The sequence below is a fragment of the Diplocloster modestus genome (genome assembly GCF_019042245.1).
Classification (GTDB): domain Bacteria; phylum Bacillota; class Clostridia; order Lachnospirales; family Lachnospiraceae; genus Diplocloster; species Diplocloster modestus.
Window position 1 is genome coordinate 115,344 of sequence record NZ_JAHQCX010000012.1, and the last position, 53,720, is coordinate 169,063.

Sequence of the window (53,720 nt, forward strand, 5' to 3'; positions counted from 1 at the left end):
AAATGATATCGGGGAGAATGGAACCTGCCAGAATATTTCCTAGCAGACAGCCCACAAACAGGCCGGGTATGGCGGCTGGGGTGAACATGGGAAGGATGGTCAAAGCTTCCGCGATACGAAACTGGACCTGTCCGAATCCAAACGGGGCGAATACGAGTGTCAATACGACATAGACAGCGGCTATCATGGCCGCCTGAGTGATAAATACTACCTTTTTGCTTTTCATTTTTTATCTCCTTTAGTTTTGTTTTTTAGCCGCCTGAGGCGGGGAGGTCAGGAAGGTTTCGAACTGACCGGCGAGTTGCCGTGAATCCTGATTGTTTATGGAGTTCGCAGCTTTTTTAGTATAACAGGTAACTGGATAAAGTCAAGTGTTACCTAAATTATGGTGTTAACCTTAATTATGTAAGGCAGAAACTATATTAGAGATATTTTAAGACACAAAAAAACAGGCGCCGACCTGTTTTTTTGTGTCTTAAATATTAACCTTCTGCCTCATTTACAATGTCTTCCAGACATTTAATGAGATCCTGAAGAGTGTAGAGCTGAACATTGCGCTCCAGTATCGCGTTTTTCAGATCTACGGAAAGGGTTTCAAACTTTTCCTGGAGAGCGGGAGCCACATATGACATCATCATCACCTCACAGATAGTGTAACCCGAACCTGTTAAAAATATTTCTGAACTTTCATTCCTTGTTACTTTCCGGGCGGAATTCTGTTTTATTGTATAATTTTGACGGTTATGTTAGAATGAAAGCACATGAAATGCGAGAATGCATTACAAATGATAACACATTACATAACAAAAAACAGCCATGTGCACAGAACAAGAGGAGAGGGATTATGTATACTTATAAAATATACGAATGGCTCTTATTTTTCTTTTTTTACTGCTTTTTCGGGTGGGTGTTCGAATCCACCGTAGTATCCGTCAGCAAGCGCCGGTTTGTGAACAGGGGGTTCCTGCGGGGGCCTTTTATTCCGATTTATGGGGAAGGCGCCATCATGATTCTGTTCGTGACGCTGCCAGTGAGGGAAAATATAGCACTTATCTTTTTGATGGGTATGATCGGGGCCACTGTGCTGGAACTGGCGATCGGCGCCCTGATGGAGTCTATTTTCAAAGTGAAATACTGGGATTACAGCAGTCATAAGATCCAGTACAAAGGCTATATCTGTATGAGCAGTTCGCTCTGCTGGGGCGCTTTATCGGTTCTGCTGATCAAAGTGATCCATAAACCGATCGAAAGCCTGATACTTATGCTTCCAGAGCTGGCCGCCATTATTCTTGCGATTGGTATTTCCGGTTATTTTATCTATGACACCGTAGTTTCGATCATAGATGCATGGGGCATGAAGAAGATTCTGGAAATGATTACCAGTGCCAAGGAAGAAATGGCGGATCTGCTGATGCAGCTGGAGATCAAAAAAGAGATTACCAGGGAACAGTGGATCGTGCGGAAACAGGAATTGAAAATGCGTCTGGAGGATCTGCAGTTAGGACCAGACCGGGAGCCGCTGCGTGTGCGTTTAAGAGAAGCGATAGCGGAACATGAAGTTCTGGAGCAAAAGCTGAACGCCGGTAAGAATCGGATACTGAAACGAAATCCCAGCGCTTCTTCGAAAAAATTTGCGGATGCTCTTGCCAGTTTAAAAGAATATATGGAAGAAAATCGGAAAAACGGCAAGAATATATCTAAATAAGTTTTTATTCAACCGGAACGCTTGTCCTGCTGAATAAAAATAATCGAAAGGAGTGGCCGGTATATGCAGATTTATGAAGGAAAGACGGCTTTTCGCGGGATAGCAGAAGGGAAGATTAAAGTTTACAGAAAGGACCAGCAGCAAATCAAAAGAGAGCATGCGGAAGATACTCAGGAGGAACTGCTGCGTTTTGACAGGGCGAAAGGGGAGGCGCTGCGGCAGTTAACCGGGCTTTATGAGAAAGCGTTAAAGGAAGTGGGGGAAGCAAACGCCGCGATCTTTGAGGTGCATCAGATGATGCTGGAAGATCCGGACTATGTGGAATCCATCACGAATATGATCCGTACCCAGAAGGTGAACGCGGCCTATGCGGTGGCCTCTACCGGCGATAATTTTTCCCAGATGTTCAGCATGATGGAAGACGATTATATGCGGGAACGGGCTGCGGATATCCGGGATATCTCCGAACGGCTGGCCGGCATACTGGCCGGCCGTAATGGATCCCAGATGGAACTTACCGAACCGGTGATCCTGGTCGCGGATGACCTGGCGCCCAGTGAGACCGTTCAGCTGGATAAAGATAAAGTACTGGCGTTTGTAACCGTACATGGCTCATCCAATTCCCATACTGCTATCCTGGCCCGGACGATGAATATACCGGCGCTGTTTCAAGTCAACATTCCGCTTAACGATACCGTGGACGGAAAAGAGGGGATCGTAGACGGCTATCACGGCAAGATTTATCTGGAGCCGGATCCCCAGGTGAGAGAAGAACTGGAAGAAAGACAGGCGGAAGAGAAAAAGAAACAGGAGCTGCTCTGGCAGTTAAAGGGAAAAGAAAATGTTACGCTGGACGGCAGAAAAATAGAGATCTACGCAAACATCGGCAGCTTTGGGGATGTGGCTGCTGTGCTGCAGAACGATGCGGGCGGTATTGGGCTGTTCCGAAGTGAGTTTCTGTATCTGGAATCTGAGGATTACCCCACAGAAGAGGAACAGTTTCAGGTATACAAAAAAGTGGCGGAAAGTATGGCGGGCCGCAAAGTGATTATCCGTACACTGGATATCGGAGCGGATAAGCAGGTCGATTATTTTCAGATGGAACCGGAGGAAAATCCGGCTCTCGGATACCGGGCGATCCGGATCTGTCTGGACCGCCCGGAGATATTTAAGACACAGCTGCGTGCGATTTACAGAGCCAGCGCATACGGGACAGTATCCATTATGTATCCGATGATCATTTCCGTGGAGGAAGTAGATCGGATTACTGAGATTGTCCAGGAAGTGCGGGAGGAATTAAAGCAGCAGCAGATCCCATTTAAAGATGTGGAACAGGGTATTATGATCGAGACGCCTGCGGCGGCTCTGATCAGTGATCTGCTGGCGAAAAAAGTGGATTTCTTCAGTATCGGGACGAATGACCTGGTGCAGTATACACTGGCATCAGACCGGCAGAATCCGAAACTGGAGCTGTTGTGTGACCCTCATCATCCGGCGATTCTGCGTCTGATCCGGATGGTCGCCGATAACGCGCATCGGGAAGGGATCTGGGTGGGAATCTGCGGTGAGCTGGGTGCAGATCTCACACTGACAGAGACATTTCTGAACATGGGAATCGATGAGCTGTCGGTCTCCCCGGGCCTGGTACTGAGCGTTCGCAAAAAGGTAAGGGAAACTACAGGTACCTTATAGAGCAGCCGGATAATTTATAATTTTTCTTAAAGAGGGAGCGCTTAATGACAGGCACACATATGATGCTGCATGAGATCATCGAAGAACATGGTGAGCGGATCGGCCACATACGTAAGTATTATCCGTATTTTAAGCTGGCGGAGACGTCTTTTGCTCAATATAAAGACGGAAAATTTAACCAGCTGGATATGGGATACATCCTTCTGGCCGTTCTGCGTTTTTTTATAGAAGAAAATAATTTCAAAGAAAAAGAAGTCTTCTATTCGGAATACGAGACTTTTGTCACGGCGCTGCTGCGCCGGGACTTTGCGTGTTATCTGGAAGAAGAGGAAAATAAAGAACTGGTTTCCTATATTTTTGACAAGATCACAAATGAGGGGAAACCGTTCCGCTATGTCTATTTTGACCCTTCAGACCGGAAACAAAAGACGATCCGGATGCGTCTGATCAAGAGCAGTATCCAGAACGGCGTCGTGCGCTACTCCATTACCTCCGAAGCGGTGGAATTCTATCTGGACACGAAAGAGATCAAGGAAGAAAGTACCATCAGTGTGGAACAGCTATTGCTGGAAAAGCTGATCAACAGCCAGAATTTCCGGCAGGGCGCGGAAGTGGTACGCCGGATCAACAATGAGGTGAGCCGGCTGCAGAACAGGAAAAATGAGGTGCTGCGGATACTGAGCCAGGATGTGTTTGCCGGTGTCCGGGCTTACGAAGAATTTCTGGACACGGGCATGCGTTGGTTCGAGGAGGAGCAGCATCTGTTCCGGAAAAACAGCGAACTGATCCACAGAGCCCTGGAGCGGGCGGCGCAGGATGAGGCCTCCGGGGAATATAACAGCCAGTATTACCGGGCTATGGATGATATCTATGCGTTGGAACTGGAACTAAAGAAAGCGGTGCAAAAGCACAGCGAGCTGCTGAGCGCCTGTACCCAGCTTCAGAAGCAGGCCGATGAGCGGATCTTAAAAGCCCGGGTCCAGTCTCTGAGAAGCTCTTTTGATTTCAGACAGGCCGTGTTCCGGATGATGGAACGAGACCGGGCCGATCTCTTAGGGGAGCTGGTCCGGCCGCTGGCGAATCTGAAAATCCGGAAAAGCTTCTATCTGCCCAATCTGGATAATCTCCTGACTTACCGTCCGGACCAGCAGGAGACCGGTGAGAAGATCGGGGAGCAGGTCGAGGAGGAATACATATATGAAGACGAAGCCATAGAACAGAGAATCCATGATAATTTTGAAATCCTTCTGACGGAGCTGTTCCGCTGGATTCAGCAGAAAACGGTATTCACCCTGAAGGAATGGAACGGGTATCTGGAAGAGAAATATACGAAACGAATTTTCCGAAACGGTGACTACTATACATTTTTGGTCCATATCTGCCTGAAGGAGGAATACCAGGTCCGGGAGGTCAGAAAGAACCCCGATACTTTCTTTGAAGAAATGATGAACGCTTTTCTGGCAAGGGGGGAGGACAACTTATATGAGGACCTTGCCTTTGCTGTGCGAAAAGACTCCGGCACCAGCCTTCAGATCCTGGGCCTGTTTGAGGTGACGAATCTGATATTCGAAAGGAGAGACAATGATGGACAGCCGTAATCTGGAGAAAGCCATGGATATCATATCCTCGTTATTAATAAATGAAGAAATTCACAGGGACAGAGGAGCGAACAGAGGGCTCTATGAAGAATATCTGTCCAACGCTGAAGTCTACGATATGGTGCATCTGATGGCGGGGAAGATGAATCTGTGTCTTTATGAGTATCAGGGCGGCATCTATGTGTCTGCAGGCGAGGGAAACCGGGTATACGGTTATTCCAATGAAGAGCTCAAACGGGTGCTGGGCCTTCGTCTGAACCGGGAACTTTATCTGTGTTATTTCCTGATCTATCAGGTGGTGGCCACGTTCTACCATGATTCGGCCAGTGACACATTTATCGAATATATGGGCGTCGAGGAGCTGATCCATAATACGGATTCGGCCTTCGCCAAGCTGACTACTGATCTGGAGATCCTGGTATTAAAGGAGATGGAAGAGAACAGTTTCAAGACCCTGGCGCTTCTGTGGGAGGAACTGCCGCTGGTGACCGGTGAGGAGGGGACCAGTATCCGTGCTTCCAGAAACTCCAAAAAAGGTTATAGTAAGCTGGTGTTTAATTTCCTGGTCTCCCAGGAACTGCTGGCGGAGGCCGAAGAGCGCTATTATCCCACAGCTAGATTCAAGGCGCTGATTACCAACTACTATGAGGAACATCAGGGAAGGCTATACGAGATACTGAATCAGGAGGAGGAAAAAGACGATGCCGCAGATCAACCGGATCCGGGTGAATAATGTAAAATATAACTTCGGTACCCAATTTTACGATGATTTTGTCATGCGTTTTTCCTGTAAGAACACCATCTATGACCTGGCAAATGGCGGCGGCAAGAGTGTGCTGATGCTTCTATTACTGCAGAACATGCTGCCAAACTGTACGCTGGATGAAAAACAGCCTATCGAGAAGCTGTTCCGGTCTGGGAATGACAACACCGTCATCCACTCTCTGGTAGAATGGAAATTAAATCCCTGCCATATCAAAAACGGTTTCCAGTACATGACCACCGGATTTTGCGCCAGGAAAGCCAGGGAGACTGGCAGTGAAGCTGCCCAGGACAGGAATACGGCCGCGGTGGAATATTTTAATTACTGTATATTCTATCGTGAATTCAATGATAATGATCTGCGTAATCTTCCGCTTAGCAGCGGGGAAGAGCGGATCACTTACCAGGGATTAAAGAATTATCTCCGAGATCTGGAGAAAAAGGATTTCAGTCTCCAGGTACATCTGTTCGAGCGCAAGGGTGAGTATCAGAGCTTTGCCGCTGATTATGGAATCTATGAGAGCGAGTGGGAGATCATCCGGGGGATCAATAAAACGGAGGGGCATGTCAGGACCTATTTCGAGACCAACTACCGCACCACGCGCAAGGTAGTGGAGGACCTGCTGATTGAGGAAATCATTCAGAAGGCATTCTTCTCCAGAATGGACAGAAATAAAGAAGAGGTGTCCATGGCCCAGACCCTGTTAGATATCCGGGACAAGCTTCTGGAGCTGTCGCGGAAGAAAAATGAAATCATCAATTATGACCGTCAGATTGAAATGATAGCGGGTTTTGTGAAATGGATGGGCACTCTGAAAAATATTTACCATGCCAGGACAGACCTGGAAGATCAGCTGGTACGGACTTATAACACCTGCCTTCACCGGGAACAGGAAAAGAATCAGGCCCGTGAGCGTCTGCAGGAGCGCCGGGAATCCGTAACCGTCCGCAGACAGGAACTGATGAGAAAAGCGGAGAGTGCCGCCGTATCTCTGGAGGTATGCGGGCTGAAAGAACTGGAACAAAAGATGGATCAATACCGAAAGGAACTGGAAGGCCTGGAGGAAAAGCAAAGAGACTGGAGCGTACAATTGACAGAGAAGGAGTCCGCCAACGACTACCTGGACTATCTGGACGCTAAGGCACATTTCGAGTCAACCAGGGTGGCGATCGACAGTATGCAGAGTCAAAATCAGGAATTGGCGGAACAGCTCTGTGAGCTGGCCGGTCAGATGAAGATCCTGATGGAACGGGATGCAGCAGACTTAAAAGAGCGTTTGGATCAGGTGGAAGCTGAGGTCAGTGAAAAAGAAGAACGGCTGCAGGCAGGGCTTAGCCAGGAACGGGAGATAGACAGGGCGGCAGCCGTACTGGAAAACAGCAGAAAAATACAAAAGGAACAGAACCGGCAGTCACAGCGAAGGATAGAAGAGCTATACAGAGAGTCCAATCTTCTTTTGCTTGAAAAGGCAGGGGAGGAGCTGACCAGGAAGCAAGCGGAGGAACAGGAAGCCTTCCGCCGTATCCGTGATGTATCAGAGGAGATAAAAACGCTGGAAGAGCAGCTGACCAAGATACGGATCCGTGATGCACAGCAGAGCTCCAAAGAAGAAGCGCTTACTTCCAGGCAAGAGGAATGTCAGGAATATTTCCGCCGGTACCGTAGTAAAAAGCAGCAGCTGGATAAAATAAAAGAAGTATATCAGATACCGGAAAACGGTAACGGGCAGGAAACGGTGCGGGAAGCATTTCAGAACAATCTCTCTGTCTGTGTGAGGAAGCGCAGCGAATATGAAGTGGAGAAGGAAATGCTGTCATCATTGAGAAACAAACAGCCGGTTACTCCTTCCGAACCAGTTCTGAGGTTAAAAGAGCAGATAGAGAGAATTCATGGAATTGAAACCGTCATCGGATGTGAATATGTGCGGGAACTGGATGAACAAACCCAGAAGGAGCTGCTGGAACGCTATCCCCTGCTGCCCTATGGCCTGCTGGTCAAAGAGGGATACGATCAGGTGGCATTGGATCAGAACCTGAAATATTCACAGATGGGAGATGCAGTGATCCCGGTGCTGTCCCTGACCGCGGTCGAAAAAGGGCAGGAGCTTACAAACGCCCGCGGGATTTCCTTTGTAACGAAGGATGAAAGCCTGTTTTATGATGAAGAGCGCAGGCGCCAGGCAGCCGCGAGGCTTGAGAAAGAGCTGGAGGAAAAAGAGCGAAAACTTCTGCGTATGGAAACGCAGATCCAGACTATGGAAGAGGATCTGAAATTCCTGCAGAGCTTTGAGAATGGTCCCGACTATGAGGAAAAGCAAAAGGAGTTTGAAAAATTAAATAATGAGCTCCGGATACTTCGTCAACTGGGGGAACAAAATCTACTGCAAAAGGAGCAGCTGAACAGCTGTATCAGGCAGCTGAACGAACAGCGGAAAGAGGAAGAAACAAGGCGGGATTCCCTGGCCGCAGAAGTGAACCGGTTGAGAACCCTGACAGAGCTGCAGGCTGCGCTGGAAGACGGGGAAAAACAAATTTATCTGCTGGAAAAACAGGCGGCGGAAAGAGCAGGAGAACTTACGAAGCTCCAGGAGCAAATCGGTAAACTTCGAAAAGAAATAATCCATCAACAACAGCAAAAGGACCATATCGGCCAGGAACTCGACCGGATACAGAAAGAGTGGGCAGATATCTATGCATCTTATGACCGGGAGGGAGAGGTATCCGTACCCACCCATACCAGACGTGAGCTGGAGATGATATTCAAGGGGAAAAAAGAAGCTTACGAGGCGGAATCTTCCGACACTTCGGATAAGCTTAAACTGCTGGAAAACTACCAGGCGGTTATGGAACGGGCAAAAGCTGCCATTCATTACCGCAGCGTCTCGTTAGAAGAACTGGCTGCCAGATACGGCGAGGTGGGAATGCGAAGAAGCAGTCAGGAAGACCTGCTTAAAATACGTAGTACCGTACAGGGGTTCAACGAGCGTGTAAAAGAGTTGCAGAAGCAGCTGGACAGGGATCTGGGTACTTACCATAAGAAACAGGGCAGCGTGCAGCACGCCCGCAGTATGATAGAGCAGCAGTACGGTACATTCGAAAAAATGGAGCTGCCGGTGGAACGCTTGGAACTGCTGGTGTCGGAAAACAGAAAGGCAGCGAAGCAGCTGGAAGATGATCTGGCCAGAGACGAGAACAGCTTAAGAGAGCTGGTTTCACAGTGTTATGCGCTGGAAGCCATGCAGGAAGACATGGAACAGATGATGAAAACCGAAGGCATCAACCGATCGGATAATCAGGAAGTGCTGGAAAGCGGAATTTCTCTGAAAGAGACATATCGAGAGCTGAAAAAGCAATATGCGAAAATGAAACGGGAAGAAACGCTGCGCCGAGAAGAGTTCCTGAAAGAGAAAAACAGTCTGGCCGAGATCCTGACAACCCTGGGAGCCTTTGATCTGGCCCAGGAGATCAAACAGAGCATCCGAAGTCCCGAGAGCGCGGCGGAAGTAGACAGCCAGACGGAAAAACTGGGGCAGACCATACGCTGCATCGAGCTGGAAAAAGACAGGGTAGGCAAAGGAATAGAAGACATGTCCAAAATCAAGGATAACTTCGAAAACCAATGCCTGCAAAGCTGCATGAATATCAAAGAAGAACTGGAGCGCCTGCCCAAACTGTCCAAGATCAATCTGGACGGAAAGACGGTTTCCATACTGACACTCCAGATCCCTTACCGGCTGGAAGAGCAGTTTAAGGAAGCTATGTCCAGATACGTGGATCAAATCGCGGAGCATGCCGATGCCATAGAAAGTCCCAATGAAAGGCTGAAATATGTTAAAAATCAGCTGGCCTGGAAAAAACTGTTCGCTGTCATCGTAACAGATATGGACGCCATAAAACTGAACCTTTACAAGCGGGAACGGATGATTGAGCAAAGCCGGTATCTGCGGTATGAAGAAGCGGTAGGGAGCACAGGCCAGTCCCAGGGTATCTATATCCAGTTCCTGGTAGCGGTTGTAAATTATATCACCAGTATTTATGCGGGAAACACAGATCCGGTAGAGCTGAGAAAAGTGATTTTCATCGATAATCCATTCGGTGCGGCAAAAGATATCTACATCTGGGAACCCATATTCCAGCTGCTCAAAAACAACCATGTCCAGCTGATCGTGCCGGCCCGTGGAGCGACGCCCGCCATAACCGGAAGGTTTGAAGTAAACTATATTCTGGGACAGAAATTTGTCAGCGGCAGACAGCAGACGGTCGTCGCAGACTATCGCAGCCAGACTGAGGAATCGGAACTGGAATACATCCCGATTACCTACGAGCAGGAGCAATTGCAATTAACGTAATTATCTGATAAATTCATAAAATTAGAACAATTCACAGTGAATTGCATGAAGTGTATTCGAATTAAAGAAAAATGTTAAAATTGCGTGAAAACGTATTGACAAATTACGAGGTGAGTGTTACTATAATCACAACAAAAGACAACAGCAACTTCAAATTAAAAATCTACGAAAGCAGTCAAAGATCAAAGATTCCGCAGTAGAGATGAAAGTTCCACTAACAGTAGGATAAGTAATCAGTAACGAAAGGACAGGAATCAGAAAGTAGAAAAGAAGTAAGGTCAGAAAGAAAGATCAGAAGTATCAAGAGTTTACTAAGATGAACGATTTGCAGTAAAGATTTAGATTCGTAACTGATGATGAAAGATGATATGTCATGATTCAGCAGGTTAAGTGATCTGGTTGATACGAAAGATCAGTAATCAATAGTGAAAGATATAAGATCTTAAGTAAGGCCAGACAAGAGTTCGGTTTTCAGATTTTATCTTTGATCAGTATACTGAGATAGTGGATGAGTAGATTTGATGTAAATGGATAGGAGGTCGAGTCCCGTGGACATGTCAGAAACAAAACTGGTTCAATATGTTAGTGGTATGGCAAATAATTCTTGCGAGAAAGGCCTTATAGTAAAAAGAAGATAAACCAGTGAGAAAGTTATAATAATAAATCGGAGAGAAAGATCTGGTTAATAAAATAAAAAGATTCGGAATTTGCCAACATATTGAAGGAATACCACATCAGTGATCCAAAAATTTTTGATGAGCGTGTAAAGAAACGGGAATCAAAAGATAAGAGTAAATCGTATATAGTATAGAAAGTCTTCCGTAACAGTTTTTTTTAAGAAGATTGATACATTATATGTAGATTGAAATTATAGAAGGAGATATGACGAGAAAGTATCTTTGGAAATTTTGGATGACATAGACGAAAAAGTTATAAAAGAAGAAGGAAGAAAAAAGATAGTTCAAGATAAGTTTTAAAATAAAATGCAAGAATCAAGAATCGAAAAAGCCTCCGGTTTTATAATAAAATATAATATAATTAAATATATAAAATAGCCGTTACAGGAAAACCTATAACGGCTATTTTAATTAATGGAAGGAGGATGTGAAAGGCCAACGAAATAACAAAATTTACCAGTTCTTTATGATAGCCCGCCAATCCATCCCTCACCAATCAAGGAAAAGAAGGAGCAGACCCTCTCCGGACCGTCCCTGCTTTTCTGAACTAAGCTCATTCCCCCTGGATTTTCCTATTCTATATTTTGACAAGGCCGTAACGAGTATGATAAACTAAAAACAATAGGCAAAATCGGCAGAGGTGATTCAGTTGGATAAAAACGAATACCGAATAAAAGTAGGAAAAATAAATAAATTAATAGAGTTAAAGGACTATACATCCGCTTTGGAAGTAGCAGAAACCGTAGATTGGACAAGAGTTAAGAATGCCCGCATGCTTTGTCTGGCAAGTGAGATTTACCGCAAAAACGGACAATATGAAGAAGCACGTGAGCTTCTGCTACAAGCCTATGAATATTCCCCGTCCAGCCGTCGAATCGTATACCGACTATCTGAGCTCAGTGTTAAGCTGGGGGAGATTGATCAGGCGATCGATTATTTTCAGGAGTTTGTGCAGCTGGCGCCCAATGATACCGACCGGTTTATCTTAAAATACAGGATATACCAGGCGAGGGGATCTGCGATTGAAGATCAGATTAAGATTCTGGAAGACTATAAACGGCATGAATACGATGAAAAATGGGTCTTTGAACTGGCAAGGCTCTATGCTTTTGCGGGAATGACACAGAAATGTGTGGAAGAGTGTGATGAACTGATTTTGTGGTTTAGCGAAGGGGAATTCGTGACAAAAGCCATGGAATTAAAGAAGATGTTCAAACCACTGACGCCTTTACAGCAGGAAAAATATGAAGCGGCTATGATATCCCGAAATGCGCCGGCCCGCGTGCAGGAGCCGGTCCTGGAAGAGTCAAAGGAAGAATTGTCCCTGGAGGAGAGTGTTAACCCTGATATTTTCAGAAGATCAGCAGAATCCGGGCGGAAACGTGAGGATACAGAAGAACCAGAAGAACCAGAAGAACCAGAGGAAGATGTCCCGGCACAAAAGTTCCAGCTTTTGAAGAAAAAGAAAAAAGAAGCGGATGCGGAGGCCTCTGCTATTCCAGCGGCCGATGAGCCCGGAATAGAACTGCCGGATCTGGCCGCTGAAGTGCAGCGTTTTAAAGCGCAGGCGGATGCGCAGGGAGTGAAACAGACGATAGCGGAATCTGAATATAGAGCTGCGGAAGAAGTAACGGATTTAGGGGCCTATATAGGGACGGACCAGACAGAGGGACAGCTTTTAGATCAGCCATCCGAAAATACCTCTCGGGGGGAGACAACGGAAGTATCTGATGATTTCTCAGATACTGCGCATCACGCTCAGGATGGCAGCCAGGAGAAGCCAGGCGCACAGGGCAGTCGTATAGAGGAGCCAGAGGGGCTTCCCAGCGATCCATTTCGGACATTGCCCGGGAGAAGCCGTGTGGAGATGGCCGCCAGCAAAAAACGCATGAAAAAGAAGATAGATTTGGAACCGGATTTCGAAATGACCGAGCCGGTTGTTCATCATGCATTTGATCCGTTTAAATCAGCAGATAGCACGAAAATGGATGAGGAAGCATTAGAAGAAGAGCTGGCCAATAACCTGAAGGAGATCATGGGCGAACGCTTTGAGAAAGCGTCCGAGGACATCGTGCTTCAGGCCCACGCGGCGATCAAAGAGTCAAAAGAAAAGATCGATCAGATGCTCAATGAAGACTATCAGGTTCAGATCCCGGATGATGTGAAGAGTCTGCTGGAAAAATATGGGCCGGATCAGGAAGAGTTCCTGCAGAGACAGGAAGCAGATGACATCGAAGATCTGGAAAAGGAATTATCAGATGCGGCAGAAAGCACGGATGATGGAAGCCCGGAATCCGGGTTTGGCCCTTTGGTGGAAGATAACGACGATGCGGCAAACGATCTGGAGGAGAAGATCGAAGACAGCATACCGGATGATATAGAGGCCCTGGTGGAGACGGAAGCGAGAGCACAGCTGGAGATGAAACAGGTAAGAGAACCTCTGGCCTTAAAACCGTTGCCAAAAGAATATCATGACATTTTTAACTATTTTATACCAGTCAGAGGCATGCGGCAGCAGCTGGAAACCGTTCTGGAAAATGAGCGGAACTGCAAGAAGAGAAACGGCACCTCGATTACGGGAAATATTCTGATTACCGGAGAGCATGGTACAGGCAAGACGGTTCTCGCCATCGATGTAGTGAAAGCGATCTATCAGGTCAAAAATAAGAAGGATGCCAAAGTAGGAAAGATTACGGCAAAGTCTTTGAACAATAAAAAAGTGGCGGACGTGATGAAAAAAATCCGCGGCGGAGCCCTGGTTATCGAACAGGCCGGCTCCATGTCGGAGAAGACTGTCAATGACCTGGATCGATGGATGTGTTCCATGACGGATGAGTCTTTGATCGTGCTGGAAGACAGTAAGGAAGATCTTTATCAGTGCCTGGTGAAGAATCCGGTGTTTGCCAGAAAATTTATATCCACGATTGAGATTCCGGTATTTAATAACGATGAGCTTATAGAATTTGCCAGACACTATGCCAACGAGATCGGATATTCTATTGAAGAAATGGGCATTCTGGCGCTGTATAACGAGATCGGGAACCGGCAGACGGATGACCATAATGTGACTGTAGCAGAAGTGAAGGAGCTGGTGGACCGGGCTACTGACAGGGAAGCCAAATTCTCAATCGGTAAGTTCCTGGCCGGAAATAAGAGATATGATGACGATAAAAGAGTCATTCTGAAAGAAAAGCATTTTGAAGAAGAATCATAGATCAGCAGGAGGAAATCAATGTCAGTCTGGTATGAAGAGGCAATATTTTACCATATATACCCATTAGGGCTGCTGGGAGCGCCCAGAGTAAATGATAGTGGAGAAGTGGTTCACCGGTTGCGTGAGCTTACGCCATGGATTGATCATATAAAAGAGCTTAATTGTACTGCGGTTTATATAGGTCCGCTCTTTGAAGCCTCTACCCACGGTTATGATACGATTGATTATAAAAAAGTGGACAGGCGTCTTGGGGACAATGGCGACTTCCGCCAATTTGTTGCGGCCTGCCATGAACGAGGAATTAAGGTTGTGGTGGACGGTGTTTTCAATCATACGGGAAGGGATTTTTTCGCTTTTCAGGATATCCGTCAGAATCGTGAAAATTCCCGATATCGATACTGGTACCGCGATCTGAATTTTGGCGGGAATACACCGTATAATGACGGTTTTTATTACGCGGCCTGGAGAGGTTGTTACGAGTTGGCCAATTTGAATCTGGACAATGAAGAAGTGCGTAATTATCTGTATGAGGTAATTCATGAATGGATCGTGGAATTTGATATTGACGGTATCCGTCTGGACTGTGCGGACTGCCTGAATTTTGATTTTATGAAAGAGATGCGCAGAAGAACCTCAGCTGAAAAAGAAGATTTCTGGCTGATGGGAGAAGTAATCCATGGAGATTACAGCCGCTGGGCGAACCCGGAAACACTGCATTCGGTGACAAATTATGAGCTCCATAAAGGGCTGTATTCCGGGCATAACGATCATAACTATTTTGAAATCGCACATACGATCCGCCGTGAATTTGACCAGAACGGAGGGATTTACCGGAATACAAAGCTGTACTCTTTTGTGGACAATCACGATGTGGATCGCCTGGCCAGTAAGCTCACAGTAAAAGAGAATCTGAATCCTGTCTATACACTACTATACACGCTGCCGGGTGTTCCTTCCATCTACTATGGTTCCGAATGGGGAATCGAGGGGAAAAAAGAGGGAGGAAATGATGATCCGCTCAGGCCCCGGCTGGATTTGGAAGAAATAAAGGGGAATGCTCCCGCAGACGGGCTGGAGGAATGGATTCGTACGCTTGGACGGATTAAAAAAGAGAACCATGCGCTCTCTTATGGGACTTATAAGGAATTGGTCTTAACGAACCGTCAGTATGCATTTGCCAGGATCTTAGATGACAAAGCCGTATTGATCGCGGTAAACAATGACGGGCAGGATGCGGAAATATCCGTAGCGATTCCGATAACAGCGTCCTTTGGTGTAGATGCTGTGCAGGGAGAGCAGGTATCCTTGGAAAGCGGTACATGGAAGGTGCGGCTTAAGGCAAACGGCAGCGCGGTCTTATGTATCGGGTAAGTTCCGGAAATAGCCTCTCCGGTTGTTTTTCATGCATCACGGGGAGCGGCTAGTATACAGCGGCAAAGTACATAGAACGGTAAAAATAATACGCAGCAGGGCTTTATGAATACCAAAAGCCGTGCTGCGTATTTTACATTCTGAAATTCAACGGATTATAAAAATTCTGCTTGAACCGGAAAAGATCTACAATTCCTGTAATTCAAGCCGTCTGGCCTGATCCAGAAGAAATTTGTAGCGTTTCTGTACCGCGTTCACCTCATAAATGTAACAGTCTATTAAATCAGGGTCCACTACATTTTCAAAGTTTGAATAGGCGGTATCCAATGCGTTCTTGGTTTTGTCAATATCGTACAGAAGCTGGCTTTTATCGGGCGCATCTTTTTTGAAAATGTTTTTCAATCAAATCCCTACTTTCTCTTATACTGGAAAATTACAACAGTCTCTTTTTACTAATTATAGTCAAAAATAGAAAATCTATACTAAAAAACAGGCACTAAGTGCTCATAGCGATAAAAAATAGTAGCGCTCGAAAAAACCTCGCTGACTATTTTTCATGCATCGCACGTAAGTGCCTAAAAAACAGGTACTAAGTGCTCATAGCGATAAAAAATCCGAATATTTCGAGGTGAAATGTGATATATATGGAGTAAGAAGATTTACAAGCCTGGTGACAAGTATGGATATGATGCAGGGATTATGGTGGATTCTGGGAGCTTGTGGTGTTGTACTGGTGATCGTGATGTTCCGGAAAAACACAGAGATTTTGGTTAATTTTCTACTGCGGATGGTTATGGGGGTTATCGGCATTTATTTTGTGAATCAGTTTCTGGCCGCGCAAAATATTGCGATTGCCGTGGGATTAAATCCGGCCAGTCTTTTGACAGTCGGAGGCCTCGGCATACCTGGATTCGCGTTGCTTTATGGAATTATGGCAGTTCAAATTTTGTGATATTTTTACAATGGACATCATAATTGAACTGCTATATAATTCATTCAAGAAACATGTTTCGGCTGCTTCGTTCCAGGAGCAGACAAGCTTTACTATCTTTAAGGTCTGATTCGGACCGAATTTCCATTTTTCATTATTTAAACAGAAGGGAGAATGTTTTGTCTTTGGATTGAAATTCTTATGGAGGGAAATTAATTGAAAAAAAGCATTTTGGCGATTTGTGATGCTGAGGAATCTTATGTGCGCCGTCTGTCGGATGTCCTGAGTCAGAAATCCATGTTTCCGTTTCAGATCCAGGCATTTTCTGATCCGGAACAGCTGAAAGTCTTTGCAGATGACCAGCCGATTGAGATTCTGCTGATCGGGGGAACTTCGCTGAATCCGGAAGTGGAGCGTATACCCCAGGGCAAACTTATCCTGTTGTCGGATGGAAGCGTTCCGCAGGAAAAAGAAACATACCCTGTCGTGTACAAATATCAGTCTGCCAGCAGAATCTTAAGGGAAGTGATGGCCTGCTATTCGGAGTCGGATCATGCGGTTCTGCCATCGGTAACCAGAAAAGAACTTGAGATTATTGGAATTTATTCACCGGTCGGGAGAACCCTTAAGACGACCTTTGCGATTACTCTGGGACAGATCCTTTCGGAGGAAAACCATACCCTGTATTTGAATCTGGAAGAATACTCCGGGCTACAGGAACGTTTGGGACTGGATTTTCAGGAAAATCTGTCTGACTTGATCTATTTTCTAAGACAGGAGAAGCCGAATCTGATTTATCGGATAACCGGTATGGTGCAGAAGATCGGATCGCTGGACTATATTCCTCCGATGCTCTCAGTGATGGACTTAAGAGAAATATCCTATCGGGAATGGGAATATCTTCTGGATGAGCTGATCCTGTACAGTGGATACGAAAAAATAGTGATTGATTTCGGGTTAAGTGTGGATAACCTTTTCCACATATTAAACCTTTGTGGAAAGATCTATATGCCGGTCCGGGATGATCCGGTGTCTTCGTCGAAAATTGAGCAATACGAAAAACTGTTAACGCTTGCAGATCAGGAGGAATTACTGGCTAAAACGGTAAAACTGAATTTTCCTGTGTTTCCGACGATCAGCAGCAGGGGATGCCCGCCGGAACAGCTGGCCCACAGTGAATTAGGGGAATATGTCCGGGAGCTTTTGAAAGAGGGGAATACATGGACACAGTGACTCTGCGAGAGCGGGTATTATCGGAGATGGACTTGTCCAGGGAATACGCAGATGAGGAGGTTCTGGATCTGATCGACAAAATAATCGTCGCATACGGCAGAGAGTCCTATCTGTCTTTGTCTGCCCGTGAGAGAATCCGCAGGGAGATATTTCATACGATCCGAAAGCTGGATGTACTTCAGGAACTGGTGGATGATCCTAATGTGACGGAGATTATGGTAAATGGGACAGATTGTATTTTTGTCGAAAGAGAAGGAAAAATCACGAAATGGGGAAGACAATTTGCGTCCCGTCAAAAGTTGGAGGATGTGGTGCAGCAGATTGTGGCAAAATCCAACCGCATGGTGAATGAAACGAATCCGGTCGCAGACGCAAGACTGGAAAATGGGGCCAGGGTTCATGTGGTGCTGCCGCCAGTGGCGATCAACGGACCGATTCTGACGATACGGCGGTTCCCGGATAAAGCCATAACTATGAGTGATCTGATCCATTGGGGGTCCATCACAAGAGAGGCCGCCGGATTCCTGAAAGATCTGGTGGCCGCCGGATATAACATCTTTATCAGCGGAGGAACAGGATCTGGGAAAACCACATTTCTGAATGCGCTCAGCGGTTTTATCCCAGCGGATGAAAGACTGATTGTCATTGAGGACAACGCGGAATTACAGATCCAGGGAGTGAAAAACCTGGTGCGGCTGGAGGCGAGAAACGCGAATATGGAGGGTATTCATGATATTACGATCAGGGATCTCATCCGGGCGGCACTCCGTATGCGTCCGGACCGGATAATCGTGGGAGAGGTAAGAGGCGCGGAAACGCTGGATATGCTCCAGGCGATGAATACAGGTCATGACGGATCTTTGAGCACCGGACATGCCAACAGCCCCAAAGATATGTTCAGCAGACTGGAGACAATGGTTATGATGGGTATGAACCTTCCGCTTCCGGCAATACGTAGACAGATAGCATCAGGAATTGATATATTGGTACACCTGGGGAGGCTGAGGGATAAGAGCAGAAAAGTGTTGGAGATTACAGAGGTTTTGGATTGCCGGGAAGAGATACAGACACAGTGCCTGTATGAATATGTGGAGGAAGGAAGGACCAACGAAGGAGGGGTGAAGGGATGCCTCATAAAAAGACATCCTCTGAGCAACCGGCTAAAACTGTCAAATGCCGGAATCAAACTGGAGGACGAAATCACAGGATCATAATTACCGGTCTTAATTATAATTGTTATCGGTTTACAAGGAGGGATTGGATTCGGTACGGTACAGAGGGAATCGTAGTGCTAAGCCTGATCGGCTATCTGTTTTACAGGTCTGTTCTGGCAGTTATATTATTGAGTCCAATGCTATACTTTTTCTATATGGAAAAACGAAAGGATCTGGCAAAGAAACAGCAGCAGATGCTGAATCTGGAGTTCCGGGAGGGAATACAGGCTCTGTCAGCGGCGCTGAGCGCCGGATTCTCGGTGGAAAACTCTTTCCGGGAAGCATATCGGGATCTGGAGGTCCTTTATGGCAGGGACCGGTTGATTGTGCGGGAATTCGGATTTATGATCCATCAGCTGGAAATGAATGAGACGGTAGAAAAAATACTGGAAGATTTCGCGGCGCGCAGCGGTCTGGATGACGTAAAGAGTTTTGCAGCAGTATTTTCCACTGCGAAACGCAGCGGTGGTGATCTGGTGGAAATTATTAAAAATACGGTGAACCGAATGTCGGATAAGATTGAGGTTAAACGGGAAATTACAACTATGCTTTCGGAAAAACAGTTAGAACAACGTATTATGAATTGGATTCCTTTTCTGATTATTCTTTATGTGGGGATCAGCTCCCCGGGATTCTTGGATATTCTGTATCACAATCCCCTTGGAACGATCATTATGAGCGTATGCCTGTTTATCTACGGAATTTCCTTTTATATGGGAAAAAAGATCGTGGATATTGAGGTATAGCTATGGTTTTGGGCGGTATGATCGTAGTGTTTTTTTTATGGATGATATGGATAAGCAGAGGGATAGAGGTTCCATCGGATCTACCATTCTATCTGAAACCATTTTATCGGGTAGGAAAGAAGGCGGCCGGTAAAGACAAACGTGATTTCTATTATATAAAGCTTTCTCTTATGCTGCTGGTTATATTTGCAGGTGGGACCGCGGCTTCATTGAACGCTATAAAGGAATCTTTGAACAGCGTTCTGGTAGAGGGGCATTTTATAGAACGCGGTGGTTTTGGCACTGGAAAAATAGAGTACGAGCTGGATTCCGTGATAGAAAAAGAAAAAATACCGGTATCTATCCAGGTGTCGGGACAGACGCGTCAAGAAGAGGAGCTTCAAGAACTTATCACACATGCAATGTCAAAGCTGGATTCGGAAATTCTGGGACTGAATGAGTCTTCCGACTTAGTGCGCACGGATCTTAATCTACCCTATGATCTGGAAGACGGAGAGATCCAGCTGGAATGGCACACCAGTAATTACAAGATCGTTGAAACATCTGGCAGGATACATAACGAGTATATACAGGAGGAAGGGGAGGAGGTTCTTCTTCAGGCAGAGATGACCTGCCAGGATCAAAGAGCTTTGTATGAAAAAAGTATACGTGTACTGCCGCCGTACTATTCCCCTGAGGAGGAGCTGGCGCGCAGCCTGGAGAACAGAATTCGAATACTGGATGAAAGCAGCCGGGAAGAGAAAAGACTGGAGCTGCCGGTTCAGATGGATGGAGTCACAATTCAATGGAAAGAAAGAACCAAAAGTAACAGCTGGAAGATCATTCTGTTAAGTGTAGTGGCAGCGGTTTTAGTTTTCGCCGGGAAAGAGAAGGATTTACATAATCAGGAGGAAAAACGGAAAAAACAGATGATGATGGATTATCCGGAGCTGGTCGGCAAAATTACGCTGCTGCTGGGAGCGGGTATGAACATTCGTACGGCGTTTGGCAAAGTTGCTGTGGATTACCGGGAGAAAAAGGAAAAACAGATGTCGGTTAAACGTCATGCTTATGAGGAATTACTCCTGGCGTATTATGAAATCCAGGGAGGTATTCCGGAACAGCGGGCTTATCAAAATTTCGGCAAACGGTGCCGGGTACAGAGATATATGAAGTTTTCCTCCCTGTTGGTACAGAATATGAAGAAGGGAAATGCAGGTCTGGAGAAGATACTGGAGATGGAAGTCCAGGAGTCACTGGAAGAGAGAAAAGCACAGGCAAAGAAACTGGGGGAGGAGGCCGGAACACGATTGTTGATACCCATGTTTCTGATGCTGGTGGTGGTATTGATTATTGTAATGGCCCCGGCGCTGATCGCTTTTCAGTATTAAAGGAATGATGCAGAATAGCAGAGCTGTTAAAGACAAATGGAAAGGAAAAACATATGAGCTTATGGAAAAGATGGATTGATAATCAGAAAGGAATTGGAACCGTAGAGATCATACTAATATTATTGGTTTTGCTGGGACTCATCTTTATTTTTAAGGACCAGCTGACATCGTTGGTGGGGGATTTATTTGAGAAAATTGTCAGGCAGAGCAGCACCGTTTGAAAAGAGATGTCTGAGCGGTCAAATCACAGTTTTTTTCAGCCTGATTCTGGTATTGGCCTTAAGCCTGCTCGGTACGATTACAGAGTTGGCCAGAACCACTTTGCTGGAAGTACACGCTGAGAATGTGAGCCTTATGGGGATGGATTCCATATTTGCCGAGTACCATCGGGAACTGTTGGAAGAATATGATGTGTTTTACCTGGACGGCGGTTACGGAGAAAAAGAATTTTCGGAGAGCCGGATATTGCAGCGGCTGCAGTCGGCCATAGGCTGGAATCTGGAGCCGTCTGCAGGCAGACCCTTTCTGAAAAGCGCGGATACTTGGAGGCTTAGACTGGAAGAAACAGGGTGCGGAGAATATGTGTTAGCCACAGACGCCGGAGGGGCCGGTTTTTACCGACAGTGCGTGGAACATAAAAAGGGTACTTCGGGTATTACTTTTTTTGCCGGCATCCTTACCCGTATAACAGGGTGGACACAATCCCAGAACTTGGGCGAGATAGAAAAAGATTATGCTGATGCTCAGAAAAAGCAGGCGGATGACTGGAAGAAAGCAGCGGAGGAACAGGAAAAAGCCGTCTCTGAGAATAAGGGACAGAGCACAGCGGGCGGTGATATTCAGAGTGATTTACCGGAAAACCCGATCCAATCGGTAGAGGAGCTGCGAATGCTGAGCCCCCTGCAGATGGTTCTGGCCGAACCCAATGAAGTGTCGCACAACAGAGCGGATATTCAGAAGTATCCCTCGCACCGAAAATTGAAAAAAGGAGAGGGGGGAACTGACCCGGAAACCAATATTTTGACGGACATTATTTTCGATGAATACTTATTGGAAAAGCTTCCCGATTATACGGACGGAGGCGGGGGAGACAGTCTGAATTACGCGGTGGAATATGTACTTGCAGGGAAAGAAAGCGATATTCAGAATCTGGAATATGTAGTGAACCGATTATTGGTCATTCGGGAAGCTCTTAATTTTATATATCTGCAAAAAGATATACAGAAGCAGGAAGAAGCATATACACTGGCAGCTGCTCTGGTAGGGGTTACTGGTATTCCGCCGCTTATTGAGGCAGCAAAAACCGGTATATTAATGGCCTGGGCGTTTCAGGAGAGTACGAATGATGTCAGTGCCCTTCTGGAGGGGAAGAAAGTACCGCTGATGAAATCAGCAGCCACCTGGAACCAGGAAAGTGACCAGGGGATATCGTATCAGGATTATCTTCGACTACTGCTGCTGACCCAGAAACGGGAAAAGAAAACTATGCGGACGCTGGATCTGATCGAGAACCGGATACGTATTATGAAAGACTGTCCGAATTTCCGGATAGACAACTGTACAGAAACCATGAGATTTCACTTGAAATTTTCTGCACCACGAGTTTTTCTGTATTTCAGGATACCGGGAAAAGGACAGGAACGGCATGTAATGACCATTGACCGTACTTATGGGTATGGATTGTAAGGAGGTGCACAGCGATGCTCTTTGCCCGTAATAAAAGGAATGCATGTCTCCAATCGCGACAGGCACTCTGCCCGAGAGTGCGGAATCTCCTGCTAAGGTTAAGGGCATCGCTGTGCACCTCTGTGCGCGGGAGTATGACTGCAGAGGCTGCGGTGATCCTGCCTTTCGTATTGTTTGTCCTGCTGAGTATGATGTATTTTACGGAAGCGTTGAGGATTCAAAGGCAAATTCAGGATGCGGCTGTGCAAACCAGTCTGCATATGTCCCAATATGCTTACAAAGGAGATCTGACACAGATTTATGCCTATGGTAAGCTAAAGGATTATATAAATAAGTCAAATCAGGATTTTTCCATGATTAAAGGCGGGGCGGCAGGAATTTCCTGTCTCTTGTCCGATACGCTGGACGATGCGGATCGAGTGGATCTGGTAGTTAGCTACACGTTAAGGCTTCCGTATAATGTAATTGGCCTGCCTGGAATTCCAGTGGTGCAAAGAGCCTGTACCCGGGGATGGACCGGTTATGAGCCTGATATATGTGAGAAGGAAGAGGAGCAGATCGTATATGTTACGGAGCATGGGACGGTTTACCATAAGACGTCAGACTGCAGCCATATTGATCTGACTGTTCGGTCTGCGGATTACAAGGATTTATCCAGTCTAAGAAACACGGAAGGTCAGAAATTCAGTGCTTGTGAAAAGTGTGGCAGCAGAATGGTCCTGAAAGGGCGCATATTTATTACCAACACAGGGAACTGTTATCACACAACGTCGGGGTGCAGCGGATTAAAGAGAGGGGTATTGGCCATACCGATTTCCCAGGCAGAGGATTACCGGCCTTGTTCCAGATGTGGTGGATAAGGAAAAAATGGGGAGATGAGTAGGAAAGATGCCGGATAAAGATGATGAAAGGGGACATAAGAAAGAGGATGAAAGAAAAAGGTGGGCATAGAGATGGGACATGTTGAAATTTGGGTAGGCGGTTATTTGGGGATCAGTACACTTTTAGATTTGTTCAAAAGGGAAGTTTCTCTGTGGATATCAGCTGCCTTTGGTATGATTGGGATTGCATGGCATTTTATCTTTGCACAAGCCTTTGGGGATATGCTGGGCGGAGTGCTGGTGGGGGGAGTCATCATATTGCTGGCCTTTATAACGGAGGAAGCAATAGGGATTGGAGATGGGATCGCACTTATCATAACGGGTATCTATCTAGGGTTATGGAAAAATCTGCAGCTCTGTATGATGGGATTTATTTTATCTGCGTTGTTTTCTGGTATCCTTCTGCTTTCAAAAAAAGCAAAACGAAATCAAGCGGTTCCCTTTATTCCCTTTTTGCTGCTTGGATATGGCAGCATGCTGTTCCTTGGCTGCTGAAAAAGGAAGGTAACATCAGTTCATGGTTTTAATAAAAAATTCCAGTCAGAAAATAATAAATAAGCTTAACAAATCATGGAAAGGCAGTTACACAGTCGAAGCCGCTTTTTTGTTTCCTGCTATTATGGGGATCCTTGTGCTGCTGCTCTATCTTGCATTTTACCTATCAGATCTGGCTGTGCTGGATAACTTAGCCTGGAAGCTGGCCTTGGAAGGCAGTTTGGCGGGAACGCAATACAGTGATACACAGGAGATAGAGCAAGAACTGTATGAGAAAGCTAAGGAACAGCTGAATGGGAGGATATTATGCGTACAATTCATGAAAATGGAGCTGCATGTGACGAAGAAAAAAGCTACAGTTGCATTTTACGGAAAACTTGTAATACCGGGGCTTCCGTTTGTATCAGAAATAATAGGGGGGAAGGATGGTATCGTGTCTGTAGAGAGGATGGCTGAGGTTAGAAACCCGGCCGAATGGATCAGGAATATCAGAAAGCTGGAAGGGATGGTGCATGAAACAAATGGAACAAATACACGGTGAATATAGAAGGGACCTGAATCATAATTATCTGATACTGGACAAATATGATACCGGCTGTGAGGATACTTATGAAATCCGTATGCTGGAAGAAAATCATCTGAAAGGCCTGCTGGAATGTCAGATGAGAAATTTAAACGGAAAAAATCAGTTCTTTTATGAAATCAGCTCCAAACAGCCTATGGCTGGAATTTATGATAAGAAAGCCTTAGGGTTTGAGGATATGTATCACCTCTGCAGGAATTTAATGAAAACACTGGATGAAACGGAAGATTATTTACTGGATACCAGCCGGCTGGTACTATGGCCGGAATACATTTATATGGATGTGGAAACGAAAGAATTTTTCTTTTGTTATCTGCCGGGATTCGAATGTGAGGCAGTACAGGGGTTTCATCAGCTGGCAGAATATATGCTGGCGAAACTGGATCATCAGGATGAACGGGGGGTGATCGTTGGATATGAGGTGTACAAAAAAACTACGGAAGAAAATTATAATATGGAGCAAATTCTGGAATTATTCCAGGACAACCAAGCCGCTTATATTCCTGTCAGGGACAAAGAAGAGGGTGCTGTTAGGGAAGAACCGGTAGAAAAAGAAATGCCGGCTGTGATTTCAGACAGAAAAGAAGGTTTTTTTTCCTGGCTGTGGGATCGAAGACGCAGGGAAAACAATATGGATGTGGAGGAAAAAGGTTATGAAAATATACAGGATGAGGAGCTTTTGACAGCAGAGGTGGCGGAAGAAACAGAATACGGCAGTACGAAGCTTCTATTTTACGAGGAGGATTCTATGATTCACAGACTGGATTGCGGATGCTATGGTATGTACGAACAGCAATTAAAAGAAGGAGAAGGGTGGACCATAGGCAAGCTGCCCGAATATGCGGATGTATTGCTTAACGATCCTAAAGTCAGCCGTATTCATGCCAGGATTAATATGGAGGAGGGAAAATATTACATAACAGATCTGAATTCGACCAATGGAACTTACCTGAACGGAGTGCAGCTGGGGTCCAATGAAAAGACAGAAATAAGACAGGGTGATGAAATCAGTATCGCGCATATCCGATGTAATTTTGAGTAGCAGGATCATTTGTCTGGATTTTATAATCAATAAAGCTTTTTACTTAATAAAAAAGGTGCTGCAAATATCATTGCAACACCAGATGTTTTCTTGTAAAATGTAAGTAGACAGAAAAAAGATCAATAGGGAATCTTAACCGTGAAGCTGGAGCCTTTTCCTAATTCGGATTCCAGGGTGAGAATGCCTCCGTGAGCGCGTACGATTTCAGCGGCCAGAGGCAGTCCGATACCGGTACCTGATTTTTTTGTTGTCACAAAGGGTTCGAATATTAATTCCTGCGAAGCCTCGTCGATACCGCAGCCATTATCAGTTATCTTAAATATAATGTAAGCCCCTTCTTTAAACAGACGGATTCGTATACTGCCGTTTTCGTGAACAGCGTCGCAGGCATTTATAATCAGATTGAAAATTGCTTCCCTTAATTTGGCCTCGTCACCTTGGAAACATGGAAGATTTTCTTCGCACTCGGCCTCCAGCTGTATATGATTATTTGCAATGAGAGAACGGGCTGATTCCAGAATGGCTTTCACGGAAGCGTAAGGATCTATGGTGTTTAGCCTTAATTTAGAAGCGTTACCGATCGCGGATAAATCCTGGAGTAGAATGATCAGATTTTTAATATCCTCGATAGTACTATACCAGTGGGGAAAGTCTTTTACTTCCGGATGGGATGATTGAATAAACTGCATGGAACTGTTAATGAGTGTCAGAGAATTGCGAAGCTCATGAGATACTTTGGAGAGAGTTATTTTATGGCATTCCTGAAGTTTCTGAATGATTTCTCTGGCATCTGGGTTTTCTTCCATTAGAGACAGCATTTTCTCATTATCTTGTTTACTTAACATAATATCACCCCGTTTCTTTCAGTTTATCATTGGGTCTTTGAAATATCAATTAGAATAATTCGACATGAATCGACAGGTTATACTAAAAATTTACATAGAAAGAAGGAACTGAAATGAAAGACAGTACCTGTATATTTTGCAAAATAGCAAATGGTGAGATTCCTGCAGCTACCATCTACGAAGATGAAGATTTTATGGTTATTCTCGACCTGGGTCCGGCGGCGCGGGGGCATGCGTTGATTCTTCCCAAAGAGCACTATGCCAACATCTATGAACTGGATGATAGCATAGCGGCCAAAGCATTTGTGCTGGCAAAGAAAATGGCCGCACATATGACAGAGGTACTCGGATGTGAAGGATTCAACATTGTACAAAATAACGGACCGCTGGCCGGACAGACGGTATTTCATTTCCATGTCCATCTGATCCCCAGATATCCGGAAGATCAGGTTGGTTTGACATGGAAACCGGGAGAGGTATCGGCTGAAGAACTGGATGAACTGGTCAAACAGCTGCGCGGCTGAAGGAAGGCTCAGATTTACTCAGCTGGGTTATGACCGGTCTCCTTGACCGCCTGCTCAATCAAATTCGTAATAAGCTCAATGGAATTCGTCTGACCGCTTTTGGACATGGCATCCATAAAGATATAACGGTCTTCATAGAGTTTGTTAATGGCGTCCATTAACTTCCGGTCGGTCAGGGATTCTTCCTCTAACACGAGGCTGAAGCCCTGACGTTCCAGCGAGCGGGCATTCAGAATTTGATCCCCGCGGCTGGCATTAGCAGAAAGCGGGATTAACAGATTAGGCTTGTGCAGGGCCAGCAGTTCGCAGATGGCATTCGCGCCGGCACGGGAGATTACGATATCGGCCAGAGCGAAAAGATCGCTTAATTCTTTTTTTATATATTCAAACTGAATATAACCGTTCGTACCGGTAAGGGTCTGATCAATTTTTCCCTTTCCGCACAGATGAATGACCTGATACTTCTGAAGCAGTTCAGGAAGTATCAGGCGGATGGCATCGTTTACGATGGTAGAGCCGAGGCTTCCGCCGATGATCAGGATTACCGGTTTGTTTGCGGTAAAATTACAGAATTTTAAAGCCTCCAGCTTATTACCGTTCAGTAATTCCTGCCGTATGGGGGAACCTGTAAGCACAGCTTTTTCTTCCGGCAGATAATGAAGGGTCTCAGGAAAATTGCAGCATACTTTGTAAGATGATGGAATACACAATTTATTGGCAAGGCCGGGAGTCATATCCGATTCATGGATGATTACTGGGATTTTACTGCGGCCTGCGGCCATAACTACAGGCACAGAGACAAAACCGCCTTTGGAAAATACCACGTCCGGCTTCAGCTTTTTCATCAGTTTCTTTGCCTGAGAATATCCTTTCACGACCTTAAAGGGATCGGTAAAGTTCTTAGGATCAAAATATCTCCGCAGCTTTCCGGACGAAATCCCATAATAAGGTATTTGAAATTCTTCGATTAACTTACGCTCAATACCTTCGTAGGAACCGATATAATGTATGTCATAGTTTAATTCCTTCAATTTCGGCAGCAGAGCAATATTTGGTGTGACATGCCCGGCTGTTCCGCCTCCGGTGAGGACTATCCGCTTCATAAGAACCTCCATGAATCTTTTTGTTTACTTTTACAATGATTGATTTGCAGCTGATTTCAAAGCCTGGGCCAACTGGTCCGGACAGGATGTATTTTTAAAACCACATTTGATGCCTTCCATTTTATCAATCGCGTCCTGTACTTTCATTCCGGTTACCAGCCGTGCCACTCCCTGCGTATTTCCAGAACATCCACCGATAAATTCTACAAATTTTATAATATCGTTGTCTAACTCCAGATGGATTTCCTGAGAACAGACTCCTCTTGTTTTATATGTCATATTTATTCCTCCTTTATGATCAGTAAAAGTATAGCAAATAATTGAAAATTAATCCAGCCCGAAAACAGAACACTGAACTTATTACACACGTTTTTCTGTTACTGCGGGTGTACGAATCAGGGTATTTATGTCGAATGCCCTCCCTCGCTGTCGGTTCAGGCTGCGGGGCCTGTTTTCCTGTCTAAGAATGTAAAACGATTTTCCTTCCAGGCATCTTTTCAAATCAATCAGCATTCGGTATAATGAATTGTAAAAATCTGGAAATTATTTTTCGAAAGGGGATTGAATAATTTATGTGGAAGGAAATTATTAGCAGAGGCTTTATTACCTACTGTATATGGGGGGTATGTGGCTTAGGTATTCTTGGAAAATTGTTAGCACATTTGGGTTATGCCCACTATGCAAGGGTGACCGGAAAAATACCGGAGACACGCAACAAACTGATGAAAAAAATGAAAATGAAATTTGAAAGCTGCTATAAACTGAATCTGGGTGTCAATAATATTGGGCTGTTTGTGGACAAACAGTTATCCAAAGTCCGTTTCTTAGGTATCCGCCTTCACAGATGGGAACGGCTTCCGGGTAATGCTATGCGTCTTTGTCTGCTCCTTGGATGCACGGGTGCATTCCTATGCTATTATTATGGCTATCCCACCCAAAATATAACCACATATTTAATAATGGGCGGCGGCGGAATACTGGCCGTCGGGGCGGTAAGCGGCTTGCTGGATGTGGAGTATAAGAAAAATATGGTACATATGAACGTTTGTGAATACTTAGAGAACTACATGGCGAACCGCCTGGCGCATCAATATATAGAGAAAAAAGCGGTGACCGGCATGGAAGAAGAAACGGCAGATGACAATATGCTGATCATGGACCCAAATGTGGAGACAGAAATCGCCAGTATGAAGCGAAGCCTGGAACAGATCGCAGCCGGAAGCAGCAAGAGACAGGAGGAAATGCAAAAAGGGATGCAGGCTGCGCAGGAGGAAGAAGTAATCCAGGAGATACTGACGGAATATTTAGCTTGATAAAGAGAGTCGGATTTGCTACAATTTTCATATGAAAAGTTTTACTATAAAGAAAAAGAGGTGTATTAGAATGGCAAACAAAGTATCATTCGACTACTCGAGAGCAAGCTCTTTTATCCGCGATGACGAAGTGACTATGATGAGCAAGCTGGTTCTGGATGCCAGAGAACAGTTAGTTTCCAAAAGCGGCGCGGGGAATGATTTCCTTGGCTGGATCGATCTTCCGGTAGATTATGACAAGGAGGAATTTGACCGTATCCAGAAAGCCGCACAGAAAATCAAAGGAGATTCCGATGTACTTCTGGTAATCGGAATCGGTGGATCCTATCTGGGAGCCAGAGCGGCGATTGAGTTCTTAAGACATAGTTTTTATAATATGGTTTCCAAAGAGACAAGAAAAACACCGGAAATCTATTTTGTAGGCAACAGCATCAGCAGTACGTATATTAATGACCTCATGGATGTACTGGAAGGAAAAGATTTTTCTATTAATATGATATCTAAATCCGGGACAACCACTGAGCCTGCGATTGCGTTCCGGGTGTTCAAGAAGATGCTGGAAGACAAGTATGGGAAAGAAGAAGCCTCCCGCAGAATCTACTGTACCACGGATAAAGCCAGAGGCGCTTTGAAAAATCTGGCTACGGAGGAAGGATATGAATCCTTCGTCGTGCCGGATGATGTGGGCGGACGTTATTCCGTATTAACAGCCGTAGGTCTGCTTCCCATCGCAGTCAGCGGTGCGGATATCAAGAAGCTGATGGAGGGTGCTGCTTCCGGAAGAGAACGTGCACTGAATTGTGATTTCCCAGAGAACGACGCGTTGAAATATGCGGCTGTCCGCAATATCCTGCTTCGAAAAGGGAAAGCGGTGGAAATCGTAGCTAATTATGAGCCAAGCCTTCACTTTGTTTCGGAATGGTGGAAACAGTTATACGGAGAGAGCGAAGGGAAAGACCAGAAGGGGATATTCCCGGCATCTGTGGATTTGACAACAGACCTGCACTCTATGGGACAGTTTATTCAGGATGGAGCACGGATTATGTATGAGACCGTTCTGAATGTGGAAGGTTCCAGGCATGAACTGGTAATGGGTGAGGAGCCGGTAGATCTGGACGGACTGAATTATCTGGCCGGGAAAACGGTGGACTTTATCAATAAAAGCGCGATGAATGGTACGATATTGGCACACACTGACGGAAATGTACCGAACCTGCTGGTAAGTATTCCGGAGCAAAACGAGTTTTATCTCGGGGAGCTGTTCTACTTCTTTGAATTTGCCTGTGGTATCAGCGGTTACGTATTGGGTGTGAATCCCTTTGACCAACCGGGTGTAGAGAGCTATAAGAGAAATATGTTCGCACTTCTTGGAAAACCGGGATATGAAAAAGAAAGAGAAGAGTTGCTGAAGAGACTGTAAATAAGCAAAAGCATATCATGCAGAAGCATAAATAAGCACGCAGAAGCATAAATAAACATGCAGAAGCATACGGGTATCTTCAATAAGAATAATATAGTAAAGCATAAAAAACGGTTGCAGAAAGATGTATCATTCATTCCTCTTTCTACAACCGTTTCTTCAGTACTACTCTTCGATAATCTGGATCTCTAGGTAATCAAAATCCAGCTGTTCAATAAAATTGTCCTGCCGGAACCGGGTCTTATCATGCGTTTTGAACTCTTCTACATTAGCATCCAACCAGATCGGTTTAGGAAGATCAAATTCATAACAGACCTCATCTAAAGCGTGAAATATTTTATGCGTTCTGGTATCATCCGATTCCATACAGATGACGGTATCCTTCAAAAGATGGTTGTTGCGAAAAATTTTTCCCCATAATCGAAACATAAAAAACTCCTAATAATGATCCGTCAACAGGTTACCGGATTATTATAGCTCATCTTCGCGGTATTGTGCAATATCTTTGATATCACAAGTTAAAATATTGCAGAGGCGATTAAGAGTATAAGTAGATACACATTGGTTCCGCTTCAGTCTTTGAATCTGGCTGGGACTGAAATTATGATACTTGATTAATTTGTATGTAGTTATTTCTTTTTGACGCATAGTTTCCCATAATTTGTCAAAACATATCATTTTATCAACCTCCCACATATACATTAAAGGGTATGTTTTCTATGCTGTATATATACTATAATATGTGTATACATTTAAAATACACATAGGGGGAAGTATACCATGTAAGACAAGTTATCAGAGAGAAGAATAGTGTGATAGAAGATGAGAGAAGTGTGATGGACAGGATCTTCCCAAGAGCGAAATCATAATGAACTGCTGTTCGCAAATAAATTAGAATGCAATCGCGTAATTTCCGGATATGTATCCCAGTGAGTAAAATTCGGGATTACAGATAATGCTGCCCTAACGGAAGTGCAGCTAGAAATAATCTCAGATTATCATCCAGTAATATAAAGTGAATGATATAGATGAAATAATACTTAGCGAAAGCTTTTCTATCGGTCATTCATATGTTGTTGTGTTTTTTCGCTACAGACCATTATATACTTTTACAGTAAGGTTTGCCAATAGTTAATGGGAATTTTCGGATAAACAAGTACGAAGTGTTTACATATAATAGGAAGTATGCTTAAAAAAAGAAAGATTAAATATTTCTAAACTTCCTTAAAATACTGAAAAAACGCTCGCTATTTCGACAAAGTATGATATAATAATACTGTTGCGCTGTGATACGGCAGCGGGGAAGATAAAGGGGAATAGGTAAGTATGAGTAATTTTTCAGACAGGCTGTATGATGATGTTGACAGCTGGGAAACTACGATGTTTTTATATAATTCGGCTTTAAAAGAGGTCGGCACCAAGCTCGAGATATTGAACGATGAATTTCAGCATATTCATCGTTACAATCCTATCGAACATATCAAATCCAGAATCAAGCTGCCGGAAAGCATTGTGAAGAAACTGAAGAAAAACGGTTACGAGAGCAGTATCGAAAACATGGTAAAGTATGTAAATGATATCGCTGGGGTTCGGGTAACCTGTTCCTTTACATCTGATATTTACCGACTGGCAGAAATGATCGGAAACCAAAGCGATCTGAAGGTATTGTCTATAAAAGATTACATTAAGGCGCCGAAAGAGAGCGGTTATAAGAGTTATCATATGCTGGTTACCGTACCGATATTCTTATCGGACAGTGTGGTGGATACGAAGGTGGAAATTCAGATCCGAACCATAGCCATGGACTTCTGGGCCAGCCTGGAGCATAAGATCTATTACAAGTTCGAGGGAAATGCGCCGGATTATATCAGCCGGGAGCTGCGGGAATGTGCGGAGATGATCTCGAAGCTGGACGCGAGGATGTTATCTCTAAATGAGGCGATCAAGCGTGTGGATGCCAAACAGGGAAGATAAAAATACACAACTATAAAAATAAGAATGAAGATACTAAGTTTGTATCATAATATTAAAAAGGCCATGGGAGCGGTTTTCCCATGGCCTTTCATAGAATGAGGAGTGCCCCGGTATCAGAGATACCGAGGCTATTATGAAAAAATTTATCTATGTGTGTAATGAAACACATTGCAACCTGTTGAATGAACTCTTATTCAACTGTAGTTAGTATAGCAATAAATTATGAATAAATTATGAATACAATATGAAATTATCGTGAAATATATACAAAACAAATAGAAAGTGGGATTGGATATAATACAAAATACCCAATTTCATTTAGACGTTGTAGGAGTTTTGCTTCTATACTATAATAAAAGCCAGGGGTTATTTATTTGGAGGAGAATATAGAATGGATGATAACAGAAAAATCTATGTAATAGGCCATAAGAATCCGGACACGGATTCGATCTGCTCGGCAATCGCTTATGCGGATTTTAAGAGAAAAACAGCGCAGGGAAATTTTATAGCCAAGCGGGCCGGACAGATCAATGAAGAGACCCAGTATGTCTTGAACCGTTTCCAGGCATCGGCGCCCGGTTACCTGTCCTCGGTTTATACCCAGGTCCGAGATGTGGAGATACGGAAAACACAGGGAGTGGAAGAGAGCATTTCACTGAAAAAAGCCTGGGGCCTGATGAAGGAATCCGGGATCGTCACCCTGCCGGTCACGTCCAAGGTAAACCAGCTGGAGGGCCTGATTACGATCGGGGATATCGCAACATCCTATATGGAAGTGTACGACAGCCGGATTCTCTCCACGGCCAGAACCCAATATAAAAATATTCTGGAAACTCTGGATGGAACAATGGTAGAAGGGAATCCTCATGCATATTTTATAAAAGGTAAAGTGGTAATCGCTGCCACCAGCCCGGATTTGATGGAGGATTATGTGGAAGACGATGATCTGGTGATTCTGGGCAACCGTTATGAGTCTCAGCTCTGTGCGATTGAGATGAATGCGGCCTGTCTGATCGTGTGCGAGGGAGCGAAAGTGTCCCAGACGATACGGAAGCTGGCCAGAGAGCGCAGCTGTCAGGTGATCAGCACACCTCATGATACGTACACGGTGGCCAGACTGATCAATCAGAGTATGCCCATCAAGCATTTTATGACCAGAGAGAACTTGATTACTTTCACCACGGATGACCTGATCGATAATATTAAGGATATAATGGCGAGAAAGCGCCATCGGGAGTTCCCGGTTGTGGATAAGCGCGGTATCTACATCGGGATGATTTCCAGAAGAAATCTGTTAAATATGAACCGGAAGCAGCTGATCCTGGTGGATCACAATGAGAAAAGCCAGGCGGTTGACGGAATCGAATCCGCGGAAATACTGGAGATTATCGATCATCACCGGCTGGGGACGATCGAGACGATCACACCGGTATTTTTCCGGAATCAGCCTTTGGGCTGTACGGCGACAATTATCAGCCAGATGTACCGGGAGAGAAATATAGAAATTCCGGTTCGGATCGCAGGACTTCTGTGCGCGGCTATCATATCTGACACCCTGATGTTCCGTTCACCTACATGCACGGTAGAGGACCGGGCGGCAGCAGAACATCTGGCTGGGATTGCCGGGATTGACGATCTGCCCACATTCGCCCATGACATGTTCCGTGCGGGAAGCAATCTGAACAGTAAATCACCCGAAGAGATCTTTTATCAGGACTTTAAAAAATTCAACGTCAGCGATGTCAGCTTCGGTGTGGGCCAGATCAATTCCATGGAGCAGTCCGAGCTGGAAGAGATCAAAGGGAAATTGATTCCCTATATGGAGAAGGCATTCCGGGAGCATGACGTTACCATGATGTTTTTTATGCTGACCAATATTATTGATGAAAGGACGGAACTGATCTGCTATGGAGGCAGTTCCAGAGAGTTGGCGGCAGAGGCTTTCAGCCTTTCCGGAGATACGGATTCCATGATGCTGGAGGGGGTAGTGTCCAGGAAAAAACAGCTGATCCCTGCGTTTGTCACGGTGCTCCAACAGTAGTAAGTGCATAAATAGAGGAATGTTGACAGAAGGAAACGATAGGCCGCAAAAAGCCGTAAAAACGGTATGAATTGGAGGAAACTATGGCAAAACAGCAATGGAGACCCGGAAATATGCTCTATCCGCTGCCAGTCGTGCTGGTTACGGTATCCGATGGAGCGGGTATAGATAATGTATTCACTGTGGCATGGACGGGAACAGTCTGCACGAACCCGGCGATGGTATCAGTCTCCGTGCGTCCCGAGCGCTATTCTTATGAACTCCTGAAAAAAACAGGGGAATTCGTGATAAATCTGACGACCGAGAAGCTGGCCTTAGCGACGGACTTCTGCGGCGTGCGTTCCGGGCGGGATATGGATAAGTTCCAAAAAATGAAACTGACGAAAACGCCTGCCAGTGTGGTAAACGTACCCATGATTCAGGAAAGTCCGGTAAATATTGAGTGCCGCGTGACGCAGGTCCTGCCCCTGGGCAGCCATGATTTGTTTCTCGCCAGGGTAGTGGCCGTCCACGCGGATGAAAACTATATGGATGAAAAAGGCAGGTTCGATCTCGAGAAGGCGAAACCTATTGTATATTCCCACGGCGACTATTTTGGAACAGGCAGGAAACTGGGAAAATTCGGTTACAGCGTCAGGAAAGGATAGCATTTATGAAAATTCGATCCCTAACCATACACAATTTTAAATCCATCCGGGATCTCAGGATTGAAGAGATCGAGAGCGCTATGATTGTGGTAGGGAAAAATAATACGGGAAAAACAGTTATTCTGGATGCGATACTGGCCATGGAGGGCTATTATCAGATCCGCCCCACAGATTTTGGAGACGGTATGGGAGCGATCGAAATCGGCGCCACGCTTGAGATCGCCGATGAAGATCTGGCAGAGCTGCATCAAAGAGGTGTGATCAGCCGATATAAAAGCTTCGACGCATGGCTCAGAGAATTCAGGAACCGGCTGCCGGCCTTTCAGTCTAATACGCTGTCTTTCATTTGTTCGATTCACAAGGACGGTAAAATCAGTTACAATGACGGGGTGCGCAAGAACAATAAATATATTCCGATGCTGATCCCCAGGATTCATTATATCGATCACCGCAGGGAGCTGACGGGAATTCAGAATGATATATTCGTAGCCCAGACGCGCCAGGATCTGGCAGGGCTTAGGGATAACCGCTGTGTGTTTGACGAATCCAGAAAATGCAGCCACTGTTTTAACTGCATCAATGTGATTAACCGGAAAGCGCCGGCGGATATTACCATAACGGAAACAGTCAGGCTGCTGGAGTATAAGCTTTTTCACCTGAATGTGGATGCCTTTGCGGCGCGCCTGAACCAGTATTTCCACAAAAACAGCGGCCGATCTCAGGATATCCGGTTTGAAATGAAGTTCAATATTGATGAACTGTTCCATATCGATACGCTGGTGATCAACAATGACCGGTATATGGAAGGTTCCATCGAGATGCTCAGCGAGGGGATTAAGAGTATCTATATCCTGTCGCTGCTGGAAGCCTATATAGATGATATGAATCCTATTTCTTCTATTATAATGATCGAAGATCCGGAAAGCTATCTGCACCCGCAGCTCCAGAAGGTGGCCGGAGAAATTCTTTACCGTCTGTCCAAGAAAAATCAGATCATATTCTCGACCCATTCCCCGAACCTGCTGTTTAACTTTACCAGCCGGCAGATAAAACAGGTGGTGCTGGACGAGAACTATTATACGACGATCCGGGAAAATGTGGATATCGACGAGATCCTGGATGATCTGGGATATACGGCCAATGACCTGATGAACGTCAGCTTTGTCTTTATCGTGGAAGGCAAGCAGGATCGGAACCGCCTGCCCCTTCTGCTGGAAAAATATTATTCTGAAATCTATGATGAGGACGGTATGCTGCAGCGGATCAGCATCATTCCGACCAACAGCTGCACGAATATAAAAACCTATGCGAATCTGAAATACATCAACAAGCTTTACTTAAAAGACCAGTTTTTGATGATTCGTGACAGTGATGGTAAGAATCCCAAATATCTGGTGAAACAGCTCTGCAGCTATTATGGCGCCAGAGCGAAAGAGGAAGGCGGTGACAGCGTTCCCAGAGTTCAGCCCCGCAATGTTCTGGTTCTGAGATATTATTCATTTGAGAATTATTTTCTGGAACCCGCTGTCATGGCCAAAATCGGTGTGATCCAGTCAGAAGAGGAATTTTTCAACATTCTGTATGCGAAATACAAGGCCTATCTGTATAAAGTCCCCAGTATGAAACGCATGGTGAAAGTGACCGGGGCCAGGATTAATTCCAAGGAAGACCTGAAAAATCATATGGAAGCGGTTAAAATATATGTCCGGGGCCATAATCTCTATGATATTTTCTACGGCCGGTACAGAGGAGACGCGGAGACAGAGATTTTAAAAAAATATATCGACGCGGCTCCCCGTGAAACTTTCCAGGATATCCTGCAGGCGATTGACAACTTTGTTTACTTTCAAAATAGAAAAAAAGAGGATGGTCAATAGCTGCCGCCAATTACCAGGCGGTAAAGCCGCCATCGATGACCAGATTATGTCCGACCATGTAATCGGAAGCGGGCGCGCAGGCAAAGAGAACAGCTCCTTTCAGATCCTTTGCATCATCACCCATACAGCCTAAAGGTGTTTCGTATGAATAGCTGTCAATGAAGGCTTGGGGCTGGGAACGCTTAAAGCCGCCCGGTGACAGACAGTTTACGCGTATTCCGTAGGGAGCCAGTACGACTGCGATGCCGCGCGTAAAATTGATCACGGCTCCCTTGCATGCCATGTAATCCGGTACTGTGGGTGAGAGCCCCGTATTTTGATAAAGCCGCAGATCACGCCCCCGGATTCCGTCGATTGAAGCTATATTTACGATCTTACCGTAACCCTGTTTTTTCATGATGGGAGACGCAGCGCGACAGCCTAAGAATACGCCGGTAAGCATGACATCCAGCGAATATTGCCATTCCTCCAGTGGACGTTCATCCAAAAAATCCATTGCAGGGTCGCAGAACGAGGAGGACGGCGAAACCGTAACTTTGCGGCCGCCTGCGTTGTTGACCAGTACATCCAGTTTTTGATACTTGATTTGTATCGTATTCATCGCAGACTTCCACGAATTCTCATCAGATACTTCCAGGGACAGCCCCCGGCATGGATTGCCTGTCTGTGCCTGAAGCTTATCTGCGGCGGCCTGTGCTTTGCGCTCATTCCGCGATGTAAGAATCACGGTAGCTCCTGCCTCGGAGAGCGCTTCACCGGCCTGCCATCCCAGACCCTGAACGCCGCCGGTTACAAGTGCAATCCTGCCGTTCATGTCAAATAAAGATGTTACATGGTTCGTGGTTAACATAGTCCCCCCTCCTCTTACATTCCAAGGTAAAAAGCTTTCAGTTCCCATTCCCGCAGTTCTTTTGCCGTACCGGACATTACGACATGCCCCTCTGAAAATACGTAGACATAATCTGCTACTTCCAGAGCCAATTTTACATTCTGATCAACCAGAAGAATGGAAATTCCTTTTTCCGTATGCAGCCGCTGAATCAAAGCATAGATCTCCTGGCTGATTTTTGGAGATAGCGCCGCAGAAGGTTCGTCTAAAATCAGCATTTTCGGGCTGGACATTAGACCCCGGCCGATGCTCAGCATCTGCTGTTCTCCGCCGCTTAGCAGGCCGGAAGGGCTGTTCATTCTTTCTTTTAGACGAGGGAGAAAATCGAATACCTCGGTCATGTTTCTGCTTACTGTTCTTTTATCAGAAATCGTATATGCTCCAAGAAGCAGATTTTCCTCTACCGTCATAGAAGGAAAAACATCTTTGTTCTGAGTTACATAAGTGATGCCGCTTCGGACGATTTCCTGGGGGCGTTTCCCGCCGGTGGAGATTCCATTGAATTCCACGGTTCCGCCGGAAGGCTTTAACAGGCCAGTTATTACTTTTAGGGTGGTACTTTTTCCGCAGCCATTACTTCCAAGAATGACGGTTATCTGATTTTCTTTCGCTTGAAAGGTGATGCCATTCAAAATCTGTAGTTTTCCATAACCAGCTGTAATATTTGTAAGTTTCAGCATTTGCCATCCTCCCTTCTAGGCTTTTCCCAAATAAGCTTCAATCACATCCGGGTTTTCGACCACTTCGCCAGGAGTTCCTTCGCATATCAAACGGCCATAATCCAAAGCTGTGATCCGGTCACATACCCGCAGTACCACATCCATGATATGCTCTACCATTAAAACGGTGATGTTCAGGTCATTGCGGAAATACTGAAGGAGCCGCACCAGTTTTTCGACATTTTCCGGGTCCAATCCAGCGACGCATTCATCCAATAGCAGAAGCCGGGGCTTGCTGATTATGGCCAGTCCAAGCTGCAGCATCCGCCGCTGTCCGACGGAGATTCCATCGGTCGGATTATTCGCTTTGCGCTCCAGACCTATCATTTTCAGGACCTCATAGGCCTGTTCACGCATTTCGGCTTCCTGCTTATTCATGCGGGGAGTAGACAAAAAATCGTCAATGATCGTAGTTTTCTCCCTGGGCGTCATGGCCAGCATCAGGTTCTCGAGCACAGTCAGGCTGGGAAATACCCTTAAAAGCTGAAAGGTTCTTGCTATTCCCAGCTTTGCCAGCTGATGGGAACGCAGAGGAATGATGTTGTTTCCTGCAAACCGGATTTCACCGGCTGACGGAGTATAGATGCGTGAGATTACATTAAATAAAGTGGTCTTTCCGGAGCCGTTCGGACCAATCACACCATGTATGGAATGCTCTTTTACGCCAAAGGAGATGTCATCCAACACGGCCAAAGTTCCGAATTTCATTGTAATCCGGTCTATTTCCAGAATCATTCCGAGTCACCTCCTGTTGTATGTGCTTCCGATTCTAAGCGGCGTTTTTCTAACAGATGCGTTTTGCGGATGATCCGCTGTTGATATCTGTGTACGACTGTGCCTACAACACCCCGCCGCAGAACAAGAATAATAAATATCATGATTAAGCCGGCAGCCAGACTCTGGTATTGCCCGTAGGTTCGCGTCAGCTCATAGAAAACAGTAACCATAATGGCTCCGACAAGCGCCCCCCACTGACTGCCCAGTCCGCCCAAAACGATCATTAGTAAGAATTTTACCTGCAGACCCTGTACATAGGTGGTGGGGTTAACATAATTGACGTAACAGGCATAAACACAGCCTCCCAACCCGCCTAAAATACCACTTACACAGAAGGCAAACATTTTTGATTTTGTTACGTTAATCCCCATGACACTGGAGGCGATGGCGTCATCCTTGATTGCTTTGAATCTTCGGCCCTGCCTGGAATGCATCAAATTATTGACGATGACCAGGGTGATAAGAGCCAGAATCATGATAAAAAAATAGCACTGGCTTTTGGTCGTCATATCGAAGCCGAAGACGGATAGTTTCCCGATGCGCATAATACCCGTGGCCCTGCCGGCCCAGCTGGCATTGTTGATAATCAGACGGACGGATTCGCCGAATGCCAGAGTGCAAAGGGCCAGATAGGGCCCTTCTATGCGAAGTGCCAGAAAACCGACACACAGACCTGCGGCAGAACAGACCAGACACGTAATCAATACGCAGAACCAAAAATCAAGTCCCAGACGTGTGGTGACCAGCGCCGCTGTATAAGAGCCTACACAGAAAAAACCATATTGTCCCATATTGATCTGGCCAGAAGCACCGGTGACAACATACATGCCTAAGGCTACGATGATGTTGATTCCAATCATACATCCGATATGTATCAAATAGTCGTTAGGAAAAAGTATGGGAAAAACAATCACGATACAGATGGTCAGCAGAAGGGCGATTTTTTCAGCTTTGTGCTGAATGGTAATTCCCTCTTTTTTTTCACTGCCGCCTATCCTGAGTAATGGAATTTTCATGTCACACCTCACTTTATCTAAAGTCCGGTTAAGCCTTTTGTGCTGTTTTCATTTTAAACAGTCCGCTGGGCCTGATCAGAAGTACCAATACCATGATGGCATAACTGATCACATCTTTATACTGGGCGCCGATCAAATATCCCCCGACACTCTCCACGATACCGATCATCAACCCGCCCAGCATCGCTCCGAAGACGTTACCCATCCCGCCGATCACTGCCGAACAGAAGGCTTTTAGCAGCATGGTCGCTGCCATATCATAGCGCACATAGGTGAGCTGTGCACCGAGCACGCCTGCGACGGAACTGAAAAATGCGGCCATACAAAAGGCCAGTGCCATTACAGCGCCCACGTGTATTCCCATGATGGATGATAATTCTTTGTTGTAGGATACGGCCCGCATAGCCAATCCGATTTTCGTTTTTTTAAACAGAAAACCCAACAGGCACATGAGGACGATGCCAACTGCCATAATAATGAAATAGACCGGCTGTAAAGTCATGGAGCCCAACGAGATCCCTGATCCAAAAGAAGCGTTATAGGATTGGGACACGACACCCCAGGCGACCCAGTATGAATTCTGCAAAATATTAGCCATCCCAAAACCGGCCACCACAAAAGTAAGTCCCCGGACAGAAAATCCACCGCTTATTTTCAGAATCGGATTATAGATTGTCTTAAGCAGAAGATACGCAAAGGCCGCTGTGCCTGCTGCTGCAAGGATCATAGCCGGTATAAACGGAATATGAAAGCGGAACAAAATTAATCCGAGAAAAGCCCCCATTGTATACAATTCTCCCTGGGCAAAATGGATAATATCCAAAGAGGCATAAATCAACGATACGGATAAAGCAAGCAAACCATAGAGTACGCCGATAGAGATACCCACAATCAGTAAATCAAATAACATAGTTGGTCCCATAAGTGTCTCCTTTCCCGATCGATCCTTCCTTTATGACCCGGCAGGTTTGAAGCTGCCGGGTCCTCTCTGTAATGAATGGAGCTTTATTTCGCCGCTTTGAGCAGGTTATAGGTATAATCTGCCTGCATCTGCCAGATCGCACAGCTGGTTTTGGCATCTTTATCCAGTTGTGTGGCGTCCGGTCCATAATTTACCGTACCGGTCAAATTGGGAAACCCCTGAATACCTGACAGGGCATCGCGTATTGCTAAGCGGTCGCTTTCCAGTGTGTCATCTGTGAGGCCGAGTTCCAGGCCTGTCAGCGCGTGGGTAACCGTATTTACGCAGTCATAGGCAAGGGCGGAATTGGCGTCAGGCGCGGTGAGCTGCTCAGCATAATCTGCCATGAACTTTTTGGAACCGTCGTCCGTGGCAGTAGCGCTCCAGGGACTGGCGATGATGACACCTTCGCAGGAAGCGCCTGCTACCGATGAATAGTCTGCCGAAGTCATTGCGTTATATCCGGCGAAGGGCATATCGGCCGGAATACCCACTTCCAGCCTTTGGGAAGTAATCAGCCCGATCTCAGCTTCATGCCCGGCGATCACGAGGATCTCGGCGTCAGAGTTTTTGATATTCAAAAGTTGACTTTTAAAGTCAATATCGCCTTCATTAAACATCTCTTCCAGATAGATATCCTGATCGTAATTCTCCTTCATATAACCGACGAAATCATCAAACTGCCCCTGTCCCTGGGAGTCGGTACTGTGAATAAAAGCGATTTTTTTCATCCCAAGATCTTCGCAGATATAGTCACAGAGAGAATAAGATTGATAACAATCCGCAACGGAATTTCGGAAAAACCATTCATTCGCGTAATCCTTGGTGATCGAGGTGTTCGTAGACTGAGGGGTGATAACCGGTATCTTGCTCTGAGCGGCCAGATCTATGACCGCCAATGCGTTTGTGGAAGTCGTGGGGCCGATAATAAGCAGTACTTTATCTTCAGAGACCATACGGTTAAATTCATTAACCGCTGTCTCGGCATTCCCCTCCGTATCATAAAAGACTACCTCTACGGTATGACCGTCAATACCGCCTGCTTTGTTAAGATCATCGAATTGTTTGGTCATGACGGCCCGCATCTGAGCACCGGTGCTATCGTTATAACGCATAAATACACCTAATTTGTAGGATAAACCGGTTGCTTCGGCGGAAGACGTTTCGCCGGAAGGAGAAGACGCAGGCTCCTGAGCCTGGATCGGTGTAGAAGTTTCACCGGAACTTTGGTCGGAAGAAGTATCAGTTCCCCGGCTGGTGTTTAAACTGCACCCTGCACATAGAATAATTGTCAGTAACAAAGCGGAAATGGTCAACAAACCCTTTTTCATATCATATTTCTCCTTTCTCATCTGTTCAGCACTGCTATTTTTTATAGCTATGAGCACTTAATGCCCGTTTTTTGGGCATTTACGTGCGATGCATGAAAAATAGTCAGCGAGGTTTTTTCGAGCGCTACTATTTTTTATCGCTCTTGATAACGATCCAGAACCTTTTCTTTTATGTCTCTTAATGACTGCTGAAGGATAATAATCTCACTGGCCAGCGTTACCATACGGACTCCCATGTTCAGCAGATTATCGATTGCCTCATAGGTGGGAGGATTGGCTACCAGCATCACTTCGATTCCCTTCCTGGCGGTTTTTTCCATCAGCATATCCAATCCTTTTCGTACCTGAGGATGATCGATTTTATAGAGCTTGGTGATATTGAGCGACATGGCATAATCCGCAGGTCCGAAGCAGATCGCGTCGATTCCCTCCACTTCCAGAATGTCATCGATGTTATCGATGAACTCATAATCCTCGCACATGGGAATTACCAGCTGCTTTTCGTGACAGTGATTCATATAGGTAACCGGATCATATCCGTATCCGCCGTATCTGGCGGCATGTACACCACAGTCATAGCCGCGATGCCCCAGCGGAGGAAATTTTGCCCCTGCGATCATGGTCTCCACGTCCTGTCTTGTTTTACAATGGGGACAAATGATTCCTGCCGCTCCGATTTCCAATGCTTTTCTTATCTCGATCTCATCGGGCCGTGTTGTCCGGATCAGCGGGGCTATACCGGCGTTTTCAGAAGCCAGGACTACTTCGCGCAGTCCTGTAACCTCACAGGGCGTGTGTTCGGCATCAATAAACAGATAATCCATTCCATAAGCACCGATTACCTCTGCCATAACGGAGCTCATACTGGTCAGTGTGGTTCCAAATACCGGTCTGGTTTTTAAAAGTTGTTTTAAATCTTTCATATTTTCCTCCATGCGTGCGTTTTTCCGCACATATAGGTATGGGTGAACATCCTTTTGTTCAACCGTTCCTCCATGCGTGCGTTTTCCCGCACATATAGGTATGGGTGAACATCCTCTTGTTCAACCGTTCCTCTGTTATTGATCAAAAGCTGCCCGGCAAGACTCAAAATAATTATGTAACCCAAGAACATCCCCACCGGTGCTGATAAATTGATACCCCATATCGCGGATGCGTGGGACTTCCTGAGGGCTGCAGGTCGTTCCGGCGAATTTTCCGTGTTTTCTGCAGGCCAGCGCCACGTTCCGGCGCATTTCCTCTACCATAGGATGGTTGATCTCCCCGGGTATTCCCAGGCTGTGACTATAATCGCCGGGGCCGAAAAATACCACATCGATGCCTTCCAGCGCGCAGATCTCCTCGACATAGGGGGCGGCCTCTTTGTCCTCGATCTGCACGATCAGCATCTTCCGTTCGTTTGACTGCCGCAGATAATCCGCGACAGGAATGTTGCAAAATCTGCCATCCGCATTGCCACCGTCAATAGGCCGGCGGCCGATGGGATGAAAACGCGTATAGTAGACGATTTGCCTGGCGTCTTCCGTGTTCAAAACATGCGGGACCATGATACCGGAAGCGTCTAATTCCAGTGGTTTGATCAAATCGCTGTAACTGCCTCTGGCAACGCGGACCAAAAGATCTTTATCGTATGCTTTCGCCGCCAGAACCTGCTTTTCGACCACAGCCCAATCATTTGGCACGTGCTCTGTACATACCCACAGACAGTCGAAATCCGAAAGTCCGGCGATCTCAATTGCCCGAGAATCACCCAGACTCAGTTTTGTGCATTTCGCAACACCTCCCTGCCGCATTACATCAAGTGACCTGCTTTTTGCGACTTCCATAGACAAGTAACTACCTCCAATCCTTGTTTACAATGCATTTCTGTTGACTGATTACAAAAACTTTACTCCCGGGAATAACAATTGCCTGTTTATTATATGAAAATCATAGCTTATTCGACAAAATCCGTCAATAAAAAAGGTAAGTTTTACAGGCAACTTTTTTATTTGGAATAATTAGATGTAAGTTGATAGGGAAAATGAGAAAAAATATGTAATTTGGTATTGATCTTCATTTACCAACCATAGTATACTAAGGATATTGCAAACCGCAAAAGATAAAAGGGGTAAAAAATGTACAAATATGAACGTATTATACAGCAACTGATAGCCAATTTTTCCACTATGCCGCCGAATACGCCAGTACCTTCCCGGGCGATGCTTTGCGCAAAATACGGAATATCCCGTGCGACAGCCGATCGTATCATGACACGTTTGCGGACAGACGGAGTCATCTGCACGAAGGTGGGAAGCGGCAGTTTTATATCACCGGAATTTTATTCCAAGTGCCAAAAAGATGGCAGATCCATCTACAACTGGGGTGTGATACTGCCAAATATCATGACAAACTCCTTTCCGGGAATACTCAAGGGAATAGAGGATTATGCCCAACAAAAAGGGATCAATACTATAATCTGTAATACGGACTACGATGCAGAGCGGGAAATGCAGTATATTGACCGTTTAATCGCATCCAAGGTTAACGGTCTCATCATAGTGCCTTCCATTCACACAAGGGTAAACATGAAAGGGTACATGCAGCTTTTTAAGCATAAGATCCCCTATGTATTCTGCAACCGTGGAATCAATGAGTTACCGACCGTTCCATTAGTCAGCTGCAATAATTTTTATGGAAGCTATATCGGAACCAAACACCTGATACAACAGGGTTATAAACACATTGGTTTCTTATCTGCGATCCGATTTGAAACAAGCATGGAACGGCTCAATGGATTTTGCGCCGCTTTAATGGAAGCAAATATGGAAATCGACTATGGGATCGTAGTATCTCAGACTGAATCCGGAGATGAGGAAAATATAGAAGACACCATCCGCTCGATGATGGCAAGACCTTACCCGCCTGATGCATTATTCTGCCATAATGATGTAATCGCGCGACAGGTCTATACGGTGGCAGAGGAAATGGACTTGCGGATTTCAGTGGATATCGGAGTAATTGGATTTGATAACAATCTGCCGATCTGCCTTTCTCTGACACCGAAGCTGAGCAGTATATCCTTCCAGGGATATGAAATAGGCCATCAGGCGGCGGTGCTTTTGCACAGTATGGAATTTGAAAAAGAAGCGGATTATCAAAATGTGTACTTACTTCAGCCCAGCTTGGTGCTGCGTGAAAGCTGTCAGGGGCCTGAGGGCTGAAAAGCGGGGAACATAGACGGAGAAGTGAGAATGGCGGACCGTGGGCACCAGCGCTTATATAAGTCACATCTCCCGATCAGATTCCCGCTCCATCAAGCTGCCGCGGACGACAGCTTCGTTCCCGTATTTTTGGCGGATCTGATCCAGGGCGGCGTCCAGTTTTTTCTGCTTCTCGGAGACGGGCTTTTCCAGGTCGAAGAGGCTGATCTGAATCGGGGTGTCGACGGGCACCAGCTTGGAAGTACGGATGCCGAGCAGGCGGATCGGCCCATGATTCCAGAGCTCCCGGAAGAGGCGGCCGGCGCATTCGTAGATGGAGGCGTTGGTATTTGACGGGACCGGGAGCTGGGCCTGATGGGAGAAGACCGTAAAGTCACTGTATTTGATTTCTACTGATACCATGCCGGCTAACTGACCGGCAGTTCTGAGACGCTTGGATACGGATTCGGCCAGACCGCGAAGGATAATTTGGGCTTCCGGGAGGGTGGTTACATCCTGGGGAAGCGTGGTGGAATTACCGATGCCTTTGGCTTCCACAGGTGATCCGATCACGGGAGTGTCATCAATGCCGTTGGCGTATTCCCAGATCAGCTGCCCGTGGCTTTTTAAGTGGGCGGTCAGAAGGGCGGGGTCCGTGCGGGCCAGGTCACCGATCGTCAGAATTTCCAGTTTGTGAAGAAGCCGGGCGCTGGAACGTCCAACCATAAACAACTCGTCCACCGGGAGCGGCCACATTTTTGTGGGGATTTCTTGAGGAAACAGGGTGTGAACCCGGTTGGGCTTTTCAAAATCGGAGGCCATTTTTGCCAGCAGCTTGTTGCAGGAGATTCCGATGTTGACAGTGAAACCAAAGTCTGAATGGATCCTGTCCTTGATATGGGCGGCAGCGGCAAGCGGCGACGCGTAGTGGTGCGTCATCCCGGAGAAATCCATGTAGCACTCGTCCACACTGACCTGTTCCAGGTCCGGGCTGTATTCGGATAACAGTTCCATCAGCCGGCGGCTGTATTCGTGATAAAGATGATGATCCGGCGGTTCAATGACCAGGTTCGGGCATTTGCGCAGCGCGTCGACAATGGGTTCCCCGGTCCGGACCCGGAAAGCTTTGGCCGGACCAGATTTTGCCAATACAACACCGTGACGGCTTTTTTGGTCGCCGCCGATGATAGTCGGGATGTTCCGCAGATCGATCCCATCCCCGTTTTTTAAATGTTCTACGGATGTCCAGCTTAGATAAGCGGAATTTACATCAATGTGAAAAATTATTCTGTCCATAGCTACATTATATAGGTTCAGGGAAGAAATGACAATTGCCTTCCGGATACAGTTTGTGTTACAATTTCGTTACTATACACGGAAGCTGGTAGGGGACTGGCATCTTTCGACAGTAGAGTCAAATATTCCGGTAACTGCGTGGAGAAAGGGGCCTGTCCCCGGATGCTGGTCTATTCGATGAAAAAAGCCTGCTTCTCCATACGCCGGACTATTCTAGGCAACCTTCGGGGACAGGCCCCTTTCTCCACGCAGTTACCGGAATATTTGACTCTACTGCCGAAAGGTGCCAGTCCCCTCTCCATCAGCCGCGAATAGTTACACAATTTCCACTGACAAAAAGAAGGAGAGGTTAGACATAAATGGACAATGTGATACTAATCGGAATGCCTGGAGTAGGGAAAAGCACTGCCGGGGTTGTGCTGGCGAAGATACTGGGATATGAGTTTATAGATTCCGATCTGCTGATACAGAAGGAGGAAAAGCGCCTGCTGGCGGAGATTATCGAGCAGGACGGCATAGACGGCTTTATTGCTGTGGAGAACCGGGTAAACGCCTCGATTGAGGCAGAGAGATCCGTGATCGCCACAGGGGGGAGCGTTGTGTACGGTGAGGAAGCCATGGAGCATTTAAGAAAGATCGGAACGGTTGTGTATCTGCGACTCTCTTACCGGACTTTAGACCGCAGACTTCATAATATAAAGGGACGCGGCGTGGTACTTAGGGAGGGGCAGAACCTGGCGGACCTGTATGAGGAACGGACACCTCTTTATGAGAAGTACGCGGATATTGTGATTGATGAGGAGGAGCTGAGTATCGAGGAAACCATTGAAAATATACAAAAAGCCCTTTACAAGGCTGATAATTGTTGATAGAATGAATCTGTTACAAATATATTACGAAATGATTACGGCGTGGAAAGTTATATGGAGGCGTTATGAGGAAATATAAGAATTATCGCCATGTGATGAAGTATACGTATGTCAAAGCGGTTGCCGTTACGTCGGGAATCATGTTGTTGACGATGCCCCTGGTGGGCAGCAGATTCGGTTCTGGGGATTATTATGAGGTTTCCGTGGATGGACAGGTTGTAGCCGCCGTCTGTGATCCGGAGGAGGCAAAGCAGGCGATGCTGGAGGCCAGAAAGAGGCTGTCCCGTGAGTCTGAGGACATGATTTTCATGGATGTGGATATGGAGGCCAACGCCAAGGAGACATTGGTGGGGTCTACCATGAGCGGAGAACCCCTGGTGAATGCGATCTATGATAAGCTTAAGACCGCAGAACAGGAAACCAAGGGAAAAGCCTACACGGTTAAGATCAATGAGTATACTGTCACAGTGGCCAGCATGGACGAAGTTGTCCAGCTGCTGGATGCTGCGAAAAATAAATACGATGTAAATAACGAGTTTACGGTGGAACTGGTGGCGGACCAGGGCAGAGAACTGAATGTATTTACCACCAGCCTGAACAAAGTGGACAAGTCTGAAAATGAGGTGGACACGGTAACCTCTGCGATCGAAGGCGCCGCGGGTATCGAGGCGGAGGCGCCGATTCCGCAGGTGTCCGGTTCGAACGACGGTATGGTGGACATCGACTTTGATGAAAATGTGGAAGTGGTGGAGGCTTATGTGGAGCCGGAAGAAATCACTCCCGTACAGGAAGCCATCGATCAGGTCACGAAGGATAAAGAAAAGAATACAGTCTACGAGGTAAAGTCGGGAGATACCATTTCTACCATTGCCAATGGAAATGATATGAGAGTAGCCGAGCTGCTGGATGTCAACGAAGGTCTGGCGGAAGACACGGTAATCCAGCCCGGGGATGAACTTATCCTGACGGTTCCGGAGCCGGAGCTGTCCGTGGTGACAAAAGAAGAAACTACTTACGATGAGGACTATGAAGCTCCGGTTCAGTATATCGATAATGACTCCTGGTATACAACGAAAGAAGAGGTTATCCAGGAGGGGAGTACCGGACACCGGCAGGTGACGGCATTGGTGACTTCCAGGAACGGGAAGGAGATCAGCCGGGATATCATAGCGGAAACGGTTATGGAAGAGCCTGTGGCAAAGATCGTGGAGAGAGGAACTCTCGTTCCGCCCACTTATATCAAACCATTGTCCGGAGGAAGGCTGTCATCCCAGTATGGAAGACGCTGGGGCCGGATGCATGAAGGCGTGGACTGGGCGTGCCCGGTCGGAACTGCAGTCAGAGCGTCCTGCGGCGGTACCGTTCTAAGAGCCGGATGGATGGGAGGATATGGAAACTGTATCCTGATTCAGCATCCCGACGGCAGAGTTACCAGATATGCCCATTTGAGTAAGATACTGGTGAGCCCGGGGCAGTCTGTAAAACAGAATGATAAGATCGCACTGAGTGGAAATACCGGTAACAGCACCGGGCCGCATGTGCATTTTGAAATACTGATCGGCGGTTCACCGCAGAACCCGCTCAAATACTTGAATTAGTAACGAAGGAACGCCTGATGGGCGTTCCTTTTTTGGCCAATATCTGGAATCCGAAACTTTCGATTTACAAATGAGGAGTTTGTGCTATAATAGTTTTAATGAAAAAATCCAGGTTTGTTGGGAGGCAGCCCGGGTTTTGGTCTCTTTATTTAAACAGAAGGATTTCACAGTGAGATTCCGGCTTATTAGCATATTATGAAAAAGTTGATGAAATAGTATAGAGGTGCGTCATGGAACAATATATCATCAAGGGCGGAAACCCTTTGGTAGGCGAAGTGGAAATTGGCGGGGCAAAAAATGCCGCTTTGGCTATAATAGCTGCGGCTATTATGACCGATGAGACAGTAGAGATAGATAATTTACCGGATGTAAAAGATGTAAACGTATTATTAAAGGCAATTCAGGAGATCGGCGGGAAAGTGGAACGTCTGAACCGGCATTCCGTAAGGCTCAATGGTTCCATGATTGGCAGTGTGGTTGTGGAAAATGATTATATAAAAAAAATAAGGGCTTCTTATTATTTGCTGGGCGCGCTGCTGGGTAAGTATAAGAGAGCAGAGGTAGCTCTTCCTGGTGGATGTAATATCGGCAGCAGGCCGGTGGACCAGCACCTGAAGGGCTTTCGTGCGTTAGGCGCGAGAATCGATATCAAGCATGGAATGATTATCGCGGAAGCGGGCAGCCTGACCGGGAATCACATCTATCTGGATGTGGTAACTGTGGGGGCCACCATCAATATCATGATGGCAGCGGTGATGGCATCCGGCAACACCGTGATCGAGAATGCGGCAAAAGAACCCCACGTGGTGGATGTGGCCAACTTCCTGAACAGCATGGGAGCCAATATCAAAGGCGCCGGAACGGATGTGATCCGGATCAAAGGCGTGGAGAAACTGCACAAGACCAGCTATGCGATTATTCCCGACCAGATTGAGGCCGGTACCTTTATGTTCGCTGCCGCCGCAACCAAAGGCGATGTTATGGTTAAGAACGTGATACCGAAGCATCTGGAGGCGATTACCGCCAAATTAATGGAGATCGGCTGTGAAGTCGAAGAGTTCGATGACGCGGTTCGTGTGGTATCGTCCAAAGGATTAAAGCATACCCATGTGAAAACCCTGCCGTACCCCGGTTTTCCCACCGATATGCAGCCTCAGATCACCGTAACCCTGGCTCTCTCCGAGGGAACCAGCATAGTCACCGAGAGTATATTTGAGAACCGGTTTAAATACGTGGATGAACTTTCACGCATGGGAGCAAATATTAAAGTAGAAGGGAATACGGCCATCATTGATGGGACCGAACGATATACAGGGGCTGGAGTGACAGCGCCTGACTTGAGAGCCGGAGCGGCATTGGTCATTGCAGGGCTGGCGGCTGAAGGAATCACGACAGTAGACGATATCTTCTATATTGAAAGAGGATATGAGGCATTCGAAGATAAACTTCAGAACCTGGGAGCTATGATTGAGAAGGTATCCACCGAAAAAGATATCCAGAAATTCAAATTAAAAGTAGGCTGATGATACAGGCAGGTGTGGTGAGATCCGTACCTGCTTTTTTTATTTCATAAGAAATTGCTCCTATGAAATAAAAAAAGCTCCGAGGGATCGCACAGCGGCGGTTTGTTTTTGTTATTCCTGTCTATGCAGGCAGTCCGTGGAATGAGTAATGCCGTTATGAGTGTTTTTAACAGCGGCCTGAATGAATCCGCGGAACAGGGGATGAGGCCGGTTGGGCCTGGATTTCAATTCAGGGTGGGCTTGTGTGGCTACGAACCAGGGATGGCCGGGAAGTTCGATCATCTCCACGATACGGCCGTCAGGAGAAAGACCGGAGAGCTTCAATCCGTTTTGCTGCAGCACACCGCGATAGTCATTGTTTACTTCATAGCGATGTCTGTGACGCTCATAGATCGTCTTTGTGTTATAGAGCTCATAAGCGGTAGAATTTTCATCCAGGACACAGGGATATGATCCAAGGCGGAGTGTACCGCCGATATCCGTTACCCCGTTCTGATCCGGCATCAGTGCGATAATCGGATGGCCTGTCTCAGGATTCAGTTCGATACTGTGGGCATCGGGATAACCGACCACGTTTCGTGCGAATTCCACGATAGCCAGCTGCATACCCAGGCACAGACCAAGGAACGGAATCCCTTTGGTGCGGGCGTAGCGGACAGCCAGAATTTTTCCGTCAATTCCCCGATCCCCAAAGCCGCCGGGTACCAGGATTCCCTGCACATCCCCCAGCATTTCATCCAGGTTACTTTCGTTTAAAAGTTCCGAATCAATCCACTTGATATTCACGGTTGCGGAGTTGGCAATGCCTCCATGCTTCAGGGCTTCCACGACGCTTATATAGGCGTCATGCAGCTGAATGTATTTTCCTACCAGAGCCACCGTAACGTTCTGGGTGGGATTGCGTAGTACTTGAACCATACTCCGCCAGTCTTCCAGATCTGGTTCCGGACACGGCAGCTGCAGGCTTTCACAGACAACCTGAGCTAAGTTTTCTTTTTCCATAGCCAGTGGAGCCTCATACAGATAATCCACATCCAGATTCTGAAGTACATGTGCGCTCGGAACATTACAAAAAAGCGCTATCTTATTTTTAATATTCTGATCCAGGGAATACTCCGAGCGGCAGACGATAATATCCGGCCGGATTCCCATCCCCTGGAGCTCCTTCACGCTGGCCTGAGTAGGCTTCGTCTTCAACTCCCCGGACGCCTTTAGATAAGGAATCAAAGTTACATGAATTAAAATCGCATTTTCCCGGCCCACATCGTGCTGAAACTGACGGATCGCCTCCAGAAACGGCTGTCCTTCAATATCGCCTACCGTCCCGCCGACTTCTATGATCGCAATCCTCATCTCCGAATCTGAGTCATTCCGGTAAAAGCGGCTCTTAATTTCATTCGTAATATGAGGAATCACCTGTACGGTACCTCCGCCAAAATCCCCACGCCTTTCCTTATGAAGAACCGTCCAATAAATTTTCCCTGTAGTCACATTTGAATTCTTATCCAGACTCTCATCAATAAATCGTTCATAATGCCCCAGATCCAGGTCTGTCTCCGCCCCGTCATCCGTCACGAAAACCTCCCCATGCTGAATCGGGTTCATAGTTCCAGGATCAATATTAATATAAGGATCGAATTTCTGCATCGTCACCTTATACCCCCGGGCCTTCAGCAGCCGGCCCAGAGAGGCCGCAGTAATCCCCTTCCCCAATCCAGAAACCACTCCTCCAGTTACAAATACATATTTTACCGGCATAATCTTCTTCCTCCTCCATATGCTTATAACATAGTAAATAAAGTAATTGAAAAATAATGTAAAAGAAAAAACAAAAAAAGCGTCAGTCAGGGTATGTAACACCAACTCCGCTTTGAGCTGTCTATGCAGCAGTTTAACGACCGCTACACAGCTATATTGAATTCTGCTACATTATACAACTATGATTCCTTAAAATCCAGATTTTTTTTCATAAGAACCGAAAAAATTTGAAAAATAGGAAATATCCATAAAAACTCCCCGCCAAACACCGCAAAAACCATCTAATTTGCCTCATCGCATCACCCATCCCATCGCGGCATCACCAGAGAGGGGACGGATGCGCACAGAGAACCGGCCGGACCGGGGAGACTGTCCGAAAATCAGGGCGCAGCCCGCCAGGTGTCCGCTCTGTTTGGACGTATCCTATGGGGGCCCGCCAGGGAGAGCGGTGTCTGGGGGCCTCTTCCTCACTTAAGGCTGTTACCCGGTTAAATCTAAATGAAATCGG

The 53,720-nt window shown here is 46.2% G+C and carries 48 protein-coding genes and 1 pseudogene (1 of these 49 only partly in view); 29 read left to right on the forward strand and 20 right to left on the reverse strand.

All coding sequences use genetic code 11. From position 1 onward, the window contains the following. Positions 1–226, reverse strand: partial view of a QueT transporter family protein gene (locus KTH90_RS16650; RefSeq protein ID WP_158351427.1) — the 5' end (the start) only. It extends 260 nt beyond the left edge of the window; 226 of the gene's 486 nt are visible here — the first part of the coding sequence; its start codon is at positions 224–226; its stop codon lies off the left edge, out of view. 256 nt (positions 227–482) lie between these two features. After that, positions 483–638, reverse strand: a complete 156-nt coding sequence (locus KTH90_RS16655) for a hypothetical protein (RefSeq protein WP_238727089.1) — start codon at positions 636–638, stop codon at positions 483–485. A gap of 206 nt (positions 639–844) precedes the next feature. On the opposite strand from KTH90_RS16655, the gene KTH90_RS16660 reads away from it, so the two are divergent. The 7 genes from KTH90_RS16660 to KTH90_RS16690 all read left to right on the forward strand — a co-directional run bounded on the left by KTH90_RS16660 (position 845) and on the right by KTH90_RS16690 (position 15,368). Beyond that, a complete protein-coding gene (locus tag KTH90_RS16660; RefSeq protein WP_238727077.1) occupies positions 845–1,705 on the forward strand; it encodes a putative ABC transporter permease in 861 nt (286 codons plus the stop codon). Between the two features lie 63 nt (positions 1,706–1,768). Beyond that, positions 1,769–3,397, forward strand: coding sequence for a phosphoenolpyruvate--protein phosphotransferase (ptsP, locus tag KTH90_RS16665; RefSeq protein WP_158351429.1), 1,629 nt, complete (start codon positions 1,769–1,771; stop codon positions 3,395–3,397). Between the two features lie 44 nt (positions 3,398–3,441). Continuing rightward, on the forward strand, positions 3,442–4,995 hold the full coding sequence (locus tag KTH90_RS16670) for a hypothetical protein (protein ID WP_158351430.1): 1,554 nt from the start codon (positions 3,442–3,444) through the stop codon (positions 4,993–4,995). Next, positions 4,979–5,728: a DUF6063 family protein gene (locus KTH90_RS16675; protein WP_238727078.1), complete on the forward strand. Its 750-nt coding sequence runs from the start codon at positions 4,979–4,981 to the stop codon at positions 5,726–5,728. The genes KTH90_RS16670 and KTH90_RS16675 overlap by 17 nt, the downstream gene beginning before the upstream one ends. Next, the gene (locus KTH90_RS16680; protein ID WP_158351431.1) at positions 5,697–10,106 is read left to right on the forward strand and encodes a coiled-coil domain-containing protein; all 4,410 of its coding nucleotides are present in this window, start codon (positions 5,697–5,699) and stop codon (positions 10,104–10,106) included. The genes KTH90_RS16675 and KTH90_RS16680 overlap by 32 nt, the downstream gene beginning before the upstream one ends. A 1,326-nt stretch (positions 10,107–11,432) precedes the next feature. Beyond that, the gene (locus KTH90_RS16685) at positions 11,433–13,997 is read left to right on the forward strand and encodes a tetratricopeptide repeat protein (RefSeq protein WP_158351432.1); all 2,565 of its coding nucleotides are present in this window, start codon (positions 11,433–11,435) and stop codon (positions 13,995–13,997) included. A gap of 18 nt (positions 13,998–14,015) precedes the next feature. Continuing rightward, a complete protein-coding gene (locus tag KTH90_RS16690) occupies positions 14,016–15,368 on the forward strand; it encodes an alpha-amylase family glycosyl hydrolase (protein ID WP_158351433.1) in 1,353 nt (450 codons plus the stop codon). 186 nt (positions 15,369–15,554) lie between these two features. On the opposite strand, the gene KTH90_RS16695 is transcribed toward KTH90_RS16690, so the two are convergent. After that, a complete protein-coding gene (locus tag KTH90_RS16695; protein WP_158342088.1) occupies positions 15,555–15,770 on the reverse strand; it encodes a YaaL family protein in 216 nt (71 codons plus the stop codon). A gap of 277 nt (positions 15,771–16,047) precedes the next feature. On the opposite strand from KTH90_RS16695, the gene KTH90_RS16700 reads away from it, so the two are divergent. The 11 genes from KTH90_RS16700 (at position 16,048) to KTH90_RS16750 (ending at position 25,549) form a co-directional block, all read left to right on the forward strand. After that, positions 16,048–16,320: a pro-sigmaK processing inhibitor BofA family protein gene (locus tag KTH90_RS16700; RefSeq protein ID WP_158351434.1), complete on the forward strand. Its 273-nt coding sequence runs from the start codon at positions 16,048–16,050 to the stop codon at positions 16,318–16,320. A gap of 195 nt (positions 16,321–16,515) precedes the next feature. After that, complete coding sequence (locus tag KTH90_RS16705; protein WP_158351435.1) at positions 16,516–17,532, forward strand: P-loop NTPase family protein; 1,017 nt, start codon at positions 16,516–16,518, stop codon at positions 17,530–17,532. Next, positions 17,520–18,746 carry a CpaF family protein gene (locus KTH90_RS16710; RefSeq protein ID WP_158351436.1) on the forward strand — a complete coding sequence of 409 codons (1,227 nt, stop codon included), beginning with the start codon at positions 17,520–17,522 and terminating at the stop codon, positions 18,744–18,746. Before KTH90_RS16705 ends, KTH90_RS16710 begins: the two co-directional genes overlap by 13 nt. Positions 18,747–18,820: 74 nt before the next feature. After that, positions 18,821–19,492: a type II secretion system F family protein gene (locus KTH90_RS16715; protein ID WP_238727079.1), complete on the forward strand. Its 672-nt coding sequence runs from the start codon at positions 18,821–18,823 to the stop codon at positions 19,490–19,492. 2 nt (positions 19,493–19,494) lie between these two features. Beyond that, positions 19,495–20,862 (forward strand): type II secretion system F family protein, encoded by a 1,368-nt coding sequence (locus KTH90_RS16720; protein ID WP_158351438.1) that lies wholly within the window; start codon positions 19,495–19,497, stop codon positions 20,860–20,862. A gap of 53 nt (positions 20,863–20,915) precedes the next feature. Beyond that, positions 20,916–21,083, forward strand: a complete 168-nt coding sequence (locus KTH90_RS16725) for a Flp1 family type IVb pilin (RefSeq protein WP_158351439.1) — start codon at positions 20,916–20,918, stop codon at positions 21,081–21,083. Beyond that, positions 21,049–22,548, forward strand: coding sequence for a DUF5702 domain-containing protein (locus KTH90_RS16730; RefSeq protein ID WP_158351440.1), 1,500 nt, complete (start codon positions 21,049–21,051; stop codon positions 22,546–22,548). The genes KTH90_RS16725 and KTH90_RS16730 overlap by 35 nt, the downstream gene beginning before the upstream one ends. 134 nt (positions 22,549–22,682) lie before the next feature. After that, on the forward strand, positions 22,683–23,408 hold the full coding sequence (locus KTH90_RS16735) for a TadE/TadG family type IV pilus assembly protein (protein WP_238727080.1): 726 nt from the start codon (positions 22,683–22,685) through the stop codon (positions 23,406–23,408). Between the two features lie 93 nt (positions 23,409–23,501). Beyond that, a complete protein-coding gene (locus KTH90_RS16740; RefSeq protein ID WP_158351442.1) occupies positions 23,502–23,924 on the forward strand; it encodes an A24 family peptidase in 423 nt (140 codons plus the stop codon). A 22-nt stretch (positions 23,925–23,946) separates the two neighbouring features. Next, complete coding sequence (locus KTH90_RS16745) at positions 23,947–24,465, forward strand: TadE/TadG family type IV pilus assembly protein (RefSeq protein ID WP_158351443.1); 519 nt, start codon at positions 23,947–23,949, stop codon at positions 24,463–24,465. Continuing rightward, the gene (locus tag KTH90_RS16750; RefSeq protein WP_158351444.1) at positions 24,437–25,549 is read left to right on the forward strand and encodes a DUF6382 domain-containing protein; all 1,113 of its coding nucleotides are present in this window, start codon (positions 24,437–24,439) and stop codon (positions 25,547–25,549) included. Before KTH90_RS16745 ends, KTH90_RS16750 begins: the two co-directional genes overlap by 29 nt. 119 nt (positions 25,550–25,668) lie before the next feature. Here the strand turns inward: KTH90_RS16750 and KTH90_RS16755 are convergent, their stop codons facing one another. Further along, entirely contained in the window at positions 25,669–26,394 is a 726-nt protein-coding gene (locus KTH90_RS16755; RefSeq protein WP_158351445.1) for a sensor histidine kinase, read from the reverse strand. Between the two features lie 113 nt (positions 26,395–26,507). Here KTH90_RS16755 and KTH90_RS16760 point away from each other — a divergent pair, with 113 nt between their 5' ends. Continuing rightward, positions 26,508–26,918 (forward strand): HIT family protein, encoded by a 411-nt coding sequence (locus KTH90_RS16760; protein ID WP_158351446.1) that lies wholly within the window; start codon positions 26,508–26,510, stop codon positions 26,916–26,918. A gap of 14 nt (positions 26,919–26,932) precedes the next feature. Here KTH90_RS16760 and KTH90_RS16765 read toward each other — a convergent pair whose 3' ends face one another. Together KTH90_RS16765 and KTH90_RS16770 are read right to left on the reverse strand one after the other, a co-directional pair. Then, positions 26,933–28,021: an undecaprenyldiphospho-muramoylpentapeptide beta-N-acetylglucosaminyltransferase gene (locus KTH90_RS16765; RefSeq protein ID WP_158351447.1), complete on the reverse strand. Its 1,089-nt coding sequence runs from the start codon at positions 28,019–28,021 to the stop codon at positions 26,933–26,935. 30 nt (positions 28,022–28,051) lie between these two features. Beyond that, positions 28,052–28,300 (reverse strand): TIGR03905 family TSCPD domain-containing protein, encoded by a 249-nt coding sequence (locus KTH90_RS16770; RefSeq protein WP_158351448.1) that lies wholly within the window; start codon positions 28,298–28,300, stop codon positions 28,052–28,054. A gap of 443 nt (positions 28,301–28,743) precedes the next feature. On the opposite strand from KTH90_RS16770, the gene KTH90_RS16775 reads away from it, so the two are divergent. Next, positions 28,744–29,334, forward strand: coding sequence for a hypothetical protein (locus KTH90_RS16775; protein WP_158351449.1), 591 nt, complete (start codon positions 28,744–28,746; stop codon positions 29,332–29,334). Positions 29,335–29,404: 70 nt separating this feature from the next. Next, a complete protein-coding gene (locus tag KTH90_RS16780; protein ID WP_158351450.1) occupies positions 29,405–30,754 on the forward strand; it encodes a glucose-6-phosphate isomerase in 1,350 nt (449 codons plus the stop codon). Positions 30,755–30,919: 165 nt separating this feature from the next. Here the strand turns inward: KTH90_RS16780 and KTH90_RS16785 are convergent, their stop codons facing one another. Continuing rightward, the gene (locus KTH90_RS16785; RefSeq protein WP_158351451.1) at positions 30,920–31,183 is read right to left on the reverse strand and encodes a hypothetical protein; all 264 of its coding nucleotides are present in this window, start codon (positions 31,181–31,183) and stop codon (positions 30,920–30,922) included. Positions 31,184–31,225: 42 nt separating this feature from the next. Further along, positions 31,226–31,456, reverse strand: coding sequence for a helix-turn-helix domain-containing protein (locus KTH90_RS16790; protein ID WP_330656061.1), 231 nt, complete (start codon positions 31,454–31,456; stop codon positions 31,226–31,228). A 624-nt stretch (positions 31,457–32,080) separates the two neighbouring features. Between KTH90_RS16790 and KTH90_RS16795 the strand changes: the two genes are divergently transcribed. From KTH90_RS16795 to KTH90_RS16810, 4 genes are all read left to right on the forward strand, one after another. Beyond that, positions 32,081–32,728: a GTP pyrophosphokinase gene (locus KTH90_RS16795; protein ID WP_158351452.1), complete on the forward strand. Its 648-nt coding sequence runs from the start codon at positions 32,081–32,083 to the stop codon at positions 32,726–32,728. A 391-nt stretch (positions 32,729–33,119) separates the two neighbouring features. Beyond that, the gene (locus tag KTH90_RS16800) at positions 33,120–34,769 is read left to right on the forward strand and encodes a putative manganese-dependent inorganic diphosphatase (protein ID WP_238727081.1); all 1,650 of its coding nucleotides are present in this window, start codon (positions 33,120–33,122) and stop codon (positions 34,767–34,769) included. Positions 34,770–34,852: 83 nt separating this feature from the next. Continuing rightward, positions 34,853–35,416, forward strand: coding sequence for a flavin reductase family protein (locus tag KTH90_RS16805; RefSeq protein WP_158351454.1), 564 nt, complete (start codon positions 34,853–34,855; stop codon positions 35,414–35,416). Between the two features lie 5 nt (positions 35,417–35,421). Then, complete coding sequence (locus tag KTH90_RS16810) at positions 35,422–37,293, forward strand: ATP-dependent nuclease (protein ID WP_158351455.1); 1,872 nt, start codon at positions 35,422–35,424, stop codon at positions 37,291–37,293. Positions 37,294–37,303: 10 nt separating this feature from the next. On the opposite strand, the gene KTH90_RS16815 is transcribed toward KTH90_RS16810, so the two are convergent. From KTH90_RS16815 to KTH90_RS16850, 9 genes and pseudogenes are all read right to left on the reverse strand, one after another. Beyond that, on the reverse strand, positions 37,304–38,143 hold the full coding sequence (locus KTH90_RS16815; protein WP_238727082.1) for an SDR family oxidoreductase: 840 nt from the start codon (positions 38,141–38,143) through the stop codon (positions 37,304–37,306). A gap of 14 nt (positions 38,144–38,157) precedes the next feature. Beyond that, the gene (locus KTH90_RS16820) at positions 38,158–38,862 is read right to left on the reverse strand and encodes an ABC transporter ATP-binding protein (protein WP_238727083.1); all 705 of its coding nucleotides are present in this window, start codon (positions 38,860–38,862) and stop codon (positions 38,158–38,160) included. Between the two features lie 15 nt (positions 38,863–38,877). Continuing rightward, a complete protein-coding gene (locus tag KTH90_RS25490; protein ID WP_408626296.1) occupies positions 38,878–39,165 on the reverse strand; it encodes an ABC transporter ATP-binding protein C-terminal domain-containing protein in 288 nt (95 codons plus the stop codon). Beyond that, a pseudogene (locus KTH90_RS25495) lies at positions 39,163–39,574 on the reverse strand (ATP-binding cassette domain-containing protein); the annotation flags it as partial. The gene KTH90_RS25490 and the pseudogene KTH90_RS25495, both read right to left, overlap by 3 nt. A 58-nt stretch (positions 39,575–39,632) precedes the next feature. After that, positions 39,633–40,694, reverse strand: coding sequence for a branched-chain amino acid ABC transporter permease (locus tag KTH90_RS16830; protein WP_158351458.1), 1,062 nt, complete (start codon positions 40,692–40,694; stop codon positions 39,633–39,635). Between the two features lie 28 nt (positions 40,695–40,722). After that, positions 40,723–41,616, reverse strand: a complete 894-nt coding sequence (locus KTH90_RS16835) for a branched-chain amino acid ABC transporter permease (protein ID WP_158351459.1) — start codon at positions 41,614–41,616, stop codon at positions 40,723–40,725. 83 nt (positions 41,617–41,699) lie between these two features. After that, on the reverse strand, positions 41,700–42,986 hold the full coding sequence (locus tag KTH90_RS16840; protein WP_238727084.1) for an ABC transporter substrate-binding protein: 1,287 nt from the start codon (positions 42,984–42,986) through the stop codon (positions 41,700–41,702). A gap of 134 nt (positions 42,987–43,120) precedes the next feature. Then, positions 43,121–43,909 carry an HpcH/HpaI aldolase family protein gene (locus KTH90_RS16845; protein WP_238727085.1) on the reverse strand — a complete coding sequence of 263 codons (789 nt, stop codon included), beginning with the start codon at positions 43,907–43,909 and terminating at the stop codon, positions 43,121–43,123. A gap of 135 nt (positions 43,910–44,044) precedes the next feature. After that, positions 44,045–44,812: an HpcH/HpaI aldolase family protein gene (locus tag KTH90_RS16850; RefSeq protein ID WP_158351462.1), complete on the reverse strand. Its 768-nt coding sequence runs from the start codon at positions 44,810–44,812 to the stop codon at positions 44,045–44,047. A 291-nt stretch (positions 44,813–45,103) separates the two neighbouring features. On the opposite strand from KTH90_RS16850, the gene KTH90_RS16855 reads away from it, so the two are divergent. Continuing rightward, a complete protein-coding gene (locus KTH90_RS16855; protein ID WP_158351463.1) occupies positions 45,104–46,189 on the forward strand; it encodes a substrate-binding domain-containing protein in 1,086 nt (361 codons plus the stop codon). A gap of 63 nt (positions 46,190–46,252) precedes the next feature. On the opposite strand, the gene KTH90_RS16860 is transcribed toward KTH90_RS16855, so the two are convergent. Further along, positions 46,253–47,464: a DNA polymerase Y family protein gene (locus tag KTH90_RS16860; RefSeq protein ID WP_238727086.1), complete on the reverse strand. Its 1,212-nt coding sequence runs from the start codon at positions 47,462–47,464 to the stop codon at positions 46,253–46,255. 359 nt (positions 47,465–47,823) lie between these two features. Here KTH90_RS16860 and KTH90_RS16865 point away from each other — a divergent pair, with 359 nt between their 5' ends. The 3 genes from KTH90_RS16865 (at position 47,824) to KTH90_RS16875 (ending at position 51,454) form a co-directional block, all read left to right on the forward strand. Beyond that, on the forward strand, positions 47,824–48,333 hold the full coding sequence (locus KTH90_RS16865) for a shikimate kinase (protein ID WP_158351465.1): 510 nt from the start codon (positions 47,824–47,826) through the stop codon (positions 48,331–48,333). Positions 48,334–48,398: 65 nt separating this feature from the next. Then, a complete protein-coding gene (locus KTH90_RS16870; RefSeq protein ID WP_238727087.1) occupies positions 48,399–49,931 on the forward strand; it encodes a M23 family metallopeptidase in 1,533 nt (510 codons plus the stop codon). A gap of 230 nt (positions 49,932–50,161) precedes the next feature. Beyond that, positions 50,162–51,454 carry a UDP-N-acetylglucosamine 1-carboxyvinyltransferase gene (locus tag KTH90_RS16875; RefSeq protein WP_158351467.1) on the forward strand — a complete coding sequence of 431 codons (1,293 nt, stop codon included), beginning with the start codon at positions 50,162–50,164 and terminating at the stop codon, positions 51,452–51,454. A gap of 111 nt (positions 51,455–51,565) precedes the next feature. Here KTH90_RS16875 and KTH90_RS16880 read toward each other — a convergent pair whose 3' ends face one another. Both KTH90_RS16880 and KTH90_RS16885 read right to left on the reverse strand, forming a co-directional pair. Further along, on the reverse strand, positions 51,566–53,212 hold the full coding sequence (locus KTH90_RS16880) for a CTP synthase (protein WP_158351468.1): 1,647 nt from the start codon (positions 53,210–53,212) through the stop codon (positions 51,566–51,568). A gap of 319 nt (positions 53,213–53,531) precedes the next feature. After that, the coding region (locus tag KTH90_RS16885) for a hypothetical protein (RefSeq protein WP_238727088.1) at positions 53,532–53,720 on the reverse strand (189 nt) is incomplete at its 5' end.

Excerpts from the sequence above, each read along its gene's own strand:
- KTH90_RS16655 (WP_238727089.1), bottom strand. The coding sequence starts at position 638 with ATGATGATGTCATATGTGGCTCCCGCTCTCCAGGAAAAGTTTGAAACC.
- KTH90_RS16660 (WP_238727077.1), top strand. The coding sequence starts at position 845 with ATGTATACTTATAAAATATACGAATGGCTCTTATTTTTCTTTTTTTAC.
- ptsP (WP_158351429.1), top strand. The coding sequence starts at position 1,769 with ATGCAGATTTATGAAGGAAAGACGGCTTTTCGCGGGATAGCAGAAGGG.
- KTH90_RS16670 (WP_158351430.1), top strand. The coding sequence starts at position 3,442 with ATGACAGGCACACATATGATGCTGCATGAGATCATCGAAGAACATGGT.
- KTH90_RS16675 (WP_238727078.1), top strand. The coding sequence starts at position 4,979 with ATGATGGACAGCCGTAATCTGGAGAAAGCCATGGATATCATATCCTCG.
- KTH90_RS16680 (WP_158351431.1), top strand. The coding sequence starts at position 5,697 with ATGCCGCAGATCAACCGGATCCGGGTGAATAATGTAAAATATAACTTC.
- KTH90_RS16690 (WP_158351433.1), top strand. The coding sequence starts at position 14,016 with ATGTCAGTCTGGTATGAAGAGGCAATATTTTACCATATATACCCATTA.
- KTH90_RS16700 (WP_158351434.1), top strand. The coding sequence starts at position 16,048 with ATGGATATGATGCAGGGATTATGGTGGATTCTGGGAGCTTGTGGTGTT.
- KTH90_RS16710 (WP_158351436.1), top strand. The coding sequence starts at position 17,520 with ATGGACACAGTGACTCTGCGAGAGCGGGTATTATCGGAGATGGACTTG.
- KTH90_RS16720 (WP_158351438.1), top strand. The coding sequence starts at position 19,495 with ATGGTTTTGGGCGGTATGATCGTAGTGTTTTTTTTATGGATGATATGG.
- KTH90_RS16725 (WP_158351439.1), top strand. The coding sequence starts at position 20,916 with ATGAGCTTATGGAAAAGATGGATTGATAATCAGAAAGGAATTGGAACC.
- KTH90_RS16735 (WP_238727080.1), top strand. The coding sequence starts at position 22,683 with ATGACTGCAGAGGCTGCGGTGATCCTGCCTTTCGTATTGTTTGTCCTG.
- KTH90_RS16740 (WP_158351442.1), top strand. The coding sequence starts at position 23,502 with ATGGGACATGTTGAAATTTGGGTAGGCGGTTATTTGGGGATCAGTACA.
- KTH90_RS16745 (WP_158351443.1), top strand. The coding sequence starts at position 23,947 with ATGGTTTTAATAAAAAATTCCAGTCAGAAAATAATAAATAAGCTTAAC.
- KTH90_RS16750 (WP_158351444.1), top strand. The coding sequence starts at position 24,437 with ATGAAACAAATGGAACAAATACACGGTGAATATAGAAGGGACCTGAAT.
- KTH90_RS16755 (WP_158351445.1), bottom strand. The coding sequence starts at position 26,394 with ATGTTAAGTAAACAAGATAATGAGAAAATGCTGTCTCTAATGGAAGAA.
- KTH90_RS16760 (WP_158351446.1), top strand. The coding sequence starts at position 26,508 with ATGAAAGACAGTACCTGTATATTTTGCAAAATAGCAAATGGTGAGATT.
- KTH90_RS16765 (WP_158351447.1), bottom strand. The coding sequence starts at position 28,021 with ATGAAGCGGATAGTCCTCACCGGAGGCGGAACAGCCGGGCATGTCACA.
- KTH90_RS16770 (WP_158351448.1), bottom strand. The coding sequence starts at position 28,300 with ATGACATATAAAACAAGAGGAGTCTGTTCTCAGGAAATCCATCTGGAG.
- KTH90_RS16775 (WP_158351449.1), top strand. The coding sequence starts at position 28,744 with ATGAAAAAAATGAAAATGAAATTTGAAAGCTGCTATAAACTGAATCTG.
- KTH90_RS16780 (WP_158351450.1), top strand. The coding sequence starts at position 29,405 with ATGGCAAACAAAGTATCATTCGACTACTCGAGAGCAAGCTCTTTTATC.
- KTH90_RS16785 (WP_158351451.1), bottom strand. The coding sequence starts at position 31,183 with ATGTTTCGATTATGGGGAAAAATTTTTCGCAACAACCATCTTTTGAAG.
- KTH90_RS16790 (WP_330656061.1), bottom strand. The coding sequence starts at position 31,456 with ATGTATATGTGGGAGGTTGATAAAATGATATGTTTTGACAAATTATGG.
- KTH90_RS16795 (WP_158351452.1), top strand. The coding sequence starts at position 32,081 with ATGAGTAATTTTTCAGACAGGCTGTATGATGATGTTGACAGCTGGGAA.
- KTH90_RS16800 (WP_238727081.1), top strand. The coding sequence starts at position 33,120 with ATGGATGATAACAGAAAAATCTATGTAATAGGCCATAAGAATCCGGAC.
- KTH90_RS16805 (WP_158351454.1), top strand. The coding sequence starts at position 34,853 with ATGGCAAAACAGCAATGGAGACCCGGAAATATGCTCTATCCGCTGCCA.
- KTH90_RS16810 (WP_158351455.1), top strand. The coding sequence starts at position 35,422 with ATGAAAATTCGATCCCTAACCATACACAATTTTAAATCCATCCGGGAT.
- KTH90_RS16815 (WP_238727082.1), bottom strand. The coding sequence starts at position 38,143 with ATGTTAACCACGAACCATGTAACATCTTTATTTGACATGAACGGCAGG.
- KTH90_RS16820 (WP_238727083.1), bottom strand. The coding sequence starts at position 38,862 with ATGCTGAAACTTACAAATATTACAGCTGGTTATGGAAAACTACAGATT.
- KTH90_RS25490 (WP_408626296.1), bottom strand. The coding sequence starts at position 39,165 with ATGCTGCAGCTTGGACTGGCCATAATCAGCAAGCCCCGGCTTCTGCTA.
- KTH90_RS16830 (WP_158351458.1), bottom strand. The coding sequence starts at position 40,694 with ATGAAAATTCCATTACTCAGGATAGGCGGCAGTGAAAAAAAAGAGGGA.
- KTH90_RS16835 (WP_158351459.1), bottom strand. The coding sequence starts at position 41,616 with ATGGGACCAACTATGTTATTTGATTTACTGATTGTGGGTATCTCTATC.
- KTH90_RS16840 (WP_238727084.1), bottom strand. The coding sequence starts at position 42,986 with ATGAAAAAGGGTTTGTTGACCATTTCCGCTTTGTTACTGACAATTATT.
- KTH90_RS16845 (WP_238727085.1), bottom strand. The coding sequence starts at position 43,909 with ATGAAAGATTTAAAACAACTTTTAAAAACCAGACCGGTATTTGGAACC.
- KTH90_RS16850 (WP_158351462.1), bottom strand. The coding sequence starts at position 44,812 with ATGGAAGTCGCAAAAAGCAGGTCACTTGATGTAATGCGGCAGGGAGGT.
- KTH90_RS16855 (WP_158351463.1), top strand. The coding sequence starts at position 45,104 with ATGTACAAATATGAACGTATTATACAGCAACTGATAGCCAATTTTTCC.
- KTH90_RS16860 (WP_238727086.1), bottom strand. The coding sequence starts at position 47,464 with ATGGACAGAATAATTTTTCACATTGATGTAAATTCCGCTTATCTAAGC.
- KTH90_RS16865 (WP_158351465.1), top strand. The coding sequence starts at position 47,824 with ATGGACAATGTGATACTAATCGGAATGCCTGGAGTAGGGAAAAGCACT.
- KTH90_RS16870 (WP_238727087.1), top strand. The coding sequence starts at position 48,399 with ATGAGGAAATATAAGAATTATCGCCATGTGATGAAGTATACGTATGTC.
- KTH90_RS16875 (WP_158351467.1), top strand. The coding sequence starts at position 50,162 with ATGGAACAATATATCATCAAGGGCGGAAACCCTTTGGTAGGCGAAGTG.
- KTH90_RS16880 (WP_158351468.1), bottom strand. The coding sequence starts at position 53,212 with ATGCCGGTAAAATATGTATTTGTAACTGGAGGAGTGGTTTCTGGATTG.